The sequence below is a fragment of the Pseudoalteromonas sp. Cn5-37 genome (assembly GCF_021532495.1).
Classification (GTDB): Bacteria; Pseudomonadota; Gammaproteobacteria; order Enterobacterales; family Alteromonadaceae; genus Pseudoalteromonas; species Pseudoalteromonas simplex.
This window is the reverse complement of record NZ_JAKGBA010000016.1, coordinates 1-57671: the sequence shown is the minus strand read 5'-3', so window position 1 is coordinate 57671 and position 57671 is coordinate 1. Positions and strand designations below refer to the sequence as shown.

At 41.4% G+C, this 57671-nt stretch carries 59 protein-coding genes and 3 tRNA genes (1 of these 62 running past the window's edge); 16 read left to right on the top strand and 46 right to left on the bottom strand.

Translation table 11 applies throughout. The annotated features are described in order from the left end of the window. Nucleotides 1-1123, top strand: the 3' portion of a protein-coding gene (gene cydC, locus L1266_RS15930) for a thiol reductant ABC exporter subunit CydC (protein ID WP_235377890.1). It extends 638 nt beyond the left edge of the window; 1123 of the gene's 1761 nt are visible here — the last part of the coding sequence; the start codon falls outside the window, past its left edge; its stop codon occupies nucleotides 1121-1123. On the opposite strand, the gene L1266_RS15925 is transcribed toward cydC, so the two are convergent. The 14 genes from L1266_RS15925 to rpsB all read right to left on the bottom strand — a co-directional run bounded on the left by L1266_RS15925 (nucleotide 1120) and on the right by rpsB (nucleotide 14471). Continuing rightward, nucleotides 1120-1488 (bottom strand): septal ring lytic transglycosylase RlpA family protein, encoded by a 369-nt coding sequence (locus L1266_RS15925; RefSeq protein ID WP_235377889.1) that lies wholly within the window; start codon nucleotides 1486-1488, stop codon nucleotides 1120-1122. The two genes, cydC and L1266_RS15925, sit on opposite strands and share 4 nt — an antisense overlap. Nucleotides 1489-1597: 109 nt before the next feature. Then, nucleotides 1598-2368: an acyl-ACP--UDP-N-acetylglucosamine O-acyltransferase gene (gene lpxA, locus L1266_RS15920; protein WP_054553112.1), complete on the bottom strand. Its 771-nt coding sequence runs from the start codon at nucleotides 2366-2368 to the stop codon at nucleotides 1598-1600. A gap of 2 nt (nucleotides 2369-2370) precedes the next feature. Continuing rightward, nucleotides 2371-2823 carry a 3-hydroxyacyl-ACP dehydratase FabZ gene (fabZ, locus tag L1266_RS15915; RefSeq protein WP_054553113.1) on the bottom strand — a complete coding sequence of 151 codons (453 nt, stop codon included), beginning with the start codon at nucleotides 2821-2823 and terminating at the stop codon, nucleotides 2371-2373. Nucleotides 2824-2833: 10 nt separating this feature from the next. Continuing rightward, nucleotides 2834-3874, bottom strand: a complete 1041-nt coding sequence (gene lpxD, locus L1266_RS15910) for a UDP-3-O-(3-hydroxymyristoyl)glucosamine N-acyltransferase (protein ID WP_235377888.1) — start codon at nucleotides 3872-3874, stop codon at nucleotides 2834-2836. Nucleotides 3875-3883: 9 nt separating this feature from the next. After that, nucleotides 3884-4402 carry an OmpH family outer membrane protein gene (locus L1266_RS15905; protein ID WP_054553115.1) on the bottom strand — a complete coding sequence of 173 codons (519 nt, stop codon included), beginning with the start codon at nucleotides 4400-4402 and terminating at the stop codon, nucleotides 3884-3886. A 12-nt stretch (nucleotides 4403-4414) separates the two neighbouring features. Then, a complete protein-coding gene (bamA, locus tag L1266_RS15900) occupies nucleotides 4415-6886 on the bottom strand; it encodes an outer membrane protein assembly factor BamA (protein ID WP_054553116.1) in 2472 nt (823 codons plus the stop codon). 105 nt (nucleotides 6887-6991) lie between these two features. Next, complete coding sequence (gene rseP / locus L1266_RS15895) at nucleotides 6992-8344, bottom strand: sigma E protease regulator RseP (protein ID WP_235377887.1); 1353 nt, start codon at nucleotides 8342-8344, stop codon at nucleotides 6992-6994. 1 nt (nucleotide 8345) lies between these two features. Further along, the gene (gene ispC, locus L1266_RS15890; RefSeq protein ID WP_235377886.1) at nucleotides 8346-9545 is read right to left on the bottom strand and encodes a 1-deoxy-D-xylulose-5-phosphate reductoisomerase; all 1200 of its coding nucleotides are present in this window, start codon (nucleotides 9543-9545) and stop codon (nucleotides 8346-8348) included. After that, a complete protein-coding gene (locus L1266_RS15885; protein ID WP_054553119.1) occupies nucleotides 9542-10408 on the bottom strand; it encodes a phosphatidate cytidylyltransferase in 867 nt (288 codons plus the stop codon). The genes ispC and L1266_RS15885 overlap by 4 nt, the downstream gene beginning before the upstream one ends. A 22-nt stretch (nucleotides 10409-10430) precedes the next feature. Beyond that, nucleotides 10431-11210: an isoprenyl transferase gene (locus L1266_RS15880; RefSeq protein ID WP_054553120.1), complete on the bottom strand. Its 780-nt coding sequence runs from the start codon at nucleotides 11208-11210 to the stop codon at nucleotides 10431-10433. Between the two features lie 104 nt (nucleotides 11211-11314). Next, nucleotides 11315-11872: a ribosome recycling factor gene (gene frr / locus L1266_RS15875; RefSeq protein ID WP_138617126.1), complete on the bottom strand. Its 558-nt coding sequence runs from the start codon at nucleotides 11870-11872 to the stop codon at nucleotides 11315-11317. 14 nt (nucleotides 11873-11886) lie between these two features. After that, complete coding sequence (gene pyrH / locus L1266_RS15870) at nucleotides 11887-12636, bottom strand: UMP kinase (protein ID WP_138599317.1); 750 nt, start codon at nucleotides 12634-12636, stop codon at nucleotides 11887-11889. 151 nt (nucleotides 12637-12787) lie between these two features. Further along, nucleotides 12788-13639 (bottom strand): translation elongation factor Ts, encoded by an 852-nt coding sequence (gene tsf, locus L1266_RS15865; RefSeq protein WP_138599316.1) that lies wholly within the window; start codon nucleotides 13637-13639, stop codon nucleotides 12788-12790. A gap of 103 nt (nucleotides 13640-13742) precedes the next feature. After that, on the bottom strand, nucleotides 13743-14471 hold the full coding sequence (gene rpsB / locus L1266_RS15860) for a 30S ribosomal protein S2 (RefSeq protein ID WP_054553123.1): 729 nt from the start codon (nucleotides 14469-14471) through the stop codon (nucleotides 13743-13745). 247 nt (nucleotides 14472-14718) lie between these two features. On the opposite strand from rpsB, the gene map reads away from it, so the two are divergent. The 5 genes from map to L1266_RS15835 all read left to right on the top strand — a co-directional run bounded on the left by map (nucleotide 14719) and on the right by L1266_RS15835 (nucleotide 23472). Then, nucleotides 14719-15528 (top strand): type I methionyl aminopeptidase, encoded by an 810-nt coding sequence (gene map / locus L1266_RS15855; protein ID WP_268842776.1) that lies wholly within the window; start codon nucleotides 14719-14721, stop codon nucleotides 15526-15528. A gap of 12 nt (nucleotides 15529-15540) precedes the next feature. After that, the gene (gene glnD, locus L1266_RS15850) at nucleotides 15541-18159 is read left to right on the top strand and encodes a [protein-PII] uridylyltransferase (protein WP_054553125.1); all 2619 of its coding nucleotides are present in this window, start codon (nucleotides 15541-15543) and stop codon (nucleotides 18157-18159) included. A gap of 9 nt (nucleotides 18160-18168) precedes the next feature. Next, entirely contained in the window at nucleotides 18169-18996 is an 828-nt protein-coding gene (gene dapD, locus L1266_RS15845) for a 2,3,4,5-tetrahydropyridine-2,6-dicarboxylate N-succinyltransferase (RefSeq protein WP_054553126.1), read from the top strand. A gap of 277 nt (nucleotides 18997-19273) precedes the next feature. Further along, the gene (locus tag L1266_RS15840) at nucleotides 19274-22384 is read left to right on the top strand and encodes an efflux RND transporter permease subunit (RefSeq protein ID WP_235377884.1); all 3111 of its coding nucleotides are present in this window, start codon (nucleotides 19274-19276) and stop codon (nucleotides 22382-22384) included. Further along, on the top strand, nucleotides 22381-23472 hold the full coding sequence (locus L1266_RS15835; protein ID WP_442960606.1) for an efflux RND transporter periplasmic adaptor subunit: 1092 nt from the start codon (nucleotides 22381-22383) through the stop codon (nucleotides 23470-23472). The genes L1266_RS15840 and L1266_RS15835 overlap by 4 nt, the downstream gene beginning before the upstream one ends. A 124-nt stretch (nucleotides 23473-23596) precedes the next feature. On the opposite strand, the gene L1266_RS15830 is transcribed toward L1266_RS15835, so the two are convergent. Further along, entirely contained in the window at nucleotides 23597-23995 is a 399-nt protein-coding gene (locus tag L1266_RS15830) for a hypothetical protein (RefSeq protein ID WP_152967142.1), read from the bottom strand. 198 nt (nucleotides 23996-24193) lie between these two features. Then, complete coding sequence (locus L1266_RS15825; protein ID WP_054553129.1) at nucleotides 24194-24448, bottom strand: hypothetical protein; 255 nt, start codon at nucleotides 24446-24448, stop codon at nucleotides 24194-24196. A gap of 145 nt (nucleotides 24449-24593) precedes the next feature. Between L1266_RS15825 and L1266_RS15820 the strand changes: the two genes are divergently transcribed. Beyond that, the gene (locus L1266_RS15820) at nucleotides 24594-24836 is read left to right on the top strand and encodes a type II toxin-antitoxin system prevent-host-death family antitoxin (RefSeq protein ID WP_054553130.1); all 243 of its coding nucleotides are present in this window, start codon (nucleotides 24594-24596) and stop codon (nucleotides 24834-24836) included. Between the two features lie 211 nt (nucleotides 24837-25047). Here L1266_RS15820 and L1266_RS15810 read toward each other — a convergent pair whose 3' ends face one another. From L1266_RS15810 to pspA, 9 genes are all read right to left on the bottom strand, one after another. Then, nucleotides 25048-25617, bottom strand: a complete 570-nt coding sequence (locus tag L1266_RS15810) for a hypothetical protein (RefSeq protein ID WP_235377883.1) — start codon at nucleotides 25615-25617, stop codon at nucleotides 25048-25050. A 120-nt stretch (nucleotides 25618-25737) separates the two neighbouring features. Continuing rightward, the gene (locus tag L1266_RS15805; protein WP_036969771.1) at nucleotides 25738-26082 is read right to left on the bottom strand and encodes a 4a-hydroxytetrahydrobiopterin dehydratase; all 345 of its coding nucleotides are present in this window, start codon (nucleotides 26080-26082) and stop codon (nucleotides 25738-25740) included. A 9-nt stretch (nucleotides 26083-26091) separates the two neighbouring features. After that, nucleotides 26092-26889, bottom strand: a complete 798-nt coding sequence (phhA, locus tag L1266_RS15800; protein WP_235377882.1) for a phenylalanine 4-monooxygenase — start codon at nucleotides 26887-26889, stop codon at nucleotides 26092-26094. A 226-nt stretch (nucleotides 26890-27115) separates the two neighbouring features. Continuing rightward, nucleotides 27116-28297: a methionine gamma-lyase gene (gene megL, locus L1266_RS15795; RefSeq protein ID WP_235377881.1), complete on the bottom strand. Its 1182-nt coding sequence runs from the start codon at nucleotides 28295-28297 to the stop codon at nucleotides 27116-27118. Between the two features lie 134 nt (nucleotides 28298-28431). Continuing rightward, nucleotides 28432-29466 carry a TIGR01620 family protein gene (locus L1266_RS15790; RefSeq protein WP_235377880.1) on the bottom strand — a complete coding sequence of 345 codons (1035 nt, stop codon included), beginning with the start codon at nucleotides 29464-29466 and terminating at the stop codon, nucleotides 28432-28434. Then, complete coding sequence (locus L1266_RS15785; protein WP_105175203.1) at nucleotides 29463-30875, bottom strand: YcjX family protein; 1413 nt, start codon at nucleotides 30873-30875, stop codon at nucleotides 29463-29465. Before L1266_RS15785 ends, L1266_RS15790 begins: the two co-directional genes overlap by 4 nt. A gap of 62 nt (nucleotides 30876-30937) precedes the next feature. Continuing rightward, nucleotides 30938-31339 (bottom strand): envelope stress response membrane protein PspC, encoded by a 402-nt coding sequence (gene pspC / locus L1266_RS15780; protein WP_063706824.1) that lies wholly within the window; start codon nucleotides 31337-31339, stop codon nucleotides 30938-30940. Next, the gene (gene pspB / locus L1266_RS15775) at nucleotides 31336-31569 is read right to left on the bottom strand and encodes an envelope stress response membrane protein PspB (RefSeq protein WP_036969793.1); all 234 of its coding nucleotides are present in this window, start codon (nucleotides 31567-31569) and stop codon (nucleotides 31336-31338) included. Before pspB ends, pspC begins: the two co-directional genes overlap by 4 nt. Nucleotides 31570-31626: 57 nt before the next feature. Then, on the bottom strand, nucleotides 31627-32289 hold the full coding sequence (pspA, locus tag L1266_RS15770; RefSeq protein ID WP_175082837.1) for a phage shock protein PspA: 663 nt from the start codon (nucleotides 32287-32289) through the stop codon (nucleotides 31627-31629). Nucleotides 32290-32477: 188 nt separating this feature from the next. Between pspA and pspF the strand changes: the two genes are divergently transcribed. The 6 genes from pspF to L1266_RS15740 are packed head-to-tail and all read left to right on the top strand — an operon-like array spanning nucleotide 32478 to nucleotide 38844. Then, the gene (gene pspF / locus L1266_RS15765; protein ID WP_054562065.1) at nucleotides 32478-33551 is read left to right on the top strand and encodes a phage shock protein operon transcriptional activator; all 1074 of its coding nucleotides are present in this window, start codon (nucleotides 32478-32480) and stop codon (nucleotides 33549-33551) included. A gap of 15 nt (nucleotides 33552-33566) precedes the next feature. Beyond that, complete coding sequence (locus L1266_RS15760) at nucleotides 33567-35174, top strand: ABC transporter substrate-binding protein (RefSeq protein WP_235377879.1); 1608 nt, start codon at nucleotides 33567-33569, stop codon at nucleotides 35172-35174. Beyond that, nucleotides 35174-36208, top strand: a complete 1035-nt coding sequence (locus tag L1266_RS15755; protein WP_235377878.1) for an ABC transporter permease — start codon at nucleotides 35174-35176, stop codon at nucleotides 36206-36208. Before L1266_RS15760 ends, L1266_RS15755 begins: the two co-directional genes overlap by 1 nt. Then, nucleotides 36195-37088 (top strand): ABC transporter permease subunit, encoded by an 894-nt coding sequence (locus L1266_RS15750; RefSeq protein ID WP_235377877.1) that lies wholly within the window; start codon nucleotides 36195-36197, stop codon nucleotides 37086-37088. Before L1266_RS15755 ends, L1266_RS15750 begins: the two co-directional genes overlap by 14 nt. 2 nt (nucleotides 37089-37090) lie before the next feature. Then, nucleotides 37091-38083, top strand: coding sequence for a peptide ABC transporter ATP-binding protein (locus tag L1266_RS15745; RefSeq protein WP_054553142.1), 993 nt, complete (start codon nucleotides 37091-37093; stop codon nucleotides 38081-38083). Continuing rightward, nucleotides 38083-38844: an ATP-binding cassette domain-containing protein gene (locus tag L1266_RS15740; protein WP_054553143.1), complete on the top strand. Its 762-nt coding sequence runs from the start codon at nucleotides 38083-38085 to the stop codon at nucleotides 38842-38844. The genes L1266_RS15745 and L1266_RS15740 overlap by 1 nt, the downstream gene beginning before the upstream one ends. Before the next feature lie 101 nt (nucleotides 38845-38945). On the opposite strand, the gene L1266_RS15735 is transcribed toward L1266_RS15740, so the two are convergent. The 10 genes from L1266_RS15735 to L1266_RS15690 all read right to left on the bottom strand — a co-directional run bounded on the left by L1266_RS15735 (nucleotide 38946) and on the right by L1266_RS15690 (nucleotide 48818). Further along, complete coding sequence (locus tag L1266_RS15735) at nucleotides 38946-39344, bottom strand: GNAT family N-acetyltransferase (RefSeq protein ID WP_235377876.1); 399 nt, start codon at nucleotides 39342-39344, stop codon at nucleotides 38946-38948. A gap of 83 nt (nucleotides 39345-39427) precedes the next feature. Continuing rightward, on the bottom strand, nucleotides 39428-41329 hold the full coding sequence (ppiD, locus tag L1266_RS15730) for a peptidylprolyl isomerase (RefSeq protein ID WP_054553145.1): 1902 nt from the start codon (nucleotides 41327-41329) through the stop codon (nucleotides 39428-39430). 158 nt (nucleotides 41330-41487) lie between these two features. After that, nucleotides 41488-41778, bottom strand: a complete 291-nt coding sequence (locus tag L1266_RS15725) for an HU family DNA-binding protein (protein WP_175580427.1) — start codon at nucleotides 41776-41778, stop codon at nucleotides 41488-41490. 197 nt (nucleotides 41779-41975) lie between these two features. Further along, a complete protein-coding gene (gene lon, locus L1266_RS15720) occupies nucleotides 41976-44336 on the bottom strand; it encodes an endopeptidase La (RefSeq protein WP_235377875.1) in 2361 nt (786 codons plus the stop codon). A gap of 143 nt (nucleotides 44337-44479) precedes the next feature. Further along, nucleotides 44480-45763: an ATP-dependent protease ATP-binding subunit ClpX gene (gene clpX, locus L1266_RS15715; RefSeq protein ID WP_054553147.1), complete on the bottom strand. Its 1284-nt coding sequence runs from the start codon at nucleotides 45761-45763 to the stop codon at nucleotides 44480-44482. A gap of 134 nt (nucleotides 45764-45897) precedes the next feature. Further along, nucleotides 45898-46515: an ATP-dependent Clp endopeptidase proteolytic subunit ClpP gene (gene clpP / locus L1266_RS15710; protein ID WP_054553148.1), complete on the bottom strand. Its 618-nt coding sequence runs from the start codon at nucleotides 46513-46515 to the stop codon at nucleotides 45898-45900. Nucleotides 46516-46788: 273 nt separating this feature from the next. Then, nucleotides 46789-48093 carry a trigger factor gene (gene tig / locus L1266_RS15705; RefSeq protein WP_054553149.1) on the bottom strand — a complete coding sequence of 435 codons (1305 nt, stop codon included), beginning with the start codon at nucleotides 48091-48093 and terminating at the stop codon, nucleotides 46789-46791. Between the two features lie 356 nt (nucleotides 48094-48449). Beyond that, nucleotides 48450-48526: transfer RNA gene (locus L1266_RS15700), tRNA-Pro, on the bottom strand. A 123-nt stretch (nucleotides 48527-48649) separates the two neighbouring features. Continuing rightward, nucleotides 48650-48726: transfer RNA gene (locus L1266_RS15695), tRNA-Pro, on the bottom strand. Nucleotides 48727-48742: 16 nt separating this feature from the next. After that, nucleotides 48743-48818, bottom strand: a tRNA-His gene (locus L1266_RS15690). Nucleotides 48819-49523: 705 nt separating this feature from the next. Here L1266_RS15690 and L1266_RS15685 point away from each other — a divergent pair. After that, the gene (locus tag L1266_RS15685; protein WP_063530360.1) at nucleotides 49524-50174 is read left to right on the top strand and encodes a hypothetical protein; all 651 of its coding nucleotides are present in this window, start codon (nucleotides 49524-49526) and stop codon (nucleotides 50172-50174) included. A 35-nt stretch (nucleotides 50175-50209) separates the two neighbouring features. Continuing rightward, nucleotides 50210-50539, top strand: coding sequence for a hypothetical protein (locus tag L1266_RS15680; protein WP_235377874.1), 330 nt, complete (start codon nucleotides 50210-50212; stop codon nucleotides 50537-50539). A gap of 167 nt (nucleotides 50540-50706) precedes the next feature. Here L1266_RS15680 and L1266_RS15675 read toward each other — a convergent pair whose 3' ends face one another. From L1266_RS15675 to L1266_RS15640, 8 genes are all read right to left on the bottom strand, one after another. After that, nucleotides 50707-51027 (bottom strand): cation transporter dimerization domain-containing protein, encoded by a 321-nt coding sequence (locus tag L1266_RS15675; RefSeq protein WP_235374225.1) that lies wholly within the window; start codon nucleotides 51025-51027, stop codon nucleotides 50707-50709. 3 nt (nucleotides 51028-51030) lie between these two features. Then, nucleotides 51031-51432, bottom strand: coding sequence for a GtrA family protein (locus tag L1266_RS15670; protein WP_063530420.1), 402 nt, complete (start codon nucleotides 51430-51432; stop codon nucleotides 51031-51033). Continuing rightward, nucleotides 51420-52796, bottom strand: a complete 1377-nt coding sequence (locus L1266_RS15665) for an ArnT family glycosyltransferase (protein ID WP_235374226.1) — start codon at nucleotides 52794-52796, stop codon at nucleotides 51420-51422. The genes L1266_RS15670 and L1266_RS15665 overlap by 13 nt, the downstream gene beginning before the upstream one ends. Continuing rightward, nucleotides 52793-53803, bottom strand: a complete 1011-nt coding sequence (locus tag L1266_RS15660) for a glycosyltransferase family 2 protein (protein WP_063529578.1) — start codon at nucleotides 53801-53803, stop codon at nucleotides 52793-52795. Before L1266_RS15660 ends, L1266_RS15665 begins: the two co-directional genes overlap by 4 nt. Continuing rightward, on the bottom strand, nucleotides 53800-53997 hold the full coding sequence (locus L1266_RS15655) for a hypothetical protein (RefSeq protein WP_063528250.1): 198 nt from the start codon (nucleotides 53995-53997) through the stop codon (nucleotides 53800-53802). Before L1266_RS15655 ends, L1266_RS15660 begins: the two co-directional genes overlap by 4 nt. A gap of 66 nt (nucleotides 53998-54063) precedes the next feature. Further along, nucleotides 54064-54405, bottom strand: a complete 342-nt coding sequence (locus L1266_RS15650; protein ID WP_235374227.1) for a hypothetical protein — start codon at nucleotides 54403-54405, stop codon at nucleotides 54064-54066. Nucleotides 54406-54483: 78 nt separating this feature from the next. Beyond that, the gene (locus L1266_RS15645) at nucleotides 54484-55371 is read right to left on the bottom strand and encodes a cation diffusion facilitator family transporter (protein ID WP_235374228.1); all 888 of its coding nucleotides are present in this window, start codon (nucleotides 55369-55371) and stop codon (nucleotides 54484-54486) included. After that, nucleotides 55352-56092 (bottom strand): transglutaminase-like domain-containing protein, encoded by a 741-nt coding sequence (locus L1266_RS15640; RefSeq protein ID WP_235377873.1) that lies wholly within the window; start codon nucleotides 56090-56092, stop codon nucleotides 55352-55354. Before L1266_RS15640 ends, L1266_RS15645 begins: the two co-directional genes overlap by 20 nt. A gap of 86 nt (nucleotides 56093-56178) precedes the next feature. Here L1266_RS15640 and L1266_RS15635 point away from each other — a divergent pair, with 86 nt between their 5' ends. Next, complete coding sequence (locus L1266_RS15635) at nucleotides 56179-56568, top strand: Cd(II)/Pb(II)-responsive transcriptional regulator (RefSeq protein ID WP_235377872.1); 390 nt, start codon at nucleotides 56179-56181, stop codon at nucleotides 56566-56568. Between the two features lie 208 nt (nucleotides 56569-56776). Here L1266_RS15635 and L1266_RS15630 read toward each other — a convergent pair whose 3' ends face one another. The 3 genes from L1266_RS15630 to L1266_RS15625 form a co-directional block, all read right to left on the bottom strand. Beyond that, entirely contained in the window at nucleotides 56777-57082 is a 306-nt protein-coding gene (locus tag L1266_RS15630) for a hypothetical protein (RefSeq protein WP_235377871.1), read from the bottom strand. A gap of 126 nt (nucleotides 57083-57208) precedes the next feature. Next, nucleotides 57209-57352: a topoisomerase DNA-binding C4 zinc finger domain-containing protein gene (locus L1266_RS22500; protein WP_442960607.1), complete on the bottom strand. Its 144-nt coding sequence runs from the start codon at nucleotides 57350-57352 to the stop codon at nucleotides 57209-57211. Between the two features lie 201 nt (nucleotides 57353-57553). After that, nucleotides 57554-57671 (bottom strand): IS3 family transposase (locus L1266_RS15625; RefSeq protein WP_235374343.1); only part of this gene is annotated, 118 nt, incomplete at its 5' end.

Here is a 57671-nt window from a genome sequence, read left to right as displayed (position 1 = left end):
TGTCTATCAAGCACAAGCGGCGCAATTAGCGCATTGTGACTCACTCAGTAAACAATACAACAACCAGCTCTATAATCACCACAAAGCCGTGGCAAACAGTAATGGTTTAAGCACTTTGGTGATCCAACTCACCATGCTGGCCAGTGTCTTTATGATAATTCCACTGGTTGCAATGGGGACTATGAAAAACGTTGAACTGGCGATGCTCGCGTTATTTGTATTAGCAAGCTTTGAAACCGTGCTCACCCTGCCTACGGCATTTATTGAATTGCCGCTTACTTTAAGTGCCGCAAAGCGACTGTTTGATCTTGAAGATAAACACAACAGCTTAGCCGAAAAGCCAAACAACTTAGATGATCAGCTAGCAAACCAATTAGCTGATAAATCAGGGCTTGGTCTTGAGCTAAGCGAGGTCAATTACCAATACTTGGGGGCAAAAAACAAAGCCCTTAGCAATATCAATTTTGCGATTACACCCGGCAGTAAAGTTGCCCTAGTCGGTGCCAGTGGCAGTGGCAAAACCACTCTAGTTAACTTACTCACGGGCCTTTGGCCGCTGCAATCAGGCTCATTAAAGCTCACCACCAAGCAAGATAACTTTGAACTTGAAAGCTTGAGCACTGCAACACGCTTTAAGCAGCTAACGATAGTTGCCCAGCAGCATCATATTTTTGATGGCACGCTACGTGAAAATCTACGCTATGCAGCTTTTGATGCGACAGATGAGATGCTTATTGAAGCCTGTGAAAACGCTGAACTTGGCTATTGGCTTAAGAACTTAAAAGCCGGCCTTAATACCCGCTTAGGAACCGCAGGCAGAAAGCTTTCTCATGGTCAGTCACGTCGTATTGCCATAGCTCAAGCCCTATTAAGGCAAGGTAATTTAATCATTCTTGATGAGCCAACAGAGAGTCTAGATAACCACACTAAGCAAAACTTGCTGACTACACTTGAGAAAATATGGGCAGATAAAACCATGTTGACCATTACCCACGACCCAGCAATGCTAAGTCGTGTTGATAAGGTTATTTGGTTAGAACAAGGACAAGTAAGAGCCTTTGCAAGTCATGCTGAATTGATGGCTAATGAAGCCGACTACGTAGAGCTTATTACCCGTTTTTAATCGAGCTGCTCAACAGTAACGTCAATCACACCTTGCTTGACTGAGGCAATTTGTGAAAACGCCTTTTTTGATAAATCGATAATACGACCGCGGATAAATGGGCCGCGGTCATTAATGGTAACAATCACACTTTTATTGTTACTAATATTGGTGACCCTCACTCTGCTGCCAAAGCCAAGCGTTTTATGAGCCGCGCTCCATGCCTGTTGATTAAACACCTCACCACTTGCTGTCATTCGGCCATGATATTTATCAGCGTAATAACTGGCTTTGCCTTTTTCTATTGCTCCCTTAGATACCGAAGGCGCACTACTACAACCACTTATTATTAAGCTTAACAATGCAAAGATGATGAGTTTATTCATATTACTAGATCCTTTTTTGTCGTGAAGATAACAAGCACTGACTTAGCAAAACCTGAACTATAAAAACAAAAAAGCCACCTTACGGTGGCTTTTAGTAATTAGCTTTTGATTAGCGAATAATTCCGCGCTCAGAGCTTTTCACGAAGTCTATCATCAACTGAACAGCTGGATACTTCGCAGCATCTTCACTTAGCTCAGCGATTGCTTCTTCAACACCTAAACTCTTACGGTAAAGCGTTTTATATGCACGGCGTGTTGCCATGATTTCATCGCTTTCAAAACCACGGCGTTTCATGCCTTCAGTATTGATTGCTACAGGGCCTGCCGGCGTGCCAATGGTCGTTACAAATGGTGGCACATCTTTATTAACACCTGAGTACATACCAACAAAGGCATGTGAACCAATTTTACAGAACTGGTGAACACCTGAATTACCAGCAAGGATCACCCAGTCACCTACGTGTACGTGGCCAGCAACAGAGGCATTATTAGCAAAAATAACGTTATCACCCACTACTGCATCATGCGCAACGTGTGTGTAAGCCATAAATAAGTTGTTGCTACCAATTTTTGTTACACCTTGGTCTTGAATCGTACCACGGTGAATGGTCGCACACTCACGGATCACATTGTTGTCACCAATGATCAAGGTTGTAGGCTCATTCGCGTACTTTTTGTCTTGGCAAGCTTCACCGACCGAAGCAAATTGGAAAATATGGTTACCAGAACCAATCGTCGATGGGCCTTTTACAACCACATGAGATTCGATGATACAGTTATCACCAATAGTTACATCGTTACCGATGTAGCTATAAGGGCCAACTGATACGTTATTTCCAAGTTTTGCACCTGGTTCGATTATCGCCGTAGGATGGATCACTATTAAAACTCTCTTCTCGCACACATGATTTCGGCAGTACACACTACTTTGCCGTCAACTTTTGCTTCTGCTGCAAACTTCCATATATTGCGGCGCTCTTTTAAAAACTCTACATGTAAATGCATAGTATCGCCAGGTAATACTGGCTGTTTAAATCGCGCATTATCAATCGCAGCGAATAAATATAGTTCGTTATCGCTACGATTTTCAACTGTCTTAAAGCCAAGTAAGCCAGTTGCTTGGGCCATTGCTTCTAAAATCAACACACCTGGAAAGATAGGTTGATTAGGAAAATGACCCGTAAAAATAGGTTCGTTCACTGTTACATTTTTAATCGCATGTAACGACTCGCCTGGCGTGTAATCTAGAACACGGTCAACAAGTAGCATCGGGTAACGATGCGGAAGTAAACTTAAAATATCTTGGATATCAAGACTATTTAATTCATTTGCCAAAATAGCATCCTTATTTGTCTTCAATATTGAGTGACTTAGTCAGTGACTCAAGAGCTTTAATGCGGTCTTTCATATCGCCAAGATTGCGGATGTGGGCAATACTTCGGCGCCATTCTTTGTTAGTTTGATGAGGTAATCCTGATGAATAGATTCCAGGCTCTGTGATTGCTTTCGTCACCATACTCATGCCGGTGATTATAGCACCATCGCATACGCTAAGGTGACCATTAATTGCAACCATACCACCAATCTGACAATTCCTACCGATCTCGACGCTTCCGGCAAAAACCGTGCAACCGGCAACCGCTGTGCCTGAGCCGATCTCGACATTATGCGCTATTTGACATTGATTATCGATAATTACATTACTATGGATGATCGTATCGTCTAATGCACCACGGTCAATCGTAGTAGACGCGCCTACCTCAACCTTATCACCGATGATTACTCGGCCAAGTTGCGGTATTTTCACCCATTCCCCACGCTCATTAGCGTAACCAAAACCATCGCTGCCCACGACTGTATTCGCTTGGAATAAACAGTCGCTGCCAATCTCAACTTGATGGTAAATGCTTACATTTGCCCAAAGCTTAGTGCTTTGACCAATTTTTGCATGCTCACCAATGAAACAGTTTGGACCAATCTGCACATTGTCAGCAATAACAGCACCCGCTTCAATCACCACATTGGCGGCGATCGCGACATTATTACCAATCGAAGCTGAATCATGAATGACTGCACTAGGGTGAATACCCGTCACTGCTGAGCGCGGTGTGGTGTCCATTAGCTGAGCAAGCTTGGCGTAACAAACATAAGGGTTACCAACAATGAGCTTATTACCCGAAAAGTACTCAGCGTCTGCTGATGATAAAATCACCGCACTTGCTTGAGTATCATCTAATTGCGAGCGATATTTCTTGTTCGCTAAAAATGCAATATGCCCATGTTGGGCATTTGCAAGTGTAGATATTTTTTTAATCTCTGTAGCGCCGTCACCTTGAAGGTCAGCGCCCAGAAGATCCGCTATCTGCGAAAGCGTGTAGTTTTGCATATATGATTTCTATTGCTTACTTACTTTTTCAACAACTTTGCTTGATAAGTCATCGACAGTTTTAGGGTTAACATAAATCGTTGTTTCTTTAACTTTAACTTCATCGAATTTGCCAGCTTTCGCTACTTCTTCGATTGCATCTAAGATTAGCTTTTGAACTTTAGCTAGTTCTTGGTTTTGACGCATTTTGATTTCTTGCTCTAAAGGACGACCTTTTTCAGCAAGTTGCTGCTGCATACCTTGAATCTTAGTACGTAATTCTTCTTTTTGCTTGTCGCTCATAGTTGTCGCTTCACGCTTGAACTTTTCAGCTTCAAAACGAATATCACCTTGAAGTTTTTCTAGCTCTTGACGACGCTCAGAGAATTCAGCTTCTAAAGTTTGCTCTACTTTCGCCATTTGTGGGATTTGTTTGTAGATTTCTTGCATATCAACAATACCTACTTTGTGGGCAAATGCGTTAGTAGATAGGCCCATAGATAAAGTAGCAAGTAGTGCAAAAGCTGTTGATTTAATTGATTTATTCACGAAAAAACTCCTTTAGAATGTATTACTAATGTTAAAGCTGATGGTCTTCGTATCGTCATCTTCTTCTTTTTGCAATGGATACGCAAAACTGATCAGCATTGGACCCATCGGAGAGATCCATTGTAGAGAAAGACCGGTTGAAACCCTAAAGCGCATCGGATCTGAGTAATCATCCAATTTAGCACGCTCATCTGTTGACAGGTTTTGATAACGGTCAATATTAAACTCTGTATCCCATACGTTTGCTGCATCTACGAAGAAGCTGGTACGTACAGAGCTAGTGTTTTCTTCATCTAAGAAAGGTGTTGGAACAATAAGCTCCATCCCTGCGACCGCTTTGGCGTTACCACCAATTCGGCCTGCTGTGTAAAGCTGGTCAAACTCTGATGCACCACCAATGCTACCTGTCGGTGCACCATCATGTGATGGCGTGCCAGGGATAGTTTGCGGAACACGTGATACAGCACGTGGTAAAATCGTATTTCGATCAAAACCACGTAGTTCCATTTCAGTTATTCTGAAGAACTCTTGGAACGGTAGTGTTTGGTCATAACCATTGGTTGTACCATAACCATTACCATATGCAAGCGCCGCACGCGTTGAGAATACCCAGCTATGGTCATTACTGATTGGCCAATAAAAACGTGAATCGTAATTTAGCTTAAAGTACTGTAAATCAGAGTTTGGCGTTGTTGCAGTTAAGTTAAGAGATTGGCGCGAACCTGCTGTTGGGAATAAACCACGGTTTACAGTAACGCGTGACCAACCTGCACTTAGCTCGTACTTAGTAAAGTCAAAACCTGCATCTGGGTTATTTGGATCTAAGAAGGTTTCACGAATAACACGTGTTTGCTCGTACTCAGCAATATCTGACAGTTCTTCTTGTACCCAACGAACACCAAAGTTAATACGGTTTACTGCATCGATTGGGAAACCAATGTTAGTACCAATACCATAGCTCTTCGATTTATAGTCGATTAGGCTAAACTTACTTGCATCGTAGTTACTGTAGAAAATGCTACTACCTTGCGATACACCATCAGGCGTAAAGTAAGGGTCAGTATAAGACACACTAATACGCTCAGAACCACGTGAGGTATTGATGTTGAAACCAATTTGGTTACCGGTCCCTAAGAAGTTTGATTCACTGACACCAATGTTAAATTGCAGACCTAAGTAAGAACCATAGGCAAGGCCTGCGTTAAAGCTACCTGCAGATTGTTCTTTCACAGTAAAATCTACATCAACTTGGTCATCTACACCTGGTACTGGCACCACATTAAAATCAACGCTTTCCATGTAGGGTAAACGCTGAATTTGCAGTTTAGAGCGCTCAAGACTTTGATTGGACAACCACGCACCTTCAAGCTGTGTCATTTCACGGCGCACTACTTCATCAGAGGTATTTTGGTTACCACCCACAATGATACGACGAACATAAACACGCTTACCCGGATTAACCGATAGCGTTAATTGAACTTCTTTATTTTCATCATCAATTTCTGGGATGGTACGCACTTCAGCATTAGCATAACCAAAACGCGCTAAGTAGCTTTTGATGAACTCTTCTGAAGAGGTCACAACAGAGCCATTATAAAGCTCACCTGTTTTCAGCGGGATAACACTTCTGATGAGTTCTTCACGGCCTAACAAGTCACCAATAAAGTCAAAGCCTTTCACTTTGTATTTAACCCCTTCGGTGATATTTGCTGTTACATAAACAGAGTCACGCTCAGGGCTTACAGATACTTGTGTCGAATCGATATTAAAGCGCAGGTAACCACGGTCTAGGTAGTAACTGCGAATTTTCTCTAAATCGCCTTCAATGGTTTGCTTTTGATAACGGTCGCTCGACATGAACTTCCACCACGGCAAATCTTGCTGTGACTCAGCTAATTTAAGTAGCTCTTCATCAGAGAAAAGTTCGTTACCAACGAGGTTGATTTGACGAATTGATGCAGCATCACCTTCATCAAATTCAAATAATAGTTTTACACGGTTTCGAGGTAGCTTAGTGATACTAACTTCTACCTTTGCATTGTACTTACCAATACTGTGGAAGAATTCAACTAGACCTTTTTCAATGTTATCAAGAACTGTTTTATCAAGCGGCTCACCAGTACGGATATCCTGCTGGTCTAGCGACTCATTTAGCTGCTCATCTTTGATATCTTTATTGCCATCAAATTCGATCATACTGATCGTTGGGCGCTCAGTCACTCGGAAGATAACACTGTTGCCATCACGTAATGCTTTAATATTGTCAAAGTGACCAGAACGATAGAGAGCCTTTATGGTTCTTGAAATTGTGTACTCATCAATATTATCGCCCACATTGATCGGAATATGCGTTAACGCAGCACCCAGTGCAACACGCTGTAAACCTTCAACTTTTAAATCTTCTACAATAAAGGAGTTTTGGCCTAGGGCTGCAAAGCTAGCGCCTAATAAACTTGAAACTGCCAAATGTTTTTTTATAGCCATTTTGTTATCTTTATCCTTTACAACTGTATTACCGCTCAACACCTTTTTAAATAAACTTTTTGGTGTTTTACAATCGTGTTCAAATTGGAATTTTTCGCTTACTTGTTATAAACGCGATACATCATTGAACAAAGCGAAACATGTTAAAAATAGAAGCAGCAAGGCCCCCACTTTAAAACCAAATTCTTGCGTCTTCTCAGAGACCGGCTTTTTGCGAAAAAGTTCAATTATGTAATACATTAAGTGCCCACCATCTAGCACTGGCAGCGGCAATAAGTTAAATACACCAAGGTTTACACTAATTAATGCTAAAAAGCTTAAAAAGGCAACCAAGCCATAGCTTACGCTAGTTCCCGCGCCAACTGCAATGCCCACCGGACCACTTAAATTTTTAACCGACACCTGACCAGTAATTAAATTACCAATCATGTCAAAACTAAGGGTAATTAAACGCCATGTTTCTTGTATGCCCAGCACAATACTATCGACGGGGCCATAATGTCTAGTTTCAATATAGTTTTCTGGCCATGGCTCGACCACCGGAGACACGCCTAAAAATCCTTGAGCAACGCCTGCATCATTGGTTCTGCTTTGTGGCGTTACCGTCAGTTCTTTTACACTATCTTGCCTTTGTACACTAAATTGTAAGGATTTGTTAGGTGATTGCTTAATTAATGAAACTAACTTGCTCCAACTGCTGATATTTTCACCATTTACAGCAAGTATTTTGTCGTTAACCTGTAAACCTGCAGCTTCTGCCGCCGAGCCTTTACTGATCATGGCCACTTCTAAAAGTGCTTTAGGGCGAAACGGTACAATACCTATCGAGGTTAATGGTGGTACGTCTTGTTGATCTAGTTTCCAACCATCTAAATTAAGAGTACGCACATGTTTTTGATAATTTTGATCACGAAGCGTTACCACAACACTTTGCTCACCTAAGCGACTCATAAGCGAGAATGTGGCATCTTGCCAAGTGTTAATGTCGTCTTCACCAATTTTAATAATTTGCTGGTTTGGCTCAATCTTAGCAGCAGCGGCACGGCTGCCTTGAGTCACCTCACCCACCACAGGTTTTAATGACTGCACACCCACCATATACATCACAGCAAGTGCAAAAATAGCGAATAAAAAGTTTGCCATCGGGCCTGCAGCCACAATCGCAATACGTGCTTTTACTGATTTAGCATTAAATGATAAATGACGCTGCTCTGGCGGCACTTCGTCAACACGCTCATCAAGCATTTTGACATAACCACCTAGTGGGATTGCAGCAACCACATATTCGGTTTGCTGTTTGTCGTACCACTTGATCAACGGCTTACCAAAGCCAATTGAAAAACGTAGCACTTTCACGCCCGCTTTTCGCGCAACCCAGAAATGACCATATTCATGCACAGTCACTAAAATACCTAAGGCGAGAATAAATGAGCCAAGATTCCAGAAAAAATCAAACATGCTAGTTGATGCCTCTTTTTACAAACTCAGTCGCTTTTACACGTGCAGCTTGGTCGCAAGCTAAAATCTCATCGAGAGTTTGCACGTTGATGTTTTGTGTTGCGTTGAGCGTTTCAGCGTTAATTCGATAAATATCTGTAAAGCCGATTTGACCATTTAAAAAGGCAGCAACGGCAATTTCATTCGCCGCATTTACTGTGGTGGTTGCACCTTGCCCCATTTCACAAGCATCAATGGCAAGTTTTAAATTAGGGTAACGGGCATAATCTGGTTTAGTGAAAGTAAAATCTGCCATTTGTGAAAAATCGAGCGGTTTTACACCCGCATCGACACGCTCAGGAAAAGCTAAAGCATGCGCTATTGGTGTGCGCATATCTGGATTGCCCATTTGCGCAAGCACTGAGCCATCTTGATATTGCACCATAGAGTGAATAATACTTTGTGGGTGGATCACCACTTCAATATCACTGGCACAGCAGTTAAACAACCACTTGGCTTCTATAAACTCTAGGCCTTTATTCATCATAGTGGCTGAATCAACAGAAATCTTTTGTCCCATCGACCAATTAGGGTGTGCCACCGCTTCTGCAACAGTCACTGATGATAATGTCGCTAAATCACGCTTTAAGAAAGGACCGCCAGACCCTGTAAGCAAGATTTTGCTTACACCATTATCAGCAAGTAGGCCTGATGCATTCTGTAATGATGCTGGCATACATTGGAAAATCGCATTATGTTCGCTGTCGATAGGCAGTAAAGTGGCGCCATGTTGTTTTACTTTATCAATAAACAACTGACCTGACATAACGAGCGACTCTTTATTAGCGAGCAACACTTTTTTGCCAGCTTCAACTGCACTTAAAGTCGGTAACAGACCTGCTGCACCTACTATCGCCGACATCACTGCATCAACATCTGTATGTGCAGCAAGCTCACACATCGCATCAACACCTGCTAGCACCTGTGTGTTACACGAGCTATTTGCAAGTAAATTTGATAGCGCACTAGCGGCTTGTTGATCAGCCATAACAGCAAACTTAGGCTGATGTGCGATACACAACTCAGCCATTTGCTCGGCATTTTTCCCCGCCGCTAGAGCAAAAACCGCGAAACGCTCCGGGTTTCTAGAAACAACGTCTAAGGTGCTTAAACCGATTGAACCAGTTGCGCCCAGTACGACAAGTTGCTCAACTTTGCTCATAAACTCAGTGTCCATGCGTAGCAAAGTACAAAGATTGGCGCAGCTGCGGTTAAGCTATCGATACGGTCTAAAATACCGCCGTGACCAGGTAAACATGAACCGCTGTCTTTCAAGCCAACTTCTCGTTTAAACATACTTTCGAGTAAATCGCCTACGGCTGAGAATAACGCGATAAATGCAGTCATCACGGCATAGATTGGCCAAACACTCATATCAACATTAGTGAAGTGACAAAATGCTAAAACAAAAACAACCGAAGCTACTACACCACCTAATAAACCTTCAATCGTTTTATTAGGACTTACCTTTGGCATTAGTTTACGTTTACCTAAGTTTTTACCAGTAAAGTAAGCACCAATATCAGCGCTCCATACAATACCAAGTACAACTAAAATTAACATTGAACCAAAGTGAGTAGATTCACCATACCCTGCGCTACGTAGTGTATTTAGAGCAAGCCAAAGTGGCACTAGCGTTAAAAAGCCTGCAATGGCACGCATTACAATGCCTTCATTCCAAGCCTTTGCCATAGCTGGGTAGCGCCAAACTAAATAAGTTGCCACAATCCACCATGCAAATGACAAGGTAAATAGGTAGTTTGCATCACCCACTAATTGACCATTTTGCCAAAGTGATTCAATGGGCCAATGCCAGTTAAGTAATGCCAAAAATGCAGCCGTTGCTGCAACAAATCCAAAACGTTTAACTTTATCGCATAGGCCCATAAATGCAGACCATTCCCACGCACCGAGCAAAACAATACCAGCGGCGATATAACTAAATAGTGTTAATGGGGTATAAAAAACCAAAATAAGTGCAAGTGGTGCCAACACGAGCGAGGTTAAAATTCGTTGTTTTAGCAATGTGTGTACCTTCAACTAGTAATTAGGTCTCGGCGAGTAATTGTTTTATTTGTTCGCCTGTACAACCAAATCGTCGCTCTCTGGCAACGTAACATGCGATAGCGTCAGCAAATGCAGCTTCATTGAAGTCTGGCCAAAGCGTATCGGTAAAGTAAAGCTCAGCATAAGCCGCTTGCCATAAAAGGAAGTTACTGATGCGTAAATCTCCACCGGTGCGGATCATTAAATCAAGCTCACCTTGGTCGGCCATACTCATTTGTTCAGCCATTAGCTCTTCAGTAATATCTTCTGCGGCCATTTCACCGGCTGCGACTTTTTTCGCAAGCGTTGTTGCGGCGTTAGTAATATCCCAACGTCCACCATAATTAGCTGCCACGTTTAACTGTAGACCCGTATTATTACGAGTTAATTCATGGGCTGCATCAACTTTATTGCGCAAACCTTCTGAAAAGCGTGATAAATCACCAATTATGTTTAGCTTTACATTATTTTTATGAAGTTTTTTAACTTCTTTGCCCAGTACAAATAAAAATAGCTCCATGAGCGTATTTACTTCGTCTTCTGGACGTCGCCAATTTTCGCTACTAAATGCGAATAGTGTTAACGACTGTATACCTAAGCGAGTACAAAATTGCACTGATTGACGAACCGCATCAACGCCCTTTTTGTGCCCATAAACACGTGGGCGATTTTTCGCTTGTGCCCAACGTCCGTTGCCATCCATGATTATAGCGACATGCTTAGGCAAACTTTGCTGGGAAATTTTATCAGCGTTAAGAACCATAAATATCGAGTATTCCATAAAAAAACGCCGTCTAGTATACCCTAGACGGCGTTTCAAAACTAATAAATTTAGTTACGCCTGTTTACTTACAGAATCAGTGTCTGAAAGATAAACAGCAGCGATTAGATTTCCATTAACTCAGCTTCTTTTGCAGCTAGTTGTGCGTCCATCTCTTTGATGAACTTATCAGTAAGCTTTTGGATCTCGTCTTCTGCTTGACGTGCTTCATCTTCAGAAATGTCTTTTTCTTTCAATAAGCTCTTAATATCGCCATTTGCATCACGACGGATGTTACGTACAGCAACACGGCCACCTTCAACTTCGCCACGTACGATTTTGATAAGGTCTTTACGACGCTCTTCTGTAAGTGGAGGAAGTGGAACACGAATAACAGTACCTGCAGACATTGGGTTTAAACCTAAATCTGAAGCCATGATCGCTTTTTCTACTGCTTGCGCTAATGACTTATCGAACACGCTAATTGCAAGTGTACGAGAGTCTTCAATTGTTACGTTAGCAACTTGGTTTAATGGCGTGTCAGCACCGTAGTAAGACACTTGAATACCGTCAAGTAATGCTGGGTGCGCACGGCCTGTGCGAATTTTAGATAATTGACTGCCTAGTGCCGCAACACTTTTTTGCATACGTTCTGACGCATCTTTTTTGATATCGTTAATCACGGTTCAATCCTAATCTATTTGCTAGTTTCGTCTGAGGCTTGTGAAGAGATAAGCGTTCCTTCATCTTCGCCCATAATAACACGCTTAAGCGCGCCTGATTTATTCATGTTAAATACGCTTAATGGCATGTTGTGGTCACGCGCCAGCGTAAATGCAGCTAAATCCATAACCTTAAGCTCTTTTTCAATGATTTCATTGTAGCTTAAGTGGCGATATAGTGTAGCGTCTGGGTTTTTCACTGGATCATCAGAGTAAACACCATCTACTTTAGTCGCTTTGATTACAGTATCTGCTTCAATTTCAATACCACGTAAACACGCTGCTGAGTCAGTCGTGAAGAATGGGTTACCTGTACCCGCTGAGAAAATTACAACGCGGCCAGATTTTAATAGGCTGATAGCTTCTGCCCAGTTGTAAGCATCACACACACCGTTCAGTGGGATAGCAGACATTAAACGACAATTTACAAATGCACGGTGCAGTGCATCGCGCATTGCCAAACCATTCATTACAGTGGCAAGCATACCCATGTGGTCGCCAACTACGCGGTTCATACCCGCTTCTGCTAATGAACCACCACGCAAGAAGTTACCGCCACCGATAACTAAACCTACTTCTACGTCGAGCTCTACAAGTTCTTTAATTTCTTGAGCCATACGGTCAAGTACTTTTGGGTCGATGCCGAAGCCTTCGTCTCCCATTAATGCTTCACCGCTAAGTTTAAGAAGAACACGTCTAAAAATAGGTTTACGATTGATAGTCATAATATTTGGGCCAGCCTTAGTAATGAGATAAAAAATAACCGCGCTATGGTTACACATAAAACGCGGTTATTTTAAAGAATTTTCATCAGTGACGCAAAAGCTAATAGCAGATTAATTTCATCTTATTGCCCTACGTCACTAAGTTAGAAAATTACTCGCCTTTTGCAGCAGCGATTTGAGCAGCTACTTCAGCAGCGAAGTCTTCTTCTTTACGCTCGATACCTTCACCAACTTCTAAACGGATGAAGTTAGTAACAGTTGCGCCTTTCTCTTTAAGAATTTCGCCAACTGATTTTTTAGGTTCCATGATGAAAGCTTGACCAGTAAGAGAGATCTCACCAGTGAATTTCTTCATACGACCGATAACCATTTTCTCAGCGATTTCAGCAGGCTTGCCTTCGTTCATCGCGATATCGATTTGAACTGCTTTTTCTTTTTCAACAACGTCAGCTGGTACGTCTTCTGGGTTTACGAACTCAGGCTTAGACGCAGCTACGTGCATAGCAACTTGCTTAAGTGTTTCTTCGTCAGCTTCACCAACTACAACAACACCGATACGGTCGCCGTGGCGGTAAGAAGAAAGCTTGTCACCGTCGATGTACTCAACGCGACGAACATTGATATTTTCACCGATTTTAGCAACTAGCGCAACACGAGTTTCTTCGAATTGTGCTTTAAGTGCTTCGATGTCTGCTTTAGATTCTGCAGCAGCGTCAAGAACTTGGTTAGCGAAACCAAGGAAGTTAGCGTCTTTAGCAACGAAGTCAGTTTGACAGTTAACTTCTAGAAGTGCAGCGAAACCGTTACCTTCTTTGATTAAGATTGTACCTTCAGCAGCGATGTTACCTGCTTTTTTAGCAGCCTTTGCAGCACCACTCTTACGCATGTTTTCGATCGCTAACTCGATGTCACCGTTAGTTTCAGTTAACGCTTTTTTACAATCCATCATGCCAGCGCCAGTACGCTCGCGTAATTCTTTAACTAGGGCAGCAGTTACAGCCATTAGAATATCCTCAATTGAATTCTGTTATAGGGAAGCGGTATAGGCCGCTTAACAAGAATAACAAGTCTTCATCTTAATTAGATGAAGACTTGATGACAGCTAATTACTCAGCTTCTACGAAGTCGTCTTTCTCAGCTTGAGCAACGATGTTGTTCTCACGACCTTCAGTGATCGCAGCTGATACAGCGCCAGTGTAAAGTTGGATAGCACGGATCGCATCGTCGTTACCAGGTACGATGTAATCAACACCGTCTGGGTTAGAGTTAGTATCAACGATAGCAACAACTGGGATACCTAGGTTGTTAGCTTCACGGATAGCGATGTGCTCGTGGTCTGCATCGATAACGAAAAGCGCGTCAGGAAGACCGCCCATGTCTTTGATACCACCAAGGCTCTTTTCAAGCTTTTCCATTTCACGAGTAAGCATTAACGCTTCTTTCTTAGTTAATTTCTCGAAAGTACCGTCTTGGCTTTGCGCTTCAAGGTCTTTAAGACGCTTGATTGATTGACGAACTGTTTTCCAGTTAGTCAACATACCACCTAACCAACGGTGGTTTACGTAGAACTGCTCGCTTTGAAGAGCGGCTTCTTTAACTGCTTCGCTTGCTGCGCGCTTAGTACCAACGAAAAGTACTTTACCTTTGTTAGAAGCTGCGTTCGATAAGAACTTAAGTGCTTCGTTGAACATTGGTACAGTTTGCTCTAGGTTGATGATATGAACACGGTTACGAGCGCCGAAGATGAAAGGCTTCATCTTAGGGTTCCAGTAACGTGCCTGGTGACCAAAGTGAACACCAGCTTGAAGCATATCGCGCATTGAAACGTTTGCCATTTGTATAATCCTCTATAATTTAGGGTTAGGCCTCCACATATCCCATAGCACCAACACCGTAGTTAATTTGTAACTTAAGTGCACCCAAGTGTATGTGACGATACGTGTGTGTGTTAAAATAAAATTGTGTTTGCCTTAAATACAAAAAATCAGTTAAGAATTTATTTGTAAAAAGACGGCGCGCTTTATACCATATTAAAATTGAAAACTCAACGTCTAGTGCAAAATTTGTGCACTAAAAACTGACCTGAAAAACAACTTTGGAGCCTCAATGAGTGCTGTGATCAAGACCCCTGAAGAAATCGAAAAAATGCGTGTTGCCGGGCGCTTAGCCGCCGAGGTACTAGAAATGATAGAACCGCATGTGGTGCCAGGTGTAACCACAGATGAACTAAATACAATTTGTCATGATTATATTGTTAATGTTCAAGATGCTATTCCAGCACCGCTGAATTATCACGGTTTCCCAAAATCAATTTGCACCTCAGTGAACCATGTAATTTGTCACGGTATTCCAAATGACAAACCACTTAAAGAAGGCGATAGCGTCAATATCGACGTGACTGTGATCAAAGATGGGTATCACGGTGATACATCTAAGATGTTCCACGTTGGTACACCTAACATTCAAGGCAAGCGTCTTGCTGATATCACCCAAGAAAGCCTATACCTTGCAATTAAAATGGTAAAACCAGGCGTACGCTTAGGTGATATTGGTGCTGCAATTCAAAAATACGCAGAAGGCTTTAGCTATTCTATCGTTCGTGAATATTGTGGTCACGGCATTGGTGCTGAGTTCCACGAAGAACCTCAAGTAATGCACTACGGTAAACCAGGTACTGGCGAAGTATTAAAAGCAGGTATGTGCTTAACAATCGAGCCTATGGTTAATGCTGGTAAACGCCAATGTAAACTACTTAAAGACAACTGGACTGTCGTAACAAAAGACCGTTCATTGTCTGCACAGTGGGAACATACACTGTTAGTGACTGAAAATGGTGTTGAAATTTTAACGCTCCGATCAGATGATACTATTGACAGGATCATCGAACACTAGGAGCCAGCCCCAGTGGCATTACCCAATAAAGTAAAAAAGTTGCTCAGCCAAGCTGAGCAACTTAGCGATTATCGCGACTGTTCTAGTTATTTTTATAAATGGCTACAGAACGAATTCTCAAAACAACCCGTTAGCAACTTAATTAATGCCCGCGCTGAGTTTATCGACCGCTTATTAATTAAACTGTTTCACGATTACGACCTTGCTCATGAAAGTGACTTAGCCCTGATTGCTGTGGGTGGTTATGGTCGTGGCGAACTGCACCCCTATTCCGATATCGACTTTATGTTGCTGGTAAGCGAGCAGCCAAGTGAAGCCGTGTGCGAGAAAATTGGCCAGTTCGTTACCATGCTTTGGGATCTAAATTTAGAAATTGGTCACAGCGTTCGCACTATAGAACAAGCATTAGAACAAAAACGTGAAGATGTGACATTTGCCACCAGCTTACTCGAAAGCCGATTAATTTTCGGTAACCATATCGAATTCGAAAAATTAAAAAATCATTTAATTGATACGCCGATTTGGCGCTCAGACGAATTCTTTTTGGCAAAAGTACAAGAACAAAGTTTACGCCATAAAAAATGCCATGGTACAGCTTATAACCTTGAGCCGAATATCAAAGAGAACCCGGGTGGCCTGCGCGACTTACAGACCATTATTTGGGTTGCTAAAAAGCACTTTAGAGCCGAGACATTACAAGAACTTATAAATCACGGCTATCTTACTCACGAAGAATACCAAGAGCTGTCTGAGTGTTTAGAAAACCTATGGAACATTCGTTTTGCGCTACACATCGCTGCGGGTCGCTCTGAAAACCGCTTATTGTTCGATCATCAGCCTAACGCCGCTGAAATCCTCGGCTTTGGTAGTGATGGTAAAGCCTCGGTCGAGCGCATGATGAAGCGTTTATTTAGGATCATGAGCCGCGTACGTGAGCTTAACCAAATGCTGCTTTCATACTTTGAGCAAAGCATTTTACCGGGTGCTGGTGAGTTACCTGTGATTGAGCTTGACCGTAACTTTGAGCGTATTGGTCATCAAATTCGTGTTAAGAATCCGTCTGTGTTCTTCCGCCGTGATCAGCTATTTGTATTGTTCGAGCATATTGCTGATAACCCAGAAATCACCCATATTTACCCAAGTACTATACGTACAATGCGCCAAGTTCGCCGTCGTTTATTGGGTGATTTACAAGATTACGCCGCCTGTCGCGAAGCATTTTTGCGTTTAATCAAACACCCTAACGGTATGGGGCGCGCATTTACGCTGATGCACAAGCACGGTATTATCGCTGCCTACTTACCACAGTGGCGTAATATCTTTGGGCAAATGCAATTCGATTTATTCCATGCCTACACCGTGGATGAACATACCCATAAACTCATCAACAATATTTATAAGTATTTTGATAAATCAAAAGTCAGCGAATTTCCGTTATGTAGTGAAATTGTCACTCGTATGGACAAGCCTGAGTTACTTTATTTAGCCGGTATTTTCCATGATATTGCTAAAGGCCGTGGTGGCGATCACTCTGAGCTTGGCTCAGTTGATGCAATCGCGTTTGCTAAACTACACCGCTTCCCAGCCTCAGATGGCAAGCTTATTTCGTGGTTAGTGGCTAATCACTTACTTATGTCGGTTACAGCACAGCGCAAAGATATTAATGACCCAGATGTGATTAAAGACTTTGCAAGTAAAGTGAAAAACGAGCGTCAGCTTGACTACTTGTACTGCTTAACCTTGGCCGATATTCGCGCAACTAACGATAACCTGTGGAACGATTGGAAAAATACCCTACTACGTGAGCTATATTTACACACCCAGCGAGCGCTTCGTTTAGGGCTTGAAAACCCAATGGACCAACGTGACCAAATACGTGATAAAAAACAGCAAGCCAAACAGCGCTTACTGAACCACGGTTGTAACGAAGATCAAATCGACTTAATTTGGAGTCGCTTTAAAGCCAATTACTTTACCGCTTTTAGTGAGCAACAGATTTCGTGGCACACAGAGCACCTACTAAGCTGTGACGATTTAAGCCAGCCTAGCGTTGCCGTGTCTAACACCGCAATGCATGGTGGTACACAAGTTTTTGCTTATAGCCCTTACTCGGGCAGTTTATTCTCACGTTTAGTGAGTGTGATTGGTTCGAAAAAAGCGCAAATTCAACATGCGCAGGTACTGACCACAAAAGATGGCTACGTGCTATTTAGCTTTGTTATTTTAGAGGTCAATGGTGACCCGATTGCGAGTAACCGTTCGCAAGGCATTAAACGTGCTTTAGATCTTGCAATTAGCGACCCGAAAAAGAAAATTCGCCTTAAAAAGAATCGCTCTCAGCGCTTCAAAGACTTTAATATCAAACCAAAAATTGTGCTTAGACCGCATGCCCGTAAAGACCGCAGCTTAATTGAAATTCAAGCGGTGGATATTCCGGGTCTATTAACAAAAATTGCGGAAGTATTTCAAGCGCACTTATTACATATTCATGCCGCACGGATCACCACAGTTGGTGAACGTGCAGAAGATTTCTTCGTGGTATCAAATAACGAATACCAAGCATTAACAGACGAAGAACAGGCTAAAATTCATCAAGCATTGCGTAAAAAACTCAACGCAGAAACCGAATAAGAGGATCTTATGTCAGATTTAAAAACCATGATCGAAAACGCCTGGGACAACCGCGATAGCATCAGCCCAAGCACGGTATCAAGTGAAGTAAAACAAGCTATTATCGACGCGCTTGAATTACTTGATAGCGGCGCTGCACGTGTTGCTGAAAAAATCAGTGGTGAGTGGGTTGTACATCAATGGTTAAAAAAAGCGGTGCTACTGTCTTTCCGTATTCGTGATAACCAACCAATGAGCGATGGTGTTAATCAGTTTTACGACAAAGTACCACTTAAATTTAGCGACTATACACCAGAGCAATTCCAACAAGGCGGCATGCGTGTTGTGCCTAATGCTGTGGCACGTAAAGGCAGCTTCGTAGGTAAAAACGTGGTGCTTATGCCATCTTATGTCAACATTGGCGCCTACGTTGATGAAGGTACCATGGTTGATACATGGGCAACGGTTGGCTCATGTGCACAAATTGGTAAAAACGTTCACTTATCTGGCGGTGTAGGCATTGGTGGTGTACTTGAGCCACTACAAGCTAACCCAACTATTATTGAAGACAACTGCTTCATTGGCGCACGTTCTGAAATTGTTGAAGGCGTGGTAGTTGAAGAAGGCGCCGTTATCTCGATGGGCGTTTATATCAGCCAAAGCACACGTATCTATGACCGTGAAACTGGCGAAATCCATTACGGCCGAGTACCAGCCGGTGCGGTTGTTGTTCCTGGTTCCTTACCGTCAAAAGATGGTTCGCACAGCCTATATGCTGCCATCATCGTGAAAAAAGTGGATCAGCAAACTCGCGAAAAAGTAGGTATTAATGCCCTACTTCGCTCGATTGATGAATAATAAAGCGGAGCTTTAAGCCGTCAGCTTTAAATTTTAGATATAAGAAGCGCGATGCTAACTAGTTTCGCGCTTTTTTGTACTTAGAGCTTAAAACTTAGGACTTAAGGCTTTTAACTTAAAGCGCCTCAGCTAAATTGTTACATCTTATTTCAAATACACACTTTATCGCTTAATTACGGCTATTCAGCGTTACTTCTGAAACACATTTCATTTACCTCACTGGCACTTTTTTTACATCGCACTACAATGCACACAAACTGATTTTGGAACACACACAATGAATCTGACACGTAGTTCGCTGAAAAACCCTGCGAGTGTTATTGTCATCTTGGTGTTGATTATGTTGTTTGGCATGTTGAGTATTTTTAAGCTGCCAATTCAGCTCACACCAGATATTGAGCAACCGCAGATCACTATTTTCTCTGGCTGGCGCCAAGCTGCACCTGAAGAGATTGAATCGGTGATCATTGAGCCGCTCGAGAACGCAGTAAAGAACACCCCGGGTGCCTTAGAGGTTAATACTTACATTAACCGTGGCAATGGCTCGATCACGTTGACTTTTGCTGTTGGGCAAAACATGCAACAGGCCATGCTTGATGTGTTAACAAGCCTTAACCAAGCGCCGCCCCTGCCGTTAGATGCATTTGATCCTGTAGTGTTTGCTGGCGGTAATAATGGGGAAGCCGCAGCAACGTTACTGGTCACCCCAAAAGATTTTAATAGCGACAGCCTTGATTTAGACATGGCGCAGTTCCAAAAACAAATCGATGAATTTGTTGAGCCCCGTTTGGCACGTATTCCTGGTGTTGCCCGCGTTGACTTAGCCAGTGAGCGACCAAAAGAGTTACGTATCACCTTTGACCCCCACAAAGCTGCCGCACTTGGCGTCAGCCTTGACCAAATCAGTAACGTATTAGCCAGCTCACGCGATACCTCTGGTGGCCTTGCCAATGTTGGCCGACGTCAATATACAGTACGTTTTACTGGGCAATATGATTTATCAAGCATGGCACAAATGCGCGTTGGTTATTCAGGCGATAGACCCATTTACCTTGGCGATATCGCAAGTGTAGAACGCACTTTTTCTGACCGTTTAGGAATGAGTGGCCGAAATGGTAAACCCGCGTATTACATTCGTATTTCGCGCGCTAACGAAGCCAATACCGTTGCCCTACTCGACGAAATTAACCTTGCCATTAAAGAGCTAAACGAAGGGCCGCTGGCTGAGAATGGCTTATCGATTGAATTAAGTTTTGATGCCTCTGTGCATATTCGTAATGCTTTGTCGTTGGTTAAAAGTAACTTAGGCCTAGGTGTTCTGCTGTCGTGTTTAATCTTGTGGCTGTTCTTTAGAGGCTTAAAGGCCACATTTGTGATTGCAGCGACAATTCCTGTCTCTTTGTTAGTTGCGTTTTTAACGTTAAATATTTTTGACCGCAGCTTAAATGTTATTTCATTGGCGGGCCTTGCCTTTGCTGTTGGCTTAGTACTTGATGCCGCCATCATAGTGCAAGAAAATATCGCAAGGCTCAGAAGCGAAGGCTTTGATAGTAAAAAAGCCGCGCTAAAAGGTGCAGCTCAAGTAACAGGCGCTTTATTTGCCTCAACCACCACCAGCGTTGCTATCTTCTTGCCAATTTTATTTATGGCAGGTATTGAGGGGCAGTTATTCTCTGACTTGGCGCTCACCTTATCTATTGCTGTAATTGCCTCTATGATTTGCGCAATTACACTAATCCCGTTAGCTAACCACTTTTGGCCAGACAAAGAGCTCAAAGCGGATCCTTATAGTAAATATTGGCATAAGCTAACTAACTTCATCATGGCGCTAACCAATACCCGCGTTAAACAAATAGTGTGGATAGTGTCATTATTGGGTGGCTCACTCGTCGCGACCATGACCATGCTCCCGAAAACTGATTTTATGCCACGCGCACCAACCGATGGCTTTTTCTTTAACTTGAATACCCCGCCTGGCGGCAATGTGCAGTTTATGGAAGAAGAGCTGCTGATGCGCATCAAAAAGCGCTTAATGCCTTATTACACAGGTGAAAAAGAGCCGGGGATAAAAGATTTTAACTTTTATGCTTTTGGTTCGAATGCTGGTGGCTTTATTTATTCTGCTGATCCGCAACGTGTTGAAGAATTAATGAAGGTAGCCCGAGAAGAAATCTTCATTGATTTACCCGACACCCAAGTATTCTTCTTTCGAGGGTCGATGATCCAAGTTGCTAATGGCGGTGATGGTCGCAATATCAATATCGATTTAACGGGTCCTAATATGGACGAGCTAATCGCCGGTGCTAATGTGGCGCTGCAAGCAGTCACCGACGCAATGCCGAATGCCACCGCAAGGCCACAACCACGACTCGATATGGCAGAGCCAGAGCTTAGGCTCACACCCAATGACCGCCGTATAACCCAAGCTGGGCTGACTCGTCGTGATGTATCTCAAGCAGTGCAAGCCTATACAGGCGGGTTATTTGTTAATGAATACTTTGATGGCAATGAACGCATGAACGTGATTTTGCGCGGTATACCGTGGCAAACTCCAGAGGAGCTTAAAGCCCTGCCCATTGTGACCCCGCAATCAGGTATTCAAACCTTAGGTGAGCTTGCCAATATTGAGCGCACCGTGGGGCCAACACAGCTTAGACGTGTTAATGGCCGCCGTACCGTGAGTATTGTTGTCACGCCACCAGCAGACATGAGCTTGCAACAAGCGCAAACTATTCTCTCTGAGCAAGTTATGCCAAAAGTTCGTGCAAGCTTGCCTGACAGCTCTGGTGCGATTTTGGCGGGGAACGCACAAAAAATGAATTCGGCCATGCGAGAAATGACAATCAACTTTATCTTGGCTCTGTTTATTTTATTCTTGCTAATGACCGCATTGTTTAAGTCAGCCAAAGACAGCGCGTTAGTTTTACTGGTCATGCCATTGGCAATTGCAGGCGGTGTCCTGGCCCTATTCGTACTTAACTTATTTACCTTCCAATCACTCGACTTACTGACCATGATTGGCTTTATTATCTTGCTGGGTCTGGTGGTAAATAATGCCATTTTATTGGTTGACCAAACCCGTGTCGCAATGGCCGCTGGGCTCAGTCGAGAAGACGCCGTTCGCCAAGCTGTGCTACTGCGCGCAAGACCCGTTTACTTAAGTACCTTAACCAGCTTATTTGGCATGCTGCCTTTGATGCTAATGCCGGGGGTAGGATCAGAAATTTACCGTGGCCTTGCCACTGTGATTGTCGGCGGCATGGCCATTAGCGCCCTATTCACCCTGATATTAATGCCAAGTTTATTACAACTTGGCAGACAGCTGCCGCCCGTTAATAACAAACAGCAACCAGAAAAAACGCCTTTAAGCTTGGTATCGAATCAATGAGTATTAAAACAATGAACACACCTTTTCGTAAATTAACCGCTCGCTTTTGTACGCTATTCAGTCTTATCGCATTTAACGCCTTTGCAGTCGTGCCAGTTACTGTAGAAACCATAACACAAGCTCCGCTGACAAGCGAAATTGAAGTTAGCGGCACTTTGTATGGCAAAGATGATGTAACCTTAACAGCAGGCGTTAGCGGGCGTTTATTATATGTTGTTGAGCCAGGCACTCTGGTTAAAAGTGGCGACACCCTAGTTCGTATGGATACCTTACCGCTTGAACTTGAAAAAGCACGCCAACAAGAAATGCTCAATCGCGCCAAAATAAACCTACGCTTATATCAACAAGAGCTCGCTCGTTTACAAAAACTCGCCAAAGCCAGCAGTGCTGCAGCAAGCCAAGTCGATGATATGCAAAATAAGCATGACCTTGCGTTATCTGATATCTCACTGGCTAAGGTTGAATTAAAAGTGATAGACGATCAACTTTCGCGTGCAACCGTGCGCGCCCCATTTGATGGCGTGATCAGCGAGCGTTTTAAACGCGCTGGTCGCGAAATAAATCGTGCTGATGAACTGGTCACCCTGCTCGATATTAATAACTTAGAAGTGCGTTTGTACGTGCCTGTTAAATACTTAAAGTTTTTACACAAAGGCATAGAGTTACCGATTCAAGCCGGCGACTTATCAGCCCCAGATATGACAACAGCCACCGTAACAGCGGTGATCCCATCAACCGATCCGCGTTCACAAACTGTAGAAGTACGTGCCCTACTGCCAAATGATGCTGAGCAAACATGGGCAATTGGCCAACTGGTTGATGTAGCTGTGCCACTAAAAAGCAAAGGGGATGTACTACTGGTGAATCGCGATGCGCTGATTTTACGCAAAAAAGGCACCCATATCGTCAAAATCGACAACGACAACAAAGCCCTGCAAATTCCCGTAAAAGTCGGTAATGGCAAAGATAAACTGGTTGAAGTCACCCCGACTTCAAACATCGCTTTAAATGCGGGCGATAAAGTGGCAGTACGCGGCGCCGAGCAACTACAAACTGGGCAAGAAGTCGAAGTTCAGGTAAAGCAATAACTGCAAGGCTTGAGATGACTGCCAGCTATTAAATATTTTAAGAGCTGGCAGTTATGATAAAGGGTAGTAATGATTATTAAGAGTTGCGCTTGTTTTTGACTTTCTAGGAAGCAAAAAAGCAAGATCAGGGCCCTTCGACTTCCTTACTATCCTGAGTACCTAATTTAATTCCGATGACAGTACCAACAATCGCAAAGGCTATACTCAAAGGCACTTCTACAAACCATAAAGGTGGGATAAATAACGTTTGTAATAGTATCGATACAATTACTGTTCCCACTATAAAGCTCAGTAAATATACACTTAGGGCATTATTCCAAGCTTTTACAACATTGCGCTTAGCCAGAACGGTATAGATACCTGCATTCAATAAATAAGATGGTAATAACTGGTATGTAAAATATTTGCCGAATGAGAGTGAAGCTAAGTTATCACTTCCAATTATTAGAGTGATAAAAGTACTTAATACGGTACCTAAAACCAGCATGACTAAAGTGTATTTTACTATCCTTAAACTATTCAATTTGTCTCCATGTATCATGTCACAATCATGATTTAGAAATGATTAACTAGATACACTAACGCAGAACTAAGTTAACAGCTACGATTCGTGTTTAAAATACTCGCCTTATAATGCTTTAAAATAGTGAATCATTCTAATAACCTCTTTTATTTCATAGCAATAAAGAGGTTCCCAGCGAAAGCTTAGTGGCAAACACCACTATAGCAATGAACCTGTGTAAAATTTTGTCTCTTGCTTACTGAATTTAAACTTACATCCTTTAAGGGCTGAACCAAATCTTAAGTTTCTTGGCTTTTCACCTGTTTTAAGTGCTTCATTTGCTTGAGAGATAGATAGCATATTTACTTCTAAGTCAATATAACCATGGCTACAGCCAACCTTTCCTACTTTTATTGAAATAGGATCAGAGTTTTCAATATGCTCGATTACTATGTCATCTAATATAAATTTCATAATTCTTTTATATATGTTACGTGCCTTATAATCAGTGCCTTGTAAGTAAAACTACAGAACCCAAACTAATCGCGCGATTTAATTATTTCGACCATTTAATGCTTTTTAATAGAATTCCCCTATCACTTTATTTTAGAGGTCAGCCATGAATACACTAACAGCAAATGATGCAAAACGTAATTTTGCTGAGCGACTTTTAAACGCCCAGCGTGAACCTATTAAAATTAGTAAAAACAACGAGGACGCCGTAGAGTTTATGTCTATAAAGGATTTTGAAGAATTAAAAAATAAGAAAGTCGACTATATTAAGCATTGCTTTGAAAACGCAACAAGAGACTTAGCTCAAGGTAATGTAGTTGATGGTAAAGACTTCTTGGATACTTTATAAAACATTATGCAAAAGAGAAGTTACAAAAAATCCAGAAATTGGGCGTAGCTGTAATGACATTTATCCAAATAGTTTTTACTTTCCTATTGGTAAACACACTGCTTATTTTATTAAAGAAGATGGTTTTATAATGATTGTTGCCGTACTAAACCAATCTCAGCTTCCTGAAAACCACTTATAATTGCACCACCTTTCACAAAGCCAACACCTCTCACTGCAAACAGCCATACCCTTTTAATGAAATTTCTTGAGTATTCGCGCCACTTTGGTTTTTATGTTGAATGATCAAACGCGAATCTTGGCTAGTAAACGTAAAGGTTCCGAGCCAAGGTAGCTGGGCTATGGGTTGCATGTGGTAAAAACCCTTGGCATCAAAGCATATAAATGAGAACTCATGATGTACCGGAGCAAATACGCCATAATCAGCGGTAAATACAGCAATGTTGTCTTGCAGCATAAAATGTTTCGCTTGCGTGCCCGCTACTAAATACCAAAAGCATATTGCTGTCATTATCACCACTTGTAAGCCGCCGAGTAAAAATACTGAAAATTTAACAATACGGGTCGATTTACTGGCTTCCATATAAAGGCGCTTTGCTTTGAGTAATAACCAAAGCCCAATGGCAACCATAGTGAGCTTTACAATCATTAGTACTACGCCTACTTGATACATCAGCTTAGGGCTATGCCATTGAATACCAAATGTTTGCGGGATAAACAAGCTATCAATTAAGGGCAGTAAAATGAGTAGGAATAGCAGAATAAGCGCTTTGTTTTTCATTATTTACTTTTCTAGTGTTCTCGCAAAGATAAGAGTTCAATGTTAATTCTTGGACTCTAAAAAAGCAAAAAGGCGCAACCTGAGGTTACGCCTTTTATCGTTCTGGGCAGAACTTAAAATTTACAGTGCAGCGAATACATCGTCTGTTTTAGCAGCACAGATAAAATCATTTTTGTGTAACCCTTTGATAGAGTGGCTCCACCAAGTAACGGTTACTTTGCCCCACTCGGTTAACAAGCCAGGGTGGTGACCTTCTTCTTCAGCCATATCGCCCACTTTATTAGTGAACTCAAGTGCTTGTTTGAAGTTTTTAAACTTGTAAACACGCTCTAATTGCATAATGCCGTCGCGCACTTCAGGAACCCAATCTGGGATCATTTTGATCAATTCTGCTAATTCAGCATCAGATACTTTAGGCGCATCCGCACGACACGCTTCACACTTTTGTGTGCTTAATGAAGACATTATAAATCCTTAACTTGCTAATTTTTCTTTAGGAGGAAACTTTGGCTCATGTAGCCCTAATTCTTTTGCTTTACTCACCAGCGACATGATATCCATTTGTGAAATATCAAATAAGTCATTGATTGAGTTAATGGTGTAGTACACAGGCTGCATAATATCAATACGATAAGGTGTACGTAATACATCAAGCACATTCATCGCATTGATTTCTGGCTTATGTGAATACACATACTGTGTTTCGCCTGGGCTTGATAAAATACCACCACCATAAATACGCAAACCTTGTTCGGTTTGCATTAAACCAAACTCAACGGTAAACCAGTAAAGGCGTGCTAAATAAACACGATCTTTCTTTTCAGCGGCATAACCTAACTGACCATATTTGTGTGTAAACTCAGCAAATGCTGGGTTGGTAAGCATCGCACAATGACCAAAAATCTCGTGGAAGATATCTGGCTCTTGTAAGTAGTCAAACTCTTCACGGCTGCGAATAAAAGTCGCTACTGGGAACTGCTTGTTTGCTAGTAATCGAAAGAACTCATCAAAATCGATCAGTGCCGGAACAGGGGCAACTTGCCAGCCCGTTGTTTCGAGTAACACTTCGTTGAGTTCACTAAGTTGTGGAATACGATCTGTTGGTAAATTAATTTTCTTAAGACCTGCTAAATATTCATCACAGGCTTTACCTTCTATGCAAGCGAGTTGGCGAGCAACTAGCTCAGACCATATTTTATTTTCTTCTTCGCTCCAATGGATAACCCCATTTTCATCAGGTTGCTTGGAGGTGTAATTACTTGCTTTAGCCATAATAACCTTCTTCGTTAAATCTTGATCAGCATTGATCAGAATCTCATTAACTTGTAAAGCCGATACTATGTAAAAGTAAGCGAAATTTTAATAGTTAAGGCTGTTTCTAAGGTTTGCAGAAACAGCCTTATCGTAAAGTTAAAATTACACCAAAAGATCTAAAAGTTTACACACCATATTTTTAAAGGGATAAAAGCAAGCTTAACCGTAAACTTAAAACTACAACCTAGCCAATGAATGTAAATGCGGTTTTAAGATCGTTAATAATATCGTTAACATCTTCTAGACCAACTGATAATCGAATTAAGCCATCACTGATCCCTGCAGCTGCTCTTTCTTCAGGTGTATAAGGCGAATGTGTCATCGATGCAGGATGTTGAATGAGGGTTTCAGCATCCCCTAAACTCACAGCAAGGGTACAAAGCTGAGTGTTATTTATAAATGTTTCGCCATCTTCAAGGCTGCCTTTTATTTCAAAGGCAATAACACCACCAGCGGCTTTCATTTGTGAACCAATAAATTGATGACCCGGATGTGATTTAAGCCCTGGGTAATAAACTTTGCTAACTAAAGGATGCTGCTCTAAATATTCAGCAACTACTTGGGCACTCGCACAGTGGCGATCCATGCGTACAGCAAGGGTTTTTAAACCGCGATTAATTAACCATGCATCATGGGGGCTAATCGTTGCACCAATATCTTTTAGCACCGTCATTTTTATCAGGTTGATATGCTCCTCTGTGCCGCACACAAGTCCTGCTACCACATCACCATGGCCATTTAGGTATTTAGTTGCGCTGTGTACCACAATATCAATACCAAACGAGGTAGGTTGCTGTAGCAGAGGCGTTAAGAAGGTATTGTCGATAACGCTTATCAGTTGATGCTGCTTGGCAACATCAGCAATTAAACTTAGATCAAGCACCGCCATGGTCGGATTAATTGGTGTTTCAGCAAAAATCATTTTTGAATTGGCTTTAACCGCGCCGCGAAGTTCAGCCTCGTTGGTCATATCAACAAAAGTAACTTCGATACCAAAACGCGGCAACATGTGAGCAAAAAATGCAAAAGTACAGCCGTATAACGCGCTTGATGCAACTAGGTGGTCACCTTGTTGTAAAAAGCTAAGCACAGACGCAGACACCGCACCCATACCGGTCGCTGTGGCAGCCGCTGCTTCACAGTTTTCTAACTGAGCCACTTTTTGTTCTAGCTCTTGCGTTGTCGGATTACCTAAACGGGTATAAATAAAGCCCTGCTCTTCACCAGCAAATCGGGCTGCACCTTGGGCTGCATTAGCAAATGCGAAGGTAGAGGTTTGGTAAAGCGGCGCACTCAGTGCGCCGTGAGGATCGTTTGGTTTTTCTGGACCATGAATACATTGTGTATGTAAGTGATGCTTAGTCATTGTGTGTTCTCGTTTTTATTATCAGTACTTCATACTCATAAATAAAACGTAGATACCCACGATGCACAAGCATGCCGGATGCTCAGATGGCTAAATATCACTCAGCTGTTTTTATTAACTGTACACAAAAGTTGTCATTTTGTATTTTCGGTCTCTTTGTCGCTCGTACGTGAGGCTATTTTACGGGCAATACTATTGGCGGTTTCTTTTAACAAGCTACGCTTATGCTCTAAGCGAGGTAACGGGCGACTAAGCTCCATCGCTTTATACCCTATACGCGCAGTAAAAATACCGGCACTTAGCCCTTGCGCTGCACGGCCCGACAATTTCCCCAGTAATTCAGCGCTTAGTGCCGTTGCCGCTAAATCTGAGACTAACTCTGCACTCCCAACAAAAAGCACTTGTTTCACTAATAAGCGATACAATTTAATACGGCTTGCATAACCAAAACCAATACCGTAAATACGGCCAATTTGTTCAATGAGCTTAGTGCCACGCCATAGCACCGCCATCATATCAACTAAAGCCAGAGGGCTTAGCGCAACCAATAAACCAGACTCAGTAGCAAAACGGTTAATCAGTTTTTTCGCTTGCTGATCTTGGCTGACCAATAAGCTATCGGCGTATAAGGTCATGATTTCTTTATCAGTATGGTGACTTGCTATTTGCTGCTTAAACTCTTCAAACCCAGTAAGCGTTTGATGTTTATTAAGCTTTTCTAGCCATGGTAATGCTTCACCTACTTGCTCGCTATTGAGTAAGCGGTCAGCCTCGGTACGATGCAATTGATTACGCTTTAAACTTCTTAGCATGCGGTACTCGCGCCAAATAACACGGGCAATCAGTAGCACACCACTTAGAACAGCCGTTAAATACACCGAACCTAAAATAATTGATTGCTGGAACGTCACAAATAATGACATTGCAAACTCAAGTAACACTAAAACTAAAAAGCTAACAACAAACACTCCTTTTAGGGTTTGCCATTTCGACTTTTTATACACAGGCTCAAGCTCAATGCTATCTTGCTGATCTTCTTCAGTGTCGATAAATTCAGCGTTTTCTATCACTTTAGCAACAGTTAGCTCCTTCGCTGGCTCTTCATTACTTGCAGAGCTTGAAATACGGCGACCCGCCTGAAAGTTCATCTCCTTTGGTTGCTCACTCATGTTAGTTTATCTCCTATCAGATACTGCATGACATGATCTAAACGAATATGCTTTAACCGTTTATCAGGGCATGGCAGTGGCGAAAACGATAAGAACTCAAAGCCCTGTTTTGGCCACTCTTGTTTGTTGAGCAGGCGTGACGGCGGCTGCGGCGGTAAATACGTCAGCCATTCTTGCTCGCCTAAAGGCTTGCCATAAATACAGGCTAACTGCTGGCCTTTTTCAGCCACTTGGCGCGGCTCTGTAGCGCAGATAGATGACATTGCCATGGTTTCGATTTGCACACCTTCGAACTTTAAGTGATTCGTTTGGTCATGCACGATTGAATCAAGCAATAGCGCTAAATCTTTATGATATTGCGCACTAATATGATCTGACTTATTGGCCGCAAACAGTAGCTTGTCGATGTTTGGTTTAAACAAACGTTTAAAGAAGCTTGCTTCACCATAATTAAAGTGTGCCAACAATTGGTTAATAACACGACTTTGCTCATGCAGCGTTTCGCTACCTTCATTCAAGGCACTGAGCACATCCACCAGCACAATTTGACGATCAAAATGACGAAAATGCTGCTCGTAAAAAGGTTTTACAACCTCTTTTACATAGGCTTTATAGCGCTTTTTAAGATGCGCTAAATTCGACCCTTCGGTTATGTCGTCAGGCACATTAGCAACCGGGAAAAACTGCAGTAGCGGCGCTCCTTTAAGCTCGCCTGGCATCAGCATGCGACCAGGTTGCAGCATGGCAAGCTTGGTGTCTTTTTTAAGGCCCACTAATAACTGCTGATAAAGCGCAGCAACATCAGCAAGTTTGCTCTCATCAACACTGGCTGATAGATCAAGTTCAGCAAGGGCTGTTAAAAATGGCTTCGCTTTTTCGTTGCGTGCTGTTTGCTGCAAGAGTGAGTATTGTGACTCACACCAATCAGCAAATGATTGCTCTAGCATTGGCAAATCAAGTAGCCATTCACCTGGGTAATCAATAATGTCTAAATAGAGCGTTGATTGCGGTGCGAAGTGACCGCGTAGCCCCGAATTACTTTGGTACTTAATAGCTAAACGTAGCGTATTTATACGTTCGGTAGAGGCAGGCCATGCAGGCTCACCTTCAACAGGTAATAACGCTGATAATGCATTTGTGTATTCAAATGTCGGTATTGTCAGTGCTTGCTGCGGCACAATTTTTGTGGCGATATGACGTTTTTCGCGCATCACATCAAAAAAAGGTAAGTTTTTATCGTCAGCTTGGCTGGTTAAATGTTTAACCAAGGCGGTAATAAAAGCGGTTTTACCGCTGCCACTTAACCCTGTAACGGCTAACTTCACGTGTTGATCTAAACTACGGTGAAGGGCTTTTTCCGCTTTATTTTTTAACGAATTAAAGGTGTTCTTTGCAAATGATTGGCTCATAAAGTGTCTAGCACCTTATTTGCGCTGGGTATCACGATGCAAACAAGGTGCGTATATATCCTTTAAAGTTTGTTGATTTCACGGCTAACCGTAAATTCTGTTGATGTGACATAGCGTTCCATCTCTTGTAAACGACCATCAACTCGAGCAAGACGATCTTTTAAGTCTTGCAATGCACGGCGAGGTGGTTCCCCTTTTTGCCATACTTTAAATTTTACTTCAAGCGGGTCTTGGTGAATGCTATCTGCACTTTTATCTGCTTTTTCAGTCGGCTTTTTGTCTAAAATAAACCAAGCAGCAATATAAGCAACAACAATAAACGGGCCGCCTGATAATAGTACTGCTGTCACCACTAAAATGCGTACCAGCCAAAGCTCCATGTTAAAGTAATCGCTGATACCTGCGCACACGCCAGCTATTTTACCGCGCTCTGCGTCTCTAAATAATTCGCGTTTGGTACTCATACTTTACGTCTCCACTGCGGAGCCTCTTGATCTAATAAGGCTTCTAATGTTTCAACACGCTCTGCCATTTTATCCGCTTTTTGTGCAAGCTCTAATAATTGGCGGTGCTCGTGTTCACTTAAACCTTGGCTCACTTGTTTTTTACTACGGTAATGTAAAATTAGCCAAAGTGGGGCAACAACCACCATAAAAACAATAATCGGTGCCATCAAAACTTCTGCGTCGAACATGGTACTCTCCTGTCAATCCGTTATGTGTTTAAGCATTGGGGGACTCGCCCCCATTTATTATTTTTTATCTGCTAGTTTTTTCTTAAGCTCAGCTAGCTCATCATCAATCTTTTCGTCTTGCTGAAGACCAGCAATTTCGTCAGCTAATGATTTTTTACCAAGATCATAAGACTCTATTTGTGATTCTAGACCATCGATCTTACTTTCGTAACGTTCGAAGCGGTTTAAAGCGTCTTCAACTTTAGAGCTGTCGAGTGCTTTTTTAACTTCAAGACGCGACTCAGCAGAGCGTTGACGTAAGATGATTGCTTTTTGACGCGCTTTTGCATCAGCTAGCTTCTCTTGTAACGTGCTGACTTCTTGCTGTAGTTTCTCGATGTGAGACTCTACATGCTCAAGCTCAGTTTCAACCGCTGCGACTGCATCTGCTGACTTTTGCTTTTCAATCAGTGCTGCACGTGCTAAATCATCACGGTCTTTGCTTAGTGCTAATTCAGCTTTTTCTTGCCAGTCTGCAACTTGAACTTTTAAAGTTTCAACGCGACGTACTAGCTCTTTTTTCTCAGCAAGTGTTTTTGCTGATGTAGAGCGAACTTCTACTAATGTATCTTCCATCTCTTGGATGATCAGGCGAACCATTTTTTCTGGGTCTTCTGCTTTATCTAAGATGGCATTGATATTAGAATTAACGATGTCTGCAAAACGTGAAAAAATTCCCATAACATTTACCTCTTTGGTGTTTTAACTTAATCAGTTGGTATATCTAGTATCAATATGCTTGCCAACTTTTATAAACTTAGAATAACCCAATATATTCAAACAGTTAAACTAAATTTATAAATTTCTTTAGTTCTCCAAGATAATGAAATACACTAGATCTTAGTAAAAATGACTAAGAGTTAGGGAATATGAGCCAATTTCGCCAACAGGATAATTTACTCGGCCAATCTGACAGTTTTTTAAGTGTACTTGATCAAGTTTCTCAACTAGCTAGTTTAGAAAAGCCAGTCCTTATTATTGGTGAGCGCGGTACAGGTAAAGAACTTATTGCAGCCCGTTTGCACTTCTTATCTAAGCGTTGGGATCAAAACTATATAAAGCTTAACTGTGCAGCGCTTAACGAAAACCTGCTCGAAAGCGAATTATTTGGTCATGAAAGTGGGGCATTTACCGGTGCCAGTAAACGCCACGAAGGCCGCTTTGAGCGTGCCAATGGCGGTACACTATTCCTTGATGAATTAGCCAACACCTCGGCGATGGTACAAGAAAAACTACTACGCGTTATTGAATACGGCGAGTTTGAACGCGTTGGTGGTAAGCAAACCGTTAAAGTCGATACCCGTTTAGTCTGTGCGACTAATGAAGACTTACCAACCCTTGCTGAGCAAGGCGAATTTAGAAGCGACTTACTCGACCGCCTCGCTTTTGATGTGATTACCCTACCCCCACTGCGTGAACGCCAAGAAGATATCATGTTACTGGCAGAACAATTTGCAATTAACATGGCCCGCGACCTTGAGTGGGAGCTATTTAGTGGCTTTACGCGTAGCGCCATCGAAACGCTACAATCTTATGAGTGGCCTGGTAATATTCGTGAGTTAAAGAATGTGGTTGAACGTAGCCTCTATCGTCATGGTAACGAACATATTCCCGTTCACCAGATTATTTTAGATCCATTTGCGAGTAAATTTAGACCTAAACAGCGCGTTAAAGCTGCCGTTAGCAGTGCCCCTGTTGCAAACGTCGAAGCTGCGCCTATCGCCACGACACAAAATCAAGACGTTGTGACACTCAATAAGCCCGACATTCAATTTCCTTGTAATTTAAAGCAGCTATCTAACGACTTTGAAATTGATGTCATTAAAAAAGCGCTTGAACATAGCCAATTTAACCAAAAGAAAACTGCAGAACACTTAGAATTAACGTATCATCAATTACGTGGCTATTTGAAAAAATACAATTTATTAGATCAGCAGCAATAGTTAGAGGCTAATCAGGTGTTTAAACCGTTACTTGCTTTGTCTTTGGTGTGCTTAGTAGGCTGCCTAGATAACGAAGAAAAAACCACAGAACAAAAAAACCAGGGCTTAGTCTATTGCGCTGAAGCAAACCCTGTGTCGTTTAATCCACAAGTGACAACGACAGGTTCGACTATCGATATTATCGCCAATCAGCTTTATGATCGCCTGTTAAGTATTGATCCGGTGTCTGCCGAGTTTAAAGCAGAGCTGGCAACTGATTGGAAAATTAGCCCAGACGGCAAAGCAATTACCTTTACCCTGCGTAAAGGGGTTAAGTTTCACACCACAAAATACTTTACCCCAAGCCGTGATTTTAATGCTGATGATGTAATTTTTACTTTCAGCCGCTTATTCGACGTTTATAACCCTTATCACTTTGTTGGCGATGCCAGCTACCCTTATTTTCAAAGTGTGGGTATTGATCAGCTTATTCGTCGCATTGTGCGTGTTTCTGATTACCAAGTACGGTTTGAGCTTTATAATGCTGAAAGCAGCTTTTTAGCAAACCTTGCAACCGACTTTGCCGTGGTGTTATCCGAAGAATACGCCATGCAGCTTAAAGAGCGAAACCAAGAAAGCTTATTTGACCAATACCCAGTGGGTACTGGCCCTTATGTATATAAAGAATATCGTCGCGACCGTTTAATTCGCTATTACCGCAACCCAGACTACTGGAAACATCCTGTAGCCCTTGAACAACTGGTGTATGACATTACGCCAAACGGCACCACACGCGTTGCGAAAATGCTCACTAAAGAGTGTGATGTGACTGCGCACCCAAGCAGCGCGCAGTTAAGTATTTTATCGCAACGTGAAGACATTAAAGTTCAAAAAGAGCAAAACTTAAATATTGGTTACTGGGCCTTTAATACTGAGCGCCCGCCTTTTGATGATGTACGTGTACGCCAAGCACTCGCAAGCGCCATTGATGTCGATAAAATCATGCAAGCGGTGTATTACGGTAACGGAATTAAGGCACAGTCATTACTGCCTCCGGCTTCGTGGGCATTTGAAGCGCAAAAAGCCATGCCTGAATTTAACCCAGCTCTTGCCAAAACCTTACTCGCAGAAGCTGGCTACAAAAATGGCTTTGATATGAATATTTGGGCTATGCCGGTAAGCCGTATTTATAATCCAAACGCCCGTAAAATGGCTGAGCTTATGCAAAGTGATTTACGCAAGATTGGTGTAAACGTTAATATCGTCGAGTATGAGTGGAACACCTTTTTACAACGCGTTGGTGAGCATAGACACGATAGTGTGTTACTTGGTTGGGCTGCTGATACGCCAGATCCTGATAATTTTATGAGCCCATTGTTAAGTTGCACCGCAACATTTAGTGGTAAAAACCCTGCCAATTGGTGTCATCCTGAATTTGATTTATTACTTACCCAAGCCCTCGACACCACAGATCTTGAAAAACGAAAACAATACTACAATCAGGCACAGCGGATCATAGTGCAAGAGCTGCCTATTTTGCCGATAGCCCATGGTATGCGCTTTCAAGCAGCAAGTAGTGACGTAAAAGGTATAAATTTAAGCCCATTCGGCGGCATTTCACTAGCTAACGCGAGGAAAGAATAATGATCCTTGATTATATTCTTCGTCGTCTAGCGTTGTTAATGTTTATGATGCTGACGCTGAGTATTTTTACCTTTTCATTGAGCTTTTTGTTCCCGGGTGATGCGCTAACTAACTTAAGTGGTATTACTAATAGTACGTTCTCGCAAACCAGTGTGTTAGAGGAAAAGTTTCACTTTACCGACAACTACGTGGTGCAATACTTTGCCTTTTTAGAACGCATTATTCAGGGGGATTGGGGAATTTCTTTTGCATCTGGTGAGAGTGTATTTCAACATATAAAAGACTTATTTCCAGCAACACTCGAATTGAGTCTTTATGCGCTCATTGTATCCGTCATAGTTGGCGTACCAAGTGGTATTTTAGCCGCTGCCTACTACAAACGTTGGCCTGATAAACTGATAAATTCCGGCACACTTTTTGGCTATTCAATGCCCGTTTTTTGGTTAGCATTGTTACTAATTATGGTGTTTTCACTGCAACTAGGCTGGTTTCCTATGTCAGGCCGCATGGGCCTTCTTTACGAAATAGAACCAGTTACCGGCTTTATACTTATTGATATCTTTTTAGCTGATTTCCCCTATGATGGCATGGCATTTTTAGATGCAATCCATCATTTAACACTACCTACTATAGTACTTGCTATGTACCCGACCACAGTACTAGTTCGCTTTACCCGTGATTCAATGCTGAAAGTACTCGATCAAAGTTATATTAAAACAGCGCGCGCAAAAGGCTTAAACCGTGCGCAGCTGATTATTCACCACGCTCTGCGTAATGCGCTGCTACCGGTGATTAAACAAATAGGTTTACAGTTTAGTACCTTGATCACTCTTGCGATGATCACCGAGGTTATTTTCTCATGGCCGGGAATTGGTCGTTGGCTTATCGATAGCATTTATCAGCGCGACTATCCTGCCATTCAAGGTGGCTTACTCGCTGTTTCTATGTTCGTTATTTTAGCTACCATTATTGCTGAGCTCACTTATACCTTATTCGACCCATTATCGCGGAACCAAGCTCATGGCAAAGTTTAATTTATTCTCTGAAGAGTCGAATAAATCGCCGTTAGCGCGATTTTGGAAGAAATTTAAAACCAATCACCCTGCCCTTGTGGGTTTATGGTTGTTTATTGCTTTAGTGTTATTGGCAGTGACTGCACCACTCCTTGCACCTTATGGCGTAAACCAGCAACACAGTGATGCACTGCTATTACCGCCATCGTGGCATGATGCAGGTGACGTACGCTTTTTATTGGGCACCGACGATTTAGGCCGAGATGTGTTATCGCGCTTAATGAATGGTGCAACTTACACCTTTGGATTATCGGTTGTCGCAGCTTTGATCACCACAGTGATAGGTGTGTTAGTGGGCACCTTTGCAGGCATTAGCAAAGGTATTCGCTCAAGCTTTTTAAATCACTTGCTTGATATTACCTTATCAATTCCATCATTATTACTGGCCATCATTATTATTGCGATTCTTGGTCCTGGTCTAATGAATACAGTTTGGGCGATTATATTAGCTTTATTGCCTCAGTTTATTCACTCGGTGCGTAACTTAATTGTCGAAGAGCTTAACAAAGATTACATTACTGCATTCAAGCTTGATGGCGCATCCAATTGGCATATTCTTGCTCGTGGTATTTTTCCGAACATTTACGAGCATATTGTGGTTATTTTTACCATGGCGCTTTCTACTGCGATTTTGGATATCTCGGCACTTGGCTTTTTAAAATTGGGCGCCCAGCCCCCCACCACAGAATGGGGCGCTATTTTGGCTGAAAATCTAGGTTTAATTTACCTTGCCCCTTGGACTGTTGGCTTACCAGGCGTATTATTATTTTTAGCAGTGCTGTCTACCAATTTAGTAGGTGACGGTTTACGCCAAGTGCTTAAAGAACGTAAGGCCGACTAATTATGCAATTACTCGATATTCGTAACCTCACTATAGAGTTACGCACTTCAGATACCGTGATTCGTGCGGTGGATAGAGTCAGCATGACCTTAAAAGAAGGCGAAGTACATGCTTTGGTTGGTGAGTCTGGCTCAGGTAAAAGCTTAATTGCAAAAGCCATTGTTGGAGTTTTAAACAAACGTTGGCATATCACTGCAGACCGCATGCATTGGCGTGGCGTGGATTTAATGCGCTTATCTAACGAGCAACGCCGTAAACTCGTAGGTCAAGACATTGCTATGATCTACCAAGATCCAAGCCGCTGCCTAGATCCAACTGCCAAGATATTCGACCAAATTGCCGAGACCTTACCTGAACAAGCAACCAGTGGTTTTTTCTTAAAACGAAACAGACAACGAAAAGACAGAGTAAAAGCGTTAATCCACAAGGTTGGTATTAAAGACCATAAGAAGGTGCTAGACAGCTACCCTCATGAGCTCTCTGAAGGTATTTGTCAAAAAGTGATGATTGCCATGGCCATTGCGCGTACCCCAAAACTATTGATTGCCGATGAGCCAACTACCGCTCTTGAGAGCACCACGCGTGCGCAGGTATTTAGACTGCTAAAAAGCTTAAACCAGCTAAAGAACATGTCGATTTTGATGATCTCTCACGAGCTTGAGGAAATTGTAGAGTGGTCTCATGGCATGCATGTTTTATACTGCGGTCAGATGGTTGAAGCTGGGCCGACTAACAAAATTTTTAGCCAGCCGCGACATCCTTATACCCAAGCACTGTTAAAAAGTTTGCCTGATTATGAGCAAGGGCTTGCTCACAAAGAGCCGTTTTATGCTTTAAAAGGCACCATTCCAACTTTACAACATTTACCTATTGGCTGCCGCTTAGGCCCACGTTGCCCACAAGCACAAAAAGAGTGTGTCGTTACCCCGAAATTGACCAAGCATCATAGCCAGAGTTACGCCTGTCATTTCCCATTAATTAAGGCGATGAAATAATGCAGCCCCTACTCAAAGTTCAAGCATTATCAAAGAGTTTTAATTTGCGTGCCGGTTTATTTTCCCGTAGAAGCTTTACTGTATTAAAAGATATTTCGTTTTGCTTAGGGCAAGGCGAGACGATCGCCATTATTGGTGAAACAGGCTCAGGTAAAAGTACTCTCGCCAAATTGCTTGCAGGGGCTGATAACGCAGATAAAGGGCAAATTTTACTTGATGGCAATATCATCGAAAATGATGGCTTGCGTGATAACGACTGTCGCCATATTAGGTTGATTTTCCAAGACTCTGAAGCGTCTTTGAATCCAGGTTTAACCATTGGCGATATGCTCAATGACTGTTTACAGTACAACACTGATTTAAACAAAGAAGAGCGTGAAGATAAAATAAAGCAAACCCTCGCAAAAGTGGGCTTGCTTTTAGATCACCAGCACTATTACCCGCATATGTTTAGTAGTGGTCAATTACAACGTATAGCGCTTGCACGGGCTTTAATTTTAGATCCTAAGGTTGTCGTGCTCGATGAAGCGTTATCGTCCCTTGACCCGTCTGTACGCGCACAAACGGTAAACTTATTGCTACGTCTACAAAAAGACACAGGCCTTAGCTATGTGCTTATTACGCATCACCTAAGTTTGGTGCGTCATATTAGCGACCAACTTGTGGTACTTGATCACGGTGAGATTGTTGAATACGGCCAAACCGAAGCGATTTTCCAAGATCCCCAATCGGTGGTAACGCAGAAGTTGTTGAACTGTTGATAGTGAGCTGTCAGCTATCAGCCGTAAGCTGTCAGTTTGATTCGGCGTTAAAACGCCTCCTACTGAGTGATTCGATCACTCCCCTTGCAGCTTTACTCTTATCAAAACTTTCTATACATCCCTTGGCTTTGTGGTGCGACAAACTTGTAGCCAAGCTTTTCGTAAAAGCCAGGTTTGTCAGCGACCATAGTGACGTAACTACCTTCATAAGCGGCAGATTCGATGTAGCGGTCAACATGTTCCATAATGACACGCCCTAACCCTTGCCCTTGATATTCAGGTGATACAGCAATATCAACCACTTCAAAATTACAGCCGCCATCACCAATAACGCGGCCCATGCCAATCAACTCATCGTTTTTACGAATACAAATAGCATAAAGAGAGTTTGGTAACCCCGCCTTTGCAGCCGCTAATGAACGTGCTGATAAGCCAGCTTTAAGGCGCATATCACAGTATTCTTCTGCGCTTGGTAGCTGCTCTATTAGACTGTACTCCATAAAAGCTCCTTATAACTTGCATTACCTTTAACGTTAACAAAAAAGGCGCCAGTAGGCGCCTTTTATTTAACTCAGTTTGCTAATTATTCAGCAGCTTGAGTCGCTTTTGGTACTTGCACTTCAGCTTGTGCTTTTAGTGCTGCAATAAATACCATGTAGTTTTTATTCACTTGAGCCATCGTGATGTTTTGCTTTTGTTGCTCATTAATCTCAACTTCAGTCGCTGGATTAACTGCTTTTAGCGCAACAATTGCCGCATCGCCATTGTTTAGGTCAACAACTTCAACCTCTGGTGCACCTTGTGGGTGAGCCATTTTGAAAGCTTGTTGAACAATAGCTGGTGACACTGTGTAAGCTTGACGAGCAAGTGCAGCTTCTTGGCGTACTGTTAGGCCTTCAGCTTGTGCAACTTCGTTTAGGCTCTTACCAGCTTCGATCTCAGCGTATAGAGTGCGTGCTTTTTCTTTAGCAAGCTCCGATGCTTTTTGTGAAACTAACGTCGCCTTAATTTGCTCAGACACATCTGCTAGTGCTTTCGTAGTCGCAGCTTTGTGATCGTTTACACGAACAACAACAGCATGTTCATCACCTACTTCAATTACTTCTGAGTTCATGCGATCTTCTAACACTTCAGGTGAGAAAATAGCAGTAACAACTTGTGGGTTGTTTAGCGGCTCAGGTAATGCATTGCGAGTCACAAGTTCTGTTTTCTGCACTTCAACGCCTGCTGCTTCTGCTGCATCAATTAAAGTATCTGAAATTTCGAACGCAAGCTCACCCATTTGAGTTTGCTTTTCATAGAACGCATTAATTTTCTTAGTACGCTCAAGTTCAGCGCGAAGCTCATCTTTTACGTCAGCATATGGTTTAACTTGCTGTGTTTGAATATCAGTAAGTTTGATGATGTGATAACCAAACTCTGATTCTACAACGTCAGAAATGTCGCCTTTGTTTTCAAGAGCATAAGTTGCATCTTCAAACGCAGGGTCCATCATGTCACGTTCAATCCAGTCTAGATCACCGCCCATTTCTGCACTCACTACATCATCAGAAGATGACTCAGCTAGCTCAGCAAAATCAGCACCGTTTTGTAACTGCGTTAGTAGCTCTTCAGCTTTCGCTTTTGCTGCATCATCGTCTTCGCTGTTATCAATTAAGATGTGCGATACACGACGTTTTTCAGGCTCAACATATTGGGCACTGTTTTGATCATAGTAAGCTTTGATATCTTCTTCTGAAACACTTGAATCAAGCGTTAAGCTCGCTGCATTTAAGTCAATGTAGCTTACAGACACTTGCTCTGGTGCTAAGAATTGCGGTTGATTCAACTCATAGTAATCAGCAATTTCTTGCTCTGTTACTTCGATACCAGCTTGTAATGATTCTTTAGCAACAACTAAGTAATCAATACTGCGCGTTTGCTGTTGTAGAGCAACGCTGTTGTTTAATTCATTTTCTAAGATGAAATCAGTACCAGCTACTGCACCCACTAATTGGCTGCGTGTCATGTCTTCACGTAAATATTCACGGAAAGCATCTGGTTGGAAATTCATTTGACGAATAACTTGTAAGTAGCGGTCGTTGCTAAACTGGCCGCCTACTTGGAAGTAAGGCATTTCTAAAATTGCTTTACGAACACTTTCGTCGCTTACACGAAGACCTAATTCTGCCGCTAGTTGAGTTTGCAATTCTTGTTGTACTAAACGGTCGATTACGCCTTGGCGAATTTGTGCCATGTAATTTGGATCAGCAGCGATTTGTGCAAAGTATTCACCAAATTGTTGTTCTAAACGGTTACGTTCGTTTTGGTATGCACGGCTGAATTCGGTTTGGCTAATTTTAACTCCATTTACTTCTGCAACGGGTTGCTCTGTGGTTTGTCCTAAATAACCACCGATCCCAGCTAAAGCAAAAGATAAAATCACCGCGCCTAATATAATTTTGGCTGCAGGTCCCTGCGAACCTTCTCTGATTTTCTCAAGCATTTATCTATCTCTATTCTGATCAGGTACAAATTAACCCTGCTCATGTAAAAAAAGCGTATCTTACCAGATACGCTTTTTCACTTGAAGTAACTGGTGATAAGTTACCTAAATTCAATTTAAGTGTGATTAGGTATCTCTCACCAACTAATCTTTAATGATTAGTTTACTGCGTCTTTCAGCGCTTTACCTGCTTTGAAAGAAGGAATGTTTGCTGCAGCAATCTGGATAGTCTCACCAGTTTGCGGGTTACGACCTGAACGCGCTGCACGCTCACGTACAGAGAAAGTACCAAAGCCAACTAGCGCTACTGAATCGCCATCTTTAAGAGCGCCTGAAACAGCCTCGATGAATGAATCTAGTGCACGACCTGCAGCCGCTTTAGAAATGTCAGCGTCAGCTGCGATTTGATCGATTAATTGAGATTTATTCACAATATCATCCTCTTTCATTGTTATTATCAAGAGCGATTGTTTTTATAAAAAATAACATCACTGTTTTGAAAATTTATGAGCAAATTAAGTTTATGCTCAGTTTATTATATTTTTCTCAACCCTAGGCCACATAAGGCCTAGGCTTGAAAACTAGTGCTTAACTTATCATACCCTTTGTATTTGAAAAGCCCCTAAATGCACTTTTTTGCGGTTTTTTACTGGTTTTTTTCAGTTTCGACAGAAAAACTCTCAACAGGATGCTTCAAAGCCAGTTTTAAAACGTCATCAATCCATGTAACTGGGTGAATTTCAAGGCCCTCTAATACGTTGTCTGGGATCTCTTTTAAGTCACGTTCGTTAATTTTTGGAATAATAACGGTTTTAATTCCACCACGATGCGCTGCCAGTAGCTTTTCTTTTAAGCCACCAATTGGTAATACTTCACCACGTAATGTGATTTCACCTGTCATTGCTACATCTGAGCGCACTGGATTACCCGTTAAGCTCGATACCAAACCAGTTACCATGGCAATACCTGCACTTGGGCCATCTTTTGGTGTTGCACCTTCAGGCACGTGAACATGAATGTCACGTTTCTCATAGAAGTCGCTATTAATACGAAGTTTTTCAGCACGATTACGAACAACCGTCATCGCTGCCTGAATTGACTCTTGCATTACATCACCAAGCGAACCTGTGAAAGTTAGCTTGCCTTTACCTGGTACAGCTGCTGATTCAATAGTCAGTAAATCACCACCTACTTCAGTCCACGCAAGACCCGTTACTTGGCCAATACGGTCACCGTCTTCAGCTTTACCATAATCAAAGCGTTGTACGCCTAAGAACTCTTCAAGGTTGTTATCGTCGATAAGGACCTTTTTAGTGTCTTTATCAAGCAGGATGTTTTTAACTGCTTTACGGCATAGTTTTGACACTTCACGCTCTAAGTTACGAACGCCCGCTTCACGTGTGTAGTAGCGGATAATGCCAATAATTGCGCTGTCAGCAATTTCAACTTCATGCTCTTTTAAACCATTGCGCTTAACTTGTTTTGGAATCAAGTGCTGTTTAGCAATGTTTAGCTTCTCGTCTTCGGTGTAACCCGAAAGGCGAATAACTTCCATACGGTCTAATAACGGACCTGGGATATTAAAGCTATTTGATGTTGCCACAAACATCACGTCAGATAGGTCGTAATCAACTTCTAAGTAGTGATCAGCAAAATGGCTGTTTTGCTCAGGATCAAGTACTTCAAGTAATGCTGATGCAGGGTCGCCACGCATATCTGATGACATCTTATCGATTTCATCTAATAAGAATAATGGGTTCTTTACGCCAACTTTAGTCATATTCTGGATTAACTTACCAGGCATAGAACCAATATAAGTACGACGGTGACCGCGGATTTCCGCTTCATCACGAACGCCACCTAATGCCATACGCACATATTTACGACCTGTAGAGCGTGCGATTGACTGACCAAGTGAAGTCTTACCTACACCAGGAGGACCGACTAAACATAAAATTGGGCCTTTTAGCTTATTAGTGCGCTGTTGTACCGCTAGATACTCAATAATACGCTCTTTAACTTTATCTAAGCCGTAATGGTCACTATCTAAAATCTTTTGTGCGCCAGCTAAGTCTTTTTTCACCTTAGAGCGTTTTTTCCAAGGTACATTGATTAGCGTATCAATATACGAGCGCACGACGGTTGCTTCCGCTGACATCGGCGACATCATTTTTAATTTAGATAACTCAGCGTTTGCTTTCTCTTGCGCTTCTTTAGGCATACCAGACTCTTCGATGCGTTTTTTAATTGCTTCGAATTCATCGGGTACATCATCAAGTTCGCCAAGCTCTTTTTGAATCGCTTTCATTTGCTCGTTGAGGTAATACTCACGCTGCGACTTTTCCATCTGCTTTTTCACGCGAGTACGGATTTTTTTCTCAACTTGCAGTAAGTCAATCTCGCCTTCCATTAGTGCCATTAAGTATTCAAGACGCTCAGTCACATCGGCAATCTCCAGTACTTTTTGCTTTTCAGGTACCTTAAGCGGCATGTGTGCTGCCATGGTATCAGCAAGGCGTGCAGCTTCATCGATGCCAGACACAGAAGTAAGTACTTCAGGTGGGATCTTCTTATTGAGCTTTACATAGCCTTCAAATTGGCTAATTGCGCTGCGAATAAAGATATCTTGTTCTTGCTCGTCGATATGGCCTGATTCGATGAACTGTGCTTCAGCTACAAAGAAATCATCGTTATCTAAAAACGTTTCAACGCTCGCACGTTGTGTGCCTTCAACAAGCACTTTAACGGTGCCATCAGGTAACTTTAATAACTGAAGTACTGTGGCAATGGTGCCAACACGGTAGATATCATCTTGCTGCGGATCATCAACAGAGGCGTCTTTTTGCGCCACTAGGAAAATTTGTTTGTCCTTGTCCATCGCCGCTTCTAGGCATTTTATTGATTTTTCACGACCAACAAATAGCGGGATCACCATGTGTGGGTAAACCACTACATCGCGCAGTGCCAACACGGGGATTTCGACTCGATCTGTTCTCTCAAGCGTCATTATATTCTCTTCGCACTTCATTTATTTTAAAGATTACTCAAGTATATGGGGATATGTAAGGGAAAGTTCAACATATTTATAAAAAAAGGAGCCTTTGGCTCCTTTTTCGTGTTCAACTGCTTAACTTTTAAACTATTACAGCTTTATTCTGATGCAGCTTTGTCTTGGTTACCGCTTTGGTAAATCAAAATTGGGTCTGATTCACCTTTAATAACGGTTTCATCAATAACCACTTTGCTAACATCATCCATCGAAGGTAATTCATACATAGTATCAAGTAATACGCCTTCAACGATTGAACGTAAGCCACGAGCACCTGTTTTACGCTCCATTGCTTTATGAGCAATTGCGCTAAGTGCATCTTCTCGGAACTCAAGCTCAACATCTTCCATCGCAAACAATGCAGAGAACTGTTTAGTTAATGCATTTTTTGGTTCGCTCAGAATTTGAATAAGCGCTGCTTCATCTAGTTCTGTTAGTGTCGCAACAACTGGAAGACGACCAATGAACTCAGGGATTAAACCGTATTTCACTAAATCTTCTGGTTCAACATCTTTAAATGTTTCACTTAAGCTACGGCTACCTGATGATTGCTTAACTTCAGCACCAAAACCAATACCGGTATTTTTATGGCTGCGTTGTTCAATCACTTTATCTAGGCCAGCAAACGCACCGCCACAGATAAATAGGATCTTAGATGTATCAACTTGCAAGAATTCTTGCTGTGGATGCTTACGGCCGCCTTGTGGTGGTACAGATGCAACCGTCCCTTCAATTAGCTTAAGTAAGGCTTGTTGTACACCTTCGCCCGATACGTCACGGGTGATCGATGGATTGTCAGACTTACGAGAAATCTTGTCGATTTCATCGATGTAAACAATACCACGTTGTGCTTTTTCTACGTCGTAATCACATTTTTGCAGTAGCTTTTGAATGATGTTTTCAACGTCTTCACCTACATAACCTGCTTCAGTTAGTGTCGTTGCATCCGCCATCGTGAATGGTACATCAAGTAAACGGGCCATGGTTTCAGCAAGTAATGTTTTACCACTACCTGTAGGACCGATTAGTAGAATATTACTCTTACCAAGCTCAATATCTGCATTGATTGTTTGATTGCGTAAACGTTTGTAGTGATTGTATACCGCAACCGACAGCACTTTTTTCGCGTGGTCTTGGCCAATCACGTAATCATCTAAGTGATTACGAATTTCTTTCGGCACAGGCAGTTTATCAGACGCATTATGCTTCGGCGCAATGTCTTTGATTTCTTCCCTGATAATATCGTTACATAGCTCAACACATTCATCGCAAATATATACTGAAGGACCAGCAATTAGTTTGCGAACTTCGTGCTGGCTTTTGCCGCAGAAAGAGCAGTATAACAATTTATTACTTTTGTCGCCGTCTGTAGGAGTGTCAGACATTCAGCTACCTCATTTATTACGTTGGCAGTAGCACTAGCCACTGCTAATTCACTATGTTTAACTATATCAAAGAATATTAGTTTTCGCATAGTAAAGGGTGATAGCTAACAATACGTTATTATTAGCTATTCAGATTACTTCGATTCGCGGCTTGAAAATACTGAATCAACTAGGCCGTATTCAACCGCTTCGCTTGCACTCATGAAGTTGTCGCGATCGGTATCACGAGAAACCACATCGAGTGGCTGGCCAGTATGTTCAGCCATTAAACGGTTTAGCTTATCTTTAATTGATAAGATTTCACGGGCATGAATTTCAAAGTCAGATGCCTGACCTTGGAAACCACCTAATGGTTGGTGGATCATTACACGTGAGTTAGGTAAACAAAAACGCTTACCTTTAGCACCACCTGATAGCAAAAATGCACCCATGCTTGCCGCTTGGCCAACACAAATTGTGCTTACATCAGGCTTGATAAAATTCATTGTATCGTAAATTGCCATACCCGCAGTCACAGAACCGCCTGGCGAATTGATATAAAGATAAATATCTTTTTCTGGGTTTTCTGATTCTAAAAACAGCATTTGCGCAAGAATCAAATTAGCCATGTTATCTTCTACTTGGCCAGTTAAGAAAATAATGCGCTCTTTTAAAAGACGTGAGTAAATATCATATGAGCGCTCACCTTTAGCTGTTTGTTCGACAACCATAGGGACTAGTGCGTTTAGAGGGTCTATCATACCGCTGTTCATTCTTGTTTAATTCCTTATCCGCTGCGACTCATCCTTACTATAAGGAAAGCACATTTATACTAATGTAAATTAAGCTGTCTATTCAATCTTTATAACTATATAGGAACTTATCAGAACAAATTCAATCCTCGTCGAAAAAAGTTCTGAAATAACATCAGTATTGTTGGTTTTTTTGAAACTGATACCACAAACTAAAATGGCCCGAGTACGCTGTATAAATACAGGGTAACACGAGCCATTTAATCGCTAGCGAGAGCTTAAGTCAATGACTTATTAAGCACCTTGCTGTGGATTCATGATGTCGTCGAATGCTTTTTCAACGTCAGTCACGTTTGCTTTAGCTAGGATAGCTTCAACTGCTTGCTCTTCCATCGCTACGTTGCGCATTTGCTGCATAAGCTGATCGTTTGCTTTGTAGTACTCTACTACTTCAGTTGGATCTTCGTATGCAGAAGCTACAGTTGCGATTAACTCTTCAACTTTAGCGTCGTCAACTTTAAGCTCGTTCGCTTTAATTACTTCACCTAGTAATAGGCCAGTCTTAACGCGAGTTACAGCTTGCTCGTGGAATAATTCAGCTGGAAGCTCAGGCATGTTTTTAGCGTCGCCACCGAAACGTTGTGCAGCTTGCTGACGTAGTGCATCAATTTCTTGATCTACTAGCGCTTTTGGCACTTCGATTTCGTTGTTAGCTAAAAGACCTTTGATAGCTTGATCTTTAACGTTAGCTTTAACTGCTTGGTCAAGCTCACGTGTCATGTTCTTTTTAACTTCTTCTTTAAGAGCGTCAACACCGCCTTCAGCTACACCGAATTTAGTTGCGAACTCGTCGTTAAGCTCAGGAAGCTCTTGAGTTTCAACTTTCTTAACAGTGATTGCGAAAGTAGCTGCTTTACCTTTAAGGTTTTCAGCGTGGTACTCTTCAGGGAAAGTTACTTCAGCAACAACTTCTTCGCCCGCTTTTTTGCCAACGATGTTGTCTTCGAAACCTGGGATCATACGACCTTGACCAAGTTCTAGAGGGAAGTCTTCAGCTTTACCGCCTTCGAACTCTTCGCCTTCGATAGAACCAACGAAGTCGATAGTTACACGGTCGTTCTCGCCTGCTGCTGCGTCAACTTCAGCCCAAGAAGCGTGTTGCTTACGTAAAGTTTCTAGCATGTTAGCTAGGTCTTCGTCAGTTACAGATACAGCTGGTTTTTCAACAGCGATTTTATCTAAACCTTGAATTTCAACTTCTGGGTAAACTTCGAAAGTTGCATCGAACTCTAAATCTTTACCAGCTTCTAACGCTTTAGGAGCGAAAGTAGGTGAACCAGCTGGGTTAATTTTTTCAGAAACGATTGCTTCGATGTAGTTGCGTTGCATTAATTCGCCAGCAACTTCTTGACGTACTGCAGCACCGTAACGCTTGTTGATGATAGACGCTGGTACTTTACCAGGACGGAAACCATCGATACGCTGGGTTTTAGACAGTTGTTGTAAGCGTTTTTTTACTTCAGTCTCAACGTTCTCTGCAGGAACGGTGATGGTCAGACGGCGCTCAAGGCCTTGAGTCGTCTCAACAGAAACTTGCATGATTTACCTCAATCTTCAATTTTGGCGACTGTTCGCCTTCCTTACAAACAAGGTGATCTCCATGAGTGATAGCAAGTTTTAACGCTGAATATTTCAACTTAAAACGGCGCATTGTAACCATGAGATACCATTGCTGCTTTGCCCCTATGGGCACTATGTTAAACAATAGACGCGGCATTATAACCTAATATTTATGATAGTCGAGTCTGGGGGACAATTATTTGGCTTATATAGCAGCAATCAGCGTTTAAGTGCGTAAAAAACGAACGCAACGGAATAATAAAGGACAACTAAGCTGATTTAAAGAATGTGTTCTGAATTTAAGAAGCTTTGAATGAGGAATTAAAGCTTAAAAGTGGTCGGCGATGCAGGATTTGAACCTGCGACCCCTTGGACCCAAACCAAGTGCGCTACCAAACTGCGCTAATCGCCGATACTGAGAGAAGTTTTGAAAATAAATACCACTTAAGAAGTGGTCGGCGATGCAAAATTTGCACCTTCGACTGAATTGGATATACCCAAACCAATCGTTCTTTGACCTTGAACTTTCCAAAAGTGGTCGGCGATGCAGGATTTGAACCTGCGACCCCTTGGACCCAAACCAAGTGCGCTACCAAACTGCGCTAATCGCCGATATCTTAGAGTAAATTGGGGTGACTGATGGGGCTCGAACCCACGACAACCGGAATCACAATCCGGGGCTCTACCAACTGAGCTACAATCACCACGGCATTTACATATTTTCAAATGGCGCACCCGGAAGGATTCGAACCTTTATATCCACCTAAACCAACCATTAAACTATGGGTGGGTGGGTTAAAACATAAATTTCGTATAACAATCCTACAAGGAAAAATCCCTTTGTTTATAACGCCTTCGAGACTCTCCGTGAGTTCTCTAAACAACGAGGCGCATTATATATAGCTCATTTCCAAAGTCAAACTTTTTTATGCACTTAATGCATAAAAAAACAAACAAACCTAGTGCATATATACGCACATATAAATTAGGTAAAACGTTACTAGTGAATTGCTAATTATAGCTATTCTTTTAGTAGAGAGTAAGGCAAGCGCTCTACCCTCTTAAACATTAATGTTTCAGTTCAGTACATACCAATCCCTAATGAGACGATGACTACACTATTTTACCCCATACGCATTGCGTATTAATTTTCTATGGTTACTTTCTTTCTATACATATCTGCCCGTATATAGATAGTGGATATTTGCAACTCTAAATTTTTTTAATTTTTCTAAGTGACTTTCTCAATCGAAAATTTCAAAAGCTGTATAAAAATTTCAAATAAAATATATAGTTATCGAACAATGCTAATTACTTGTTCACGTGCAGTGCTCATTGTGTATTATTTACTTTATACAAATCAATAAGTTAATATCAATTTATTGTTTGAGAAATAATAAGATATAAACATGAAAGAAGACCAATTGCCGGTAGAATCCTTTGAAGAGCTAAATAGGGAATTACCATCTTTTCCACAGCCGGACTACTCACTTCAAATGCCCTCGAATGCGAAGGGCTATGTCGTCATTGGCAACTGCCTTGGGTCAAAAGAACAGCTTTTAATAAGTGAAATAATAAATAAACTCCCTCCTTTAAAGAAAGTATTCATTATTTATGAGCAGCCTTTGCAAGCTACTCCAGAGTTTGTCGCGGAAAATTTCAGTAGGCCAATTGAAAGAATCATTACGCTGGACGAACTCGATCATGTAAAAGGCGGTATTATTAATTTAAATTGGACTATACCCTCCCGTCTCAAAATACTTTTGATGCTTATCAAGACTATGGGAGATGAATGTATCATTATCCTTGCAACAGGAAGTCATGCCGACTATCAAGTCAAACAAAGAGTAGATTTAGTAACTCATCTTTGTGACAAAATAGTCATATCTTTAGACAAGAAAAATTCAAGCTCATTTCGCTCAGCTTGGTTTCTATCTCATGACCAACTTATGAAACGTGCGAATTTCGCCTGTTGGGAGAAAGTTAATACAGAAGAAGGCTATCAATACAATTTAACTGTATTGTCCTCTGAACAAATGAAGCAATTGAATGTTGTCTAATCTGTGCAATTATAATTTGTTAGTAGGTAACGTAAATGAACGTATTATTTCTATGCACCTCTAACGTTAATCGAAGTCGCACTGCTCAAGAGCTTTTCAGCGCAATTGATAAAGCAAGTAAATACCAATCGGCAGGTTTAAGCAAAAAATATGTTGAAAAAGCTGGTACAACGCTTTGCACTGAAGAGTTGCTAGGCTGGGCTGACAAGATATATATCTTCGAAGATTTTCATTTAGAAAGAATTATTCATTACACTGGCAAAATACATCTTCATAAAATTACAAATCTAAAAATTGAAGACAAATATCAGTATTTTCAAAGAGAATTAGTATTATTGTTGCTAGAAAAGTTACAAATAAACTGAACAACATAACTTAATAAGTTAACTGAAAGTGAACACACTGAAACACACTGAAAAAGTCTTAACTCGATCTGTCAGACTCGAATAATAGAACTCAATCAAATCTGACTGTCGCATATGTGGTAACAAATCTAATAGTATAAATCTAAGGGAATTACACAACGTTGATGTTAATCATCTCTACAAACTTCATTGGGAAATTCAAACTCAATGGTGGTATGCGACAAATCAAAAGCGCTTAAGTCTTCAGAAATTACTTGCTTGAGTGATTGTAGCTCAGGTACATCATACTGAGCATTCAAAACAAGGTGCGCAATTAGCACATGACTTTCTCCATCTAAAGACCAATAGTGCATGTGATGAGCTTCTCTCACCTCAGATTTCGAAAGTAAGGCTTCAATTATCTTGGCTTGTGTTTCTTTATCAGGTGACGCTTGTAAAAATAATACTAACGTAGAGCTTAAATTTTTTAGGATGGGACAATCAAACATTTATTAACTCTCTGAGTTGAATATGTATTTGTCACTTAAGACGTAATTACTAATTGTTCCAACCACAACGCCTAAAACAAAAGCAATATAGTGGAAGATAGGTGAAGGAAACAAAGCAACTATCACGGTAAAAACAGTAAAGTTTGGAATTAAAGATAAAAGCGCACTGGTAAACGCTTTTGGTATCTGTACCTTGCTAGGCAAGTGAAAGCGATCTTTAAAAGTAAACCGACGATTACCATAAAAAGTAACTAATACGGCAAAGAAAAAAGCATAACTTCTAACTACATATAAACTGTGGTCAAAAAAATTTAAACCTATGTAAAAGATGCCGAAGTCAACTAAAAATGCACTTCCTCCGACAGTTAAAAACAGTAGAAATTGTTTTGAAATTAACGATTGCATAGCAGCACTATTTTTCTTTTATTGTTTTTTATCGATTCGCAGTGTTCAGTTATGTGCTTGCCAGAACGGTACTTTTTAAAGTTAACAACTAAGTAATATTCGTTTTCGACCGCATTGGCATTGAAGAGCATTGCAGCTCCTTGCGAATAGTAGCGCCCAGAAAAGCTCCGTTTATCCAAATAGTAGATAGGAATGGAGTCATCTAATTTACTCAGTAGCCATTTATCACTTCTGTTTTTAAAACCCTCTTGAGCAAATAACAGCGCAATAACAAACAATACTGGAGCTAAAGAACCTAGCAACACGATGTATTTATTAATATGTTTAAGCCACACTGACAATATTAGTGCTAGTGCTGGCAAGCCCGGTAAAACATATATAGGTAAAATGTTTCCCGCGAAAGTAAACAAAATCATCGGGGATACTAGCCAGAAGCCGAGAAAGGATACTAACTGTTTGTCACCAGTATATAGAGGGCTAGTCGTTGTGAAGTTCAGCTTGGATTTGAAGAGTTTGTAAAGTAGAACAAATGACCAAGGGAATGCTACAGCAACCCAATACAGCCATATAATGCCTCTAGGCTCGTCATGAGCAGTACCGTAAAGATCGCCTTCCCAGCCGCTCTCTACGAATCGAGACCAGTGCTCACCTATGATGAAATAATCAATAAAGCCGGGGGTTGCTTGCTCGGCCATAAAATACCAAGGGGTAGCAATTAGGAGAGAAATCGATAACCCAGAAATAACAGGAATCTTCTTAAATAGCGCTTTCAAACCTTGAATCAATCCAAAATTTAGGACTAACCAAGGTAGGATAGATAACCCCACAAAAACAATAATGATGGGACCTTTGGTTAGTAGTCCTATCCCAATCCCAACAAATCCTAGATATGACCAATTTTTGCTACCTGCCCACCCTAAATAGAAGCCAACCATAGCGAGCGTCATTGACAAAGTTAGCAGAGAATCGGTCATTACCATGCCGCTTGCAACGTAAAACCCTAAAGAAGTAAGCAAGATAAATGTCGTTACTAGGGCTGATATCCTGAGCTTTTTAGCAAAAAGAAAAACAACAAACAATGTCATTAATCCGGTTATTAAGTGTGGGAGCCTAATAGCAAATTCACTGTCGCCAAGCAAAGCAATGGATAAAGCGCTTGCCCATGTATGCATTGGGGGCTTACCCCAAAATGGTACGTTGTAATCAAATTGAGGGGTTAACCAGTTATTTGAATCAACCATGATACGGGCGATTTCGCCATATCTCGCTTCAGTAGTATCCATTAATGGATACAAGCCAATAGATATTAGCCTAAATAATATAAAGGCAACAAATGCCAAGAGTGTTAATTGCTTAATTTTCATCTGTTGACCTGTTTAACGGGAAACTCAACTCTTGCCACTGAGCTTTTCGTTTCTTCAAATACTACCTCATCTTTTATGATGAACCTTGGACGGTTTTTCACTTCATTGTATATGCGACCAACATATGAGCCGATAAGTCCAATAGAAAGAAGCTGAAAGCCACCTAAAGCTATCATTGCAACCATAATAGTTGGAAAGCCAGTAACCGCTTCACCAAAAAACATTGTTTTTAGAATTATCCATACACCGTACAAAAATGACGTAAAAGCGAGTGTTCCTCCCAAGTAAGTAGCCAATTGAAGTGGCTTAGTACTAAATGAAGTAATACCATCAACCGCTAGACCTACTAGTTTTAATAACGGCCATTTTGACTCGCCACACCAGCGTTTATCTCTTTCAAATTGTAAAGTGACTTGCTCAAATCCCGGCCAAACTAACAGCCCCTTCATGTAAACGTTCTTTTCGCTAAGTTGGTTTAGCTCATTAACAACTCTACGGCTTAATAGCCTAAAGTCGCCAACATCAGCAGGAATATGATAGTCAGAAAGCTTGTTGAGAATTTTGTAGAACATAGAGGATGAAAACTTCTTAAACCAAGATTCACCGTGACGTATGCTGCGTTGCATATTGATGATATCGAAACCGCTTTTCCATTTAGAGAGCATCAAAGGAATGAGTTCAGGAGGATCTTGTAAATCAGCATCAATTAAGATAACAGCTTTGCCATTGGATTTTAAAAGCCCTGCACACATCGCTGCTTCTTTACCAAAATTTCTGCTCAGATTGATTAAAAGCACTTTTGTACTGGTTTTCTTGAAGTCATTTATGACTGTGGTGGAATTATCTGTGCTACCGTCATTAACGTATATGATTTCAGATGATTCATGCACTGTATTTAATATCGATGTAAGCCGCTTATGAAACTCAGGTAAAACAGACTCTTCATTGAATACCGGAACAATTACCGATACAGAAATTTCTTTTTGGCTTCGTTGTGGACTATTCATCTCAAGATCTTCCCTATTTTTATGCCTGCTAATTTAATTTTTTCAGCGCTTAAAGAAACCCCTTCTTCATGCTTATGCGAATGTTTATCGTGTTGTGTGTTATATCGACTTTCATTAGCCTGTGCTGCGTTTATTGAAAACACAGCAAGAATTACTACTAACGCTACGCTAGTAGTTTGAAAAATATTATTCATGATGACTCTTAACTTTTATTAAACCAAATTGTGTTTGCGTAAAAACGCACAGTATGGAGTAAAAAGTTAGGCTGTAGGTGGGCGATAGAGCCTAGTTGAAATACCTAAAGGCAAAAAAATTATCTTATTAAAGTCATGTGAGTGATTTAAAGGCAAGCTTGGTAAAAATGCTTTGACCAAAATCCAACTGGTATGATTGCCACTACAATGTCCGCAATGGTGGCAGTCCTCGATATCGTGTTCTTTGTCACTATCTAGCTGTGGAGAATGTTCTGCTTCGTGGTCATGAATGGTTTGCAGATGTTCAACGTCTAACTGGTGGGTTTCTAAAGTCGCAGATACAGCGACAAACGATTGAAAAACAATCGATATTATCAGCAGTATTTTTAAAAGAACATTAGTGTTCAAAATCGTATTCTCTCGTTAGACGTTGGTAATATAACAAAATAATAAGTACAAATCTAAGCCCTTTATTAAGTTAAAATGTTAATTGTCTCTGCAAACTTCATCGGGAAATTCAAACTCAATGGTGGTATGTGACAATTCAAAAGCGCTTAAGTTCTCAGAAATTACTTGCTTGAGTGATTGTAACTTAGGTACATCATATGGCTCATTCAAGACGAGGTGTGCAGTTAACACATGACTTTCGCCATCCAAAGACCAATAGTGCAAGTGATGAACTTCTCTCACCTCAGATTTCGAAAGTAGGGCTTCAGTTATCTTGGCTTGTGTTTCTTTATCAGGTGACGCTTGTAAAAATAATGCTAGCGTAGACCTTAAGTTTTTTAGAACGTTAAATAAAATAAAAAGTGTAAAAGCGATAGATAACAATGGATCTAAAATAGGCCAATCCACAAACATCAAGATAACAGATACAATGAGGACAGCCACCCAACCAAGGACGTCTTCCAATAGGTGCCATGTCAATACTTTTTCATTTAATGTAGTTCCTGCTGTGAGTTTATATGCTGCATAACCATTTACTGTAACACCAAGTAATGCTAACCCTAGCATTCCCTCAACCATCGGCATTTCTGGGTTAGATAATCGAGGAATTGCCTCAACCAAAATAAAGATAGAGCCAGCTATTAAAACAACGCTATTGATTAAGGCACCAAACAGTGACAAGCGCTTATAACCGTAACTGTACGTCGAAGATGCTTGTTTATCTGAAAAGTGACTCAGCAGCCAAGCGAAACCGATAGATATGCTGTCACCTAAATCATGGACTGCGTCCGCCATGATTGCCGTACTATTGGTTAGCCAACCGCCGATGAATTCAATGATGGTAAAAGTAACATTTAGAAAAAATGTCCAACCAATGCGCTTATTTTTATCGTTTGCATGGTGGTGACTATGATTGTGGCTGTGCATTTTTACCTCTACTTTGGTTACTGGTGTTTCTAAGTCGATTAACATTCATATTAATAAGATGGCGAATCACTGTTTGATATAACCAGCGTTTTATTCCTGACAAATTAGTTCCTTTTTGACGGTAAAATTCATATGGCGAATTATATAAGCCAAAGTCATCATGAATGCCTTCTTTTTGAATGTATGTATCTTTTCCTGTCCACTCGGTCTCTGGGTTTGACAAACAGGTTGTCGCAACTCCGTATCCGCAGAAACTATCTTTAGTTTCGCTAAACTTAGCCTTTATTGAAGTTAGATAAGCCTCATCCAGAATGAAGCCTTCTAAATTTATCCACTCACCATCAAAGAAAACTTCAACCCAACTATGGATAATATATTTAGGCGCAAGCCAAAATACGTAAGAAGGAATAGCCCCTTTTTGAAGTTGTTGTTCTATCGTAAAGCCATGAAATCGGCATAGAATACCAAGTGCTCGCAATAGTTCCATTAATAAATTGCCTTTGGTATTACACTGACCATAGCCATCAGCCAATACTTCGCTTGCGGTTATATCATCGCTGCGATTATATCCGAACTGGATTTCGTCTTTAACAAAAGTGTAAGCGACACCTATCTTGTTGTAATCATCTAAATTCAGCCAATTACGCTCGTTAATCAAGCGCTGAATAGCCTCATGATTGAAGTCTAGAATAGTTGTTTCAGATAAATAGCTCTTATTCATATCATCATACTCTCACGTAATTTGGCTTTGCATAAAACAACTATAAAACCTATAGTAACTATAGAGTCAAGCAAGGTTTTAAAAATATGAAAATAGGTCAACTTTCTAAAGTTTCAGGTTGCTCCATACAGACAATTAGATATTACGAAAAGGAAGGCTTACTCAACCTGCCTAGCCGTAGTGAAGGAAATTTTCGGCTTTATGACGATAGAGCGTTGAAAGAATTAGAGTTCGTAAAACATTGCAGAAGTCTTGATATCCCTTTAGCAGATATTAAAACCTTACTTGAGCTTAAGAACAAACCAGAAGAAAGCTGCTCTTCAATCAATAATCTCATTGCAAACCAGCTTGAGTTAGTCAATCAGCGTATTAAGGAGTTGAAAGCTTTAAAATCGGAACTACAAATAATGAAGAAAGCTTGCTCTTCAGACAATACGGTTGAAAAATGTGGGATTATGAGAACATTAGAGGTTTAATTAAAAACCTCAGTGTTCGTAATTCGCTCACAGCAGTCTGAAATTAAATTGATGCTAATGTCCGCTGTGTCGAAAAGCAGTCTTAAAATTGTCTACGCCCAAGGTCTGTTCCTCGCTCTTAGCTGCCTGTCAGGTGAAGTCTAAACCTAATCAACAAAACTGTAAGATGAGATATGAGCTACTACAGTTAAACACTACTACAGTTGGGTTACTTCTTATCCAGCGTTGCAATCAACTCATCATAATCATTTTGAGCTGTATAGCTTATCGATAGTTCACACTTGTACTTAATATCGTGAATAATCATAAAGTCATTATTACGTGTGACTTGCTGATCTAATTTTTTGATAAAAAACTCTGAAATATAAAACTGATAATTATCGAATACAGAGATACTCTTAAAGTGATGTGATGGCTGCTTCTGCTGATAAAACTCATTAAAATCAGACATTAATGAAAGCAGTTTACGCCTACGTGTTTGAGCATTAATATTGATGACGTTCATTTTCCCCATTACTCATCTCCAGACATTACAATTATCCCTAAAGGCTGAATAAACAATTTTTAATTTAGTTCATTTGATGTTACATGGTAACGAAAATACAAAAACAAAGTTCGTGCATTTAGTTGGGCACAATAGTTAATCAAATTTAATCCCTAGAAATGATGAAACTTTTGCAGTGTTTTTGCATTGGTCATGTTCAATGCCATAACCTGTACATCCCCAAAATTCACCAAACTTACCTTGCCTCAATTTCATTAGACGGCCACATTTATTGCAAATTTTTGTTACAGATCTACAGTTAGGGTTGGTGCAAGTGCTTGAATGTTCACCGTCGATTGATGGAGCATTACATTTTGAACAAATCCGTGGATTAGATTTACAAACTTCGCCAGTAGTACAACTGTAGAAGTTGCCAAACTTTCCGTTTCTTAATTTAAAATATCCTGTTGTACAACATGGACATTTGAAAATCTGTTCTGGTCAACTCCAGCCGGACACTTTTCTTAAAGAATTTTCATACTCTACTGGTGACTGATCGTTATTAGCTGAGTGCAGCCTTTCCAGATTGTAATATTTCATATATTCAGTAACATCACTT

What these genes read in the sequence shown, in the direction of transcription:
- L1266_RS15925 (WP_235377889.1), bottom strand. Translation starts at nt 1,488, where the DNA reads ATGAATAAACTCATCATCTTTGCATTGTTAAGCTTAATAATAAGTGGT.
- lpxD (WP_235377888.1), bottom strand. Translation starts at nt 3,874, where the DNA reads ATGCAAAACTACACGCTTTCGCAGATAGCGGATCTTCTGGGCGCTGAC.
- bamA (WP_054553116.1), bottom strand. Translation starts at nt 6,886, where the DNA reads ATGGCTATAAAAAAACATTTGGCAGTTTCAAGTTTATTAGGCGCTAGC.
- rseP (WP_235377887.1), bottom strand. Translation starts at nt 8,344, where the DNA reads ATGTTTGATTTTTTCTGGAATCTTGGCTCATTTATTCTCGCCTTAGGT.
- ispC (WP_235377886.1), bottom strand. Translation starts at nt 9,545, where the DNA reads ATGAGCAAAGTTGAGCAACTTGTCGTACTGGGCGCAACTGGTTCAATC.
- L1266_RS15880 (WP_054553120.1), bottom strand. Translation starts at nt 11,210, where the DNA reads ATGGAATACTCGATATTTATGGTTCTTAACGCTGATAAAATTTCCCAG.
- pyrH (WP_138599317.1), bottom strand. Translation starts at nt 12,636, where the DNA reads ATGACTATCAATCGTAAACCTATTTTTAGACGTGTTCTTCTTAAACTT.
- tsf (WP_138599316.1), bottom strand. Translation starts at nt 13,639, where the DNA reads ATGGCTGTAACTGCTGCCCTAGTTAAAGAATTACGCGAGCGTACTGGC.
- rpsB (WP_054553123.1), bottom strand. Translation starts at nt 14,471, where the DNA reads ATGGCAAACGTTTCAATGCGCGATATGCTTCAAGCTGGTGTTCACTTT.
- dapD (WP_054553126.1), top strand. Translation starts at nt 18,169, where the DNA reads ATGTCAGATTTAAAAACCATGATCGAAAACGCCTGGGACAACCGCGAT.
- L1266_RS15840 (WP_235377884.1), top strand. Translation starts at nt 19,274, where the DNA reads ATGAATCTGACACGTAGTTCGCTGAAAAACCCTGCGAGTGTTATTGTC.
- L1266_RS15835 (WP_442960606.1), top strand. Translation starts at nt 22,381, where the DNA reads ATGAGTATTAAAACAATGAACACACCTTTTCGTAAATTAACCGCTCGC.
- L1266_RS15825 (WP_054553129.1), bottom strand. Translation starts at nt 24,448, where the DNA reads ATGAAATTTATATTAGATGACATAGTAATCGAGCATATTGAAAACTCT.
- L1266_RS15820 (WP_054553130.1), top strand. Translation starts at nt 24,594, where the DNA reads ATGAATACACTAACAGCAAATGATGCAAAACGTAATTTTGCTGAGCGA.
- L1266_RS15810 (WP_235377883.1), bottom strand. Translation starts at nt 25,617, where the DNA reads ATGAAAAACAAAGCGCTTATTCTGCTATTCCTACTCATTTTACTGCCC.
- L1266_RS15805 (WP_036969771.1), bottom strand. Translation starts at nt 26,082, where the DNA reads ATGTCTTCATTAAGCACACAAAAGTGTGAAGCGTGTCGTGCGGATGCG.
- phhA (WP_235377882.1), bottom strand. Translation starts at nt 26,889, where the DNA reads ATGGCTAAAGCAAGTAATTACACCTCCAAGCAACCTGATGAAAATGGG.
- megL (WP_235377881.1), bottom strand. Translation starts at nt 28,297, where the DNA reads ATGACTAAGCATCACTTACATACACAATGTATTCATGGTCCAGAAAAA.
- L1266_RS15790 (WP_235377880.1), bottom strand. Translation starts at nt 29,466, where the DNA reads ATGAGTGAGCAACCAAAGGAGATGAACTTTCAGGCGGGTCGCCGTATT.
- L1266_RS15785 (WP_105175203.1), bottom strand. Translation starts at nt 30,875, where the DNA reads ATGAGCCAATCATTTGCAAAGAACACCTTTAATTCGTTAAAAAATAAA.
- pspC (WP_063706824.1), bottom strand. Translation starts at nt 31,339, where the DNA reads ATGAGTACCAAACGCGAATTATTTAGAGACGCAGAGCGCGGTAAAATA.
- pspB (WP_036969793.1), bottom strand. Translation starts at nt 31,569, where the DNA reads ATGTTCGACGCAGAAGTTTTGATGGCACCGATTATTGTTTTTATGGTG.
- pspA (WP_175082837.1), bottom strand. Translation starts at nt 32,289, where the DNA reads ATGGGAATTTTTTCACGTTTTGCAGACATCGTTAATTCTAATATCAAT.
- pspF (WP_054562065.1), top strand. Translation starts at nt 32,478, where the DNA reads ATGAGCCAATTTCGCCAACAGGATAATTTACTCGGCCAATCTGACAGT.
- L1266_RS15755 (WP_235377878.1), top strand. Translation starts at nt 35,174, where the DNA reads ATGATCCTTGATTATATTCTTCGTCGTCTAGCGTTGTTAATGTTTATG.
- L1266_RS15750 (WP_235377877.1), top strand. Translation starts at nt 36,195, where the DNA reads ATGGCAAAGTTTAATTTATTCTCTGAAGAGTCGAATAAATCGCCGTTA.
- L1266_RS15745 (WP_054553142.1), top strand. Translation starts at nt 37,091, where the DNA reads ATGCAATTACTCGATATTCGTAACCTCACTATAGAGTTACGCACTTCA.
- L1266_RS15740 (WP_054553143.1), top strand. Translation starts at nt 38,083, where the DNA reads ATGCAGCCCCTACTCAAAGTTCAAGCATTATCAAAGAGTTTTAATTTG.
- L1266_RS15735 (WP_235377876.1), bottom strand. Translation starts at nt 39,344, where the DNA reads ATGGAGTACAGTCTAATAGAGCAGCTACCAAGCGCAGAAGAATACTGT.
- ppiD (WP_054553145.1), bottom strand. Translation starts at nt 41,329, where the DNA reads ATGCTTGAGAAAATCAGAGAAGGTTCGCAGGGACCTGCAGCCAAAATT.
- L1266_RS15725 (WP_175580427.1), bottom strand. Translation starts at nt 41,778, where the DNA reads ATGAAAGAGGATGATATTGTGAATAAATCTCAATTAATCGATCAAATC.
- lon (WP_235377875.1), bottom strand. Translation starts at nt 44,336, where the DNA reads ATGACGCTTGAGAGAACAGATCGAGTCGAAATCCCCGTGTTGGCACTG.
- clpX (WP_054553147.1), bottom strand. Translation starts at nt 45,763, where the DNA reads ATGTCTGACACTCCTACAGACGGCGACAAAAGTAATAAATTGTTATAC.
- clpP (WP_054553148.1), bottom strand. Translation starts at nt 46,515, where the DNA reads ATGAACAGCGGTATGATAGACCCTCTAAACGCACTAGTCCCTATGGTT.
- tig (WP_054553149.1), bottom strand. Translation starts at nt 48,093, where the DNA reads ATGCAAGTTTCTGTTGAGACGACTCAAGGCCTTGAGCGCCGTCTGACC.
- L1266_RS15685 (WP_063530360.1), top strand. Translation starts at nt 49,524, where the DNA reads ATGAAAGAAGACCAATTGCCGGTAGAATCCTTTGAAGAGCTAAATAGG.
- L1266_RS15680 (WP_235377874.1), top strand. Translation starts at nt 50,210, where the DNA reads ATGAACGTATTATTTCTATGCACCTCTAACGTTAATCGAAGTCGCACT.
- L1266_RS15675 (WP_235374225.1), bottom strand. Translation starts at nt 51,027, where the DNA reads ATGTTTGATTGTCCCATCCTAAAAAATTTAAGCTCTACGTTAGTATTA.
- L1266_RS15670 (WP_063530420.1), bottom strand. Translation starts at nt 51,432, where the DNA reads ATGCAATCGTTAATTTCAAAACAATTTCTACTGTTTTTAACTGTCGGA.
- L1266_RS15665 (WP_235374226.1), bottom strand. Translation starts at nt 52,796, where the DNA reads ATGAAAATTAAGCAATTAACACTCTTGGCATTTGTTGCCTTTATATTA.
- L1266_RS15660 (WP_063529578.1), bottom strand. Translation starts at nt 53,803, where the DNA reads ATGAATAGTCCACAACGAAGCCAAAAAGAAATTTCTGTATCGGTAATT.
- L1266_RS15655 (WP_063528250.1), bottom strand. Translation starts at nt 53,997, where the DNA reads ATGAATAATATTTTTCAAACTACTAGCGTAGCGTTAGTAGTAATTCTT.
- L1266_RS15645 (WP_235374228.1), bottom strand. Translation starts at nt 55,371, where the DNA reads ATGCACAGCCACAATCATAGTCACCACCATGCAAACGATAAAAATAAG.
- L1266_RS15640 (WP_235377873.1), bottom strand. Translation starts at nt 56,092, where the DNA reads ATGAATAAGAGCTATTTATCTGAAACAACTATTCTAGACTTCAATCAT.
- L1266_RS15635 (WP_235377872.1), top strand. Translation starts at nt 56,179, where the DNA reads ATGAAAATAGGTCAACTTTCTAAAGTTTCAGGTTGCTCCATACAGACA.
- L1266_RS15630 (WP_235377871.1), bottom strand. Translation starts at nt 57,082, where the DNA reads ATGGGGAAAATGAACGTCATCAATATTAATGCTCAAACACGTAGGCGT.